The organism is Pseudoclavibacter sp. VKM Ac-2867, assembly GCF_015351275.1.
Classification (GTDB): Bacteria; Actinomycetota; Actinomycetes; order Actinomycetales; family Microbacteriaceae; genus Pseudoclavibacter.
On the sequence record NZ_JADKSL010000020.1, the window covers coordinates 1 to 57,013 of the forward strand.

The 57,013-nt window shown below is 68.6% G+C and carries 49 protein-coding genes, 2 tRNA genes and 1 riboswitch (1 of these 52 cut by a window edge); of the genes, 30 read left to right on the forward strand and 21 right to left on the reverse strand.

Annotation, left to right across the window (positions count from 1 at the left end; translation table 11 throughout):
• Positions 1–53 precede the first annotated feature (53 nt).
• From glgB to glgX (ITJ67_RS16315), 3 genes are all read right to left on the reverse strand, one after another.
• Complete coding sequence (gene glgB, locus ITJ67_RS16305; RefSeq protein WP_194678342.1) at positions 54–2,258, reverse strand: 1,4-alpha-glucan branching protein GlgB; 2,205 nt, start codon at positions 2,256–2,258, stop codon at positions 54–56.
• Between the two features lie 57 nt (positions 2,259–2,315).
• On the reverse strand, positions 2,316–4,457 hold the full coding sequence (locus ITJ67_RS16310; RefSeq protein WP_323741490.1) for an alpha-1,4-glucan--maltose-1-phosphate maltosyltransferase: 2,142 nt from the start codon (positions 4,455–4,457) through the stop codon (positions 2,316–2,318).
• A gap of 191 nt (positions 4,458–4,648) precedes the next feature.
• Positions 4,649–6,781, reverse strand: a complete 2,133-nt coding sequence (gene glgX / locus ITJ67_RS16315) for a glycogen debranching protein GlgX (RefSeq protein WP_194678343.1) — start codon at positions 6,779–6,781, stop codon at positions 4,649–4,651.
• A gap of 120 nt (positions 6,782–6,901) precedes the next feature.
• On the opposite strand from glgX (ITJ67_RS16315), the gene ITJ67_RS16320 reads away from it, so the two are divergent.
• Positions 6,902–8,113 (forward strand): cysteine desulfurase family protein, encoded by a 1,212-nt coding sequence (locus ITJ67_RS16320; RefSeq protein ID WP_194678344.1) that lies wholly within the window; start codon positions 6,902–6,904, stop codon positions 8,111–8,113.
• A gap of 77 nt (positions 8,114–8,190) precedes the next feature.
• Positions 8,191–10,062 (forward strand): ABC transporter ATP-binding protein, encoded by a 1,872-nt coding sequence (locus ITJ67_RS16325; RefSeq protein WP_201297735.1) that lies wholly within the window; start codon positions 8,191–8,193, stop codon positions 10,060–10,062.
• 1 nt (position 10,063) lies between these two features.
• Here ITJ67_RS16325 and ITJ67_RS16330 read toward each other — a convergent pair whose 3' ends face one another.
• Positions 10,064–11,332 (reverse strand): CynX/NimT family MFS transporter, encoded by a 1,269-nt coding sequence (locus tag ITJ67_RS16330; protein ID WP_160072459.1) that lies wholly within the window; start codon positions 11,330–11,332, stop codon positions 10,064–10,066.
• Positions 11,333–11,408: 76 nt separating this feature from the next.
• Between ITJ67_RS16330 and ITJ67_RS16335 the strand changes: the two genes are divergently transcribed.
• The 10 genes from ITJ67_RS16335 to ITJ67_RS16380 all read left to right on the forward strand — a co-directional run bounded on the left by ITJ67_RS16335 (position 11,409) and on the right by ITJ67_RS16380 (position 25,227).
• Positions 11,409–12,023, forward strand: coding sequence for a TetR/AcrR family transcriptional regulator (locus ITJ67_RS16335; protein WP_160072457.1), 615 nt, complete (start codon positions 11,409–11,411; stop codon positions 12,021–12,023).
• Positions 12,020–13,666 (forward strand): MDR family MFS transporter, encoded by a 1,647-nt coding sequence (locus ITJ67_RS16340; RefSeq protein ID WP_194678345.1) that lies wholly within the window; start codon positions 12,020–12,022, stop codon positions 13,664–13,666. Before ITJ67_RS16335 ends, ITJ67_RS16340 begins: the two co-directional genes overlap by 4 nt.
• Positions 13,667–13,720: 54 nt before the next feature.
• Positions 13,721–14,911: a tRNA 2-thiouridine(34) synthase MnmA gene (gene mnmA / locus ITJ67_RS16345; RefSeq protein WP_268893488.1), complete on the forward strand. Its 1,191-nt coding sequence runs from the start codon at positions 13,721–13,723 to the stop codon at positions 14,909–14,911.
• On the forward strand, positions 14,908–15,384 hold the full coding sequence (locus tag ITJ67_RS16350; protein WP_160072453.1) for a hypothetical protein: 477 nt from the start codon (positions 14,908–14,910) through the stop codon (positions 15,382–15,384). Before mnmA ends, ITJ67_RS16350 begins: the two co-directional genes overlap by 4 nt.
• Positions 15,381–17,759 (forward strand): NAD-dependent DNA ligase LigA, encoded by a 2,379-nt coding sequence (gene ligA, locus ITJ67_RS16355; RefSeq protein ID WP_194678346.1) that lies wholly within the window; start codon positions 15,381–15,383, stop codon positions 17,757–17,759. The genes ITJ67_RS16350 and ligA overlap by 4 nt, the downstream gene beginning before the upstream one ends.
• A gap of 118 nt (positions 17,760–17,877) precedes the next feature.
• Entirely contained in the window at positions 17,878–20,268 is a 2,391-nt protein-coding gene (locus ITJ67_RS16360; protein WP_194678347.1) for a DUF6882 domain-containing protein, read from the forward strand.
• Positions 20,269–20,343: 75 nt separating this feature from the next.
• Positions 20,344–20,643 (forward strand): Asp-tRNA(Asn)/Glu-tRNA(Gln) amidotransferase subunit GatC, encoded by a 300-nt coding sequence (gene gatC / locus ITJ67_RS16365; RefSeq protein WP_104298847.1) that lies wholly within the window; start codon positions 20,344–20,346, stop codon positions 20,641–20,643.
• Entirely contained in the window at positions 20,640–22,166 is a 1,527-nt protein-coding gene (gene gatA / locus ITJ67_RS16370) for an Asp-tRNA(Asn)/Glu-tRNA(Gln) amidotransferase subunit GatA (protein WP_160072447.1), read from the forward strand. The genes gatC and gatA overlap by 4 nt, the downstream gene beginning before the upstream one ends.
• Positions 22,166–23,680, forward strand: coding sequence for an Asp-tRNA(Asn)/Glu-tRNA(Gln) amidotransferase subunit GatB (gatB, locus tag ITJ67_RS16375; RefSeq protein ID WP_194678348.1), 1,515 nt, complete (start codon positions 22,166–22,168; stop codon positions 23,678–23,680). Before gatA ends, gatB begins: the two co-directional genes overlap by 1 nt.
• A gap of 107 nt (positions 23,681–23,787) precedes the next feature.
• Positions 23,788–25,227: a hypothetical protein gene (locus ITJ67_RS16380; RefSeq protein WP_194678349.1), complete on the forward strand. Its 1,440-nt coding sequence runs from the start codon at positions 23,788–23,790 to the stop codon at positions 25,225–25,227.
• 52 nt (positions 25,228–25,279) lie between these two features.
• Here the strand turns inward: ITJ67_RS16380 and ITJ67_RS16385 are convergent, their stop codons facing one another.
• Complete coding sequence (locus ITJ67_RS16385) at positions 25,280–27,058, reverse strand: long-chain-fatty-acid--CoA ligase (RefSeq protein ID WP_194678350.1); 1,779 nt, start codon at positions 27,056–27,058, stop codon at positions 25,280–25,282.
• 62 nt (positions 27,059–27,120) lie between these two features.
• Here ITJ67_RS16385 and ITJ67_RS16390 point away from each other — a divergent pair, with 62 nt between their 5' ends.
• Positions 27,121–28,416: a DNA polymerase IV gene (locus tag ITJ67_RS16390; protein WP_194678351.1), complete on the forward strand. Its 1,296-nt coding sequence runs from the start codon at positions 27,121–27,123 to the stop codon at positions 28,414–28,416.
• Positions 28,417–28,443: 27 nt separating this feature from the next.
• On the opposite strand, the gene ITJ67_RS16395 is transcribed toward ITJ67_RS16390, so the two are convergent.
• From ITJ67_RS16395 to glgX (ITJ67_RS16410), 4 genes are all read right to left on the reverse strand, one after another.
• The gene (locus ITJ67_RS16395) at positions 28,444–28,764 is read right to left on the reverse strand and encodes a DUF2277 domain-containing protein (protein ID WP_194678352.1); all 321 of its coding nucleotides are present in this window, start codon (positions 28,762–28,764) and stop codon (positions 28,444–28,446) included.
• A 257-nt stretch (positions 28,765–29,021) separates the two neighbouring features.
• Positions 29,022–30,812: a malto-oligosyltrehalose trehalohydrolase gene (treZ, locus tag ITJ67_RS16400; protein ID WP_323741491.1), complete on the reverse strand. Its 1,791-nt coding sequence runs from the start codon at positions 30,810–30,812 to the stop codon at positions 29,022–29,024.
• Positions 30,813–30,859: 47 nt separating this feature from the next.
• Positions 30,860–33,184: a malto-oligosyltrehalose synthase gene (gene treY / locus ITJ67_RS16405; RefSeq protein ID WP_160070617.1), complete on the reverse strand. Its 2,325-nt coding sequence runs from the start codon at positions 33,182–33,184 to the stop codon at positions 30,860–30,862.
• 46 nt (positions 33,185–33,230) lie between these two features.
• Positions 33,231–35,426, reverse strand: coding sequence for a glycogen debranching protein GlgX (gene glgX / locus ITJ67_RS16410; protein WP_160070616.1), 2,196 nt, complete (start codon positions 35,424–35,426; stop codon positions 33,231–33,233).
• 139 nt (positions 35,427–35,565) lie between these two features.
• Between glgX (ITJ67_RS16410) and ITJ67_RS16415 the strand changes: the two genes are divergently transcribed.
• From ITJ67_RS16415 to ITJ67_RS16435, 5 genes are all read left to right on the forward strand, one after another.
• The gene (locus tag ITJ67_RS16415; protein WP_104298986.1) at positions 35,566–35,898 is read left to right on the forward strand and encodes a hypothetical protein; all 333 of its coding nucleotides are present in this window, start codon (positions 35,566–35,568) and stop codon (positions 35,896–35,898) included.
• 24 nt (positions 35,899–35,922) lie between these two features.
• A riboswitch (TPP riboswitch) is annotated at positions 35,923–36,032 on the forward strand.
• 51 nt (positions 36,033–36,083) lie between these two features.
• Entirely contained in the window at positions 36,084–36,737 is a 654-nt protein-coding gene (locus ITJ67_RS16420) for an ECF transporter S component (protein WP_160070615.1), read from the forward strand.
• Between the two features lie 5 nt (positions 36,738–36,742).
• Positions 36,743–38,269 carry an ABC transporter ATP-binding protein gene (locus ITJ67_RS16425; RefSeq protein WP_194678354.1) on the forward strand — a complete coding sequence of 509 codons (1,527 nt, stop codon included), beginning with the start codon at positions 36,743–36,745 and terminating at the stop codon, positions 38,267–38,269.
• Positions 38,266–39,138, forward strand: a complete 873-nt coding sequence (locus tag ITJ67_RS16430; protein ID WP_194678355.1) for an energy-coupling factor transporter transmembrane component T family protein — start codon at positions 38,266–38,268, stop codon at positions 39,136–39,138. Before ITJ67_RS16425 ends, ITJ67_RS16430 begins: the two co-directional genes overlap by 4 nt.
• The gene (locus tag ITJ67_RS16435) at positions 39,135–39,707 is read left to right on the forward strand and encodes a cobalt ABC transporter (RefSeq protein ID WP_194678356.1); all 573 of its coding nucleotides are present in this window, start codon (positions 39,135–39,137) and stop codon (positions 39,705–39,707) included. Before ITJ67_RS16430 ends, ITJ67_RS16435 begins: the two co-directional genes overlap by 4 nt.
• Positions 39,708–39,736: 29 nt before the next feature.
• On the opposite strand, the gene ITJ67_RS16440 is transcribed toward ITJ67_RS16435, so the two are convergent.
• The 3 genes from ITJ67_RS16440 to ITJ67_RS16450 are packed head-to-tail and all read right to left on the reverse strand — an operon-like array spanning position 39,737 to position 41,215.
• Positions 39,737–40,348, reverse strand: coding sequence for a hypothetical protein (locus ITJ67_RS16440; RefSeq protein ID WP_160070612.1), 612 nt, complete (start codon positions 40,346–40,348; stop codon positions 39,737–39,739).
• 37 nt (positions 40,349–40,385) lie between these two features.
• Complete coding sequence (locus tag ITJ67_RS16445) at positions 40,386–40,733, reverse strand: metallopeptidase family protein (RefSeq protein WP_194678357.1); 348 nt, start codon at positions 40,731–40,733, stop codon at positions 40,386–40,388.
• A 41-nt stretch (positions 40,734–40,774) separates the two neighbouring features.
• The gene (locus ITJ67_RS16450; protein WP_104240723.1) at positions 40,775–41,215 is read right to left on the reverse strand and encodes a cytidine deaminase family protein; all 441 of its coding nucleotides are present in this window, start codon (positions 41,213–41,215) and stop codon (positions 40,775–40,777) included.
• A 72-nt stretch (positions 41,216–41,287) separates the two neighbouring features.
• Here ITJ67_RS16450 and ITJ67_RS16455 point away from each other — a divergent pair, with 72 nt between their 5' ends.
• From ITJ67_RS16455 to ITJ67_RS16465, 3 genes are all read left to right on the forward strand, one after another.
• Positions 41,288–42,055: a class I SAM-dependent methyltransferase gene (locus tag ITJ67_RS16455; RefSeq protein WP_236558226.1), complete on the forward strand. Its 768-nt coding sequence runs from the start codon at positions 41,288–41,290 to the stop codon at positions 42,053–42,055.
• A gap of 67 nt (positions 42,056–42,122) precedes the next feature.
• The gene (locus ITJ67_RS16460) at positions 42,123–42,485 is read left to right on the forward strand and encodes a hypothetical protein (RefSeq protein WP_160070611.1); all 363 of its coding nucleotides are present in this window, start codon (positions 42,123–42,125) and stop codon (positions 42,483–42,485) included.
• A gap of 55 nt (positions 42,486–42,540) precedes the next feature.
• Entirely contained in the window at positions 42,541–43,146 is a 606-nt protein-coding gene (locus ITJ67_RS16465; RefSeq protein ID WP_160070610.1) for a phosphoribosylanthranilate isomerase, read from the forward strand.
• Positions 43,147–43,261: 115 nt separating this feature from the next.
• On the opposite strand, the gene ITJ67_RS16470 is transcribed toward ITJ67_RS16465, so the two are convergent.
• Positions 43,262–44,188 carry a LysR family transcriptional regulator gene (locus ITJ67_RS16470; protein WP_194678358.1) on the reverse strand — a complete coding sequence of 309 codons (927 nt, stop codon included), beginning with the start codon at positions 44,186–44,188 and terminating at the stop codon, positions 43,262–43,264.
• Between the two features lie 72 nt (positions 44,189–44,260).
• On the opposite strand from ITJ67_RS16470, the gene ITJ67_RS16475 reads away from it, so the two are divergent.
• On the forward strand, positions 44,261–45,256 hold the full coding sequence (locus ITJ67_RS16475; RefSeq protein WP_194678359.1) for an EamA family transporter: 996 nt from the start codon (positions 44,261–44,263) through the stop codon (positions 45,254–45,256).
• A 493-nt stretch (positions 45,257–45,749) separates the two neighbouring features.
• Here ITJ67_RS16475 and ITJ67_RS16480 read toward each other — a convergent pair whose 3' ends face one another.
• The 7 genes from ITJ67_RS16480 to orn all read right to left on the reverse strand — a co-directional run bounded on the left by ITJ67_RS16480 (position 45,750) and on the right by orn (position 49,654).
• Positions 45,750–46,244 (reverse strand): hypothetical protein, encoded by a 495-nt coding sequence (locus ITJ67_RS16480; RefSeq protein WP_194678360.1) that lies wholly within the window; start codon positions 46,242–46,244, stop codon positions 45,750–45,752.
• A gap of 69 nt (positions 46,245–46,313) precedes the next feature.
• On the reverse strand, positions 46,314–46,523 hold the full coding sequence (locus ITJ67_RS16485) for a hypothetical protein (RefSeq protein WP_194678361.1): 210 nt from the start codon (positions 46,521–46,523) through the stop codon (positions 46,314–46,316).
• Positions 46,524–46,626: 103 nt separating this feature from the next.
• Positions 46,627–47,568 (reverse strand): hypothetical protein, encoded by a 942-nt coding sequence (locus ITJ67_RS16490; protein WP_194678362.1) that lies wholly within the window; start codon positions 47,566–47,568, stop codon positions 46,627–46,629.
• Positions 47,565–48,182, reverse strand: coding sequence for a DUF6932 family protein (locus ITJ67_RS16495; protein ID WP_194678363.1), 618 nt, complete (start codon positions 48,180–48,182; stop codon positions 47,565–47,567). Before ITJ67_RS16495 ends, ITJ67_RS16490 begins: the two co-directional genes overlap by 4 nt.
• A gap of 130 nt (positions 48,183–48,312) precedes the next feature.
• Positions 48,313–48,774 carry a hypothetical protein gene (locus ITJ67_RS16500; protein ID WP_194678364.1) on the reverse strand — a complete coding sequence of 154 codons (462 nt, stop codon included), beginning with the start codon at positions 48,772–48,774 and terminating at the stop codon, positions 48,313–48,315.
• A gap of 134 nt (positions 48,775–48,908) precedes the next feature.
• Positions 48,909–48,984 (reverse strand) — tRNA-His (locus ITJ67_RS16505).
• Between the two features lie 49 nt (positions 48,985–49,033).
• Positions 49,034–49,654 (reverse strand): oligoribonuclease, encoded by a 621-nt coding sequence (orn, locus tag ITJ67_RS16510; protein WP_194678365.1) that lies wholly within the window; start codon positions 49,652–49,654, stop codon positions 49,034–49,036.
• 79 nt (positions 49,655–49,733) lie between these two features.
• On the opposite strand from orn, the gene ITJ67_RS16515 reads away from it, so the two are divergent.
• From ITJ67_RS16515 to ITJ67_RS16525, 3 genes are all read left to right on the forward strand, one after another.
• Positions 49,734–49,806: transfer RNA gene (locus ITJ67_RS16515), tRNA-Arg, on the forward strand.
• Positions 49,807–49,858: 52 nt separating this feature from the next.
• Entirely contained in the window at positions 49,859–51,016 is a 1,158-nt protein-coding gene (locus ITJ67_RS16520) for a GDSL-type esterase/lipase family protein (protein ID WP_194678366.1), read from the forward strand.
• Between the two features lie 43 nt (positions 51,017–51,059).
• Positions 51,060–52,226, forward strand: a complete 1,167-nt coding sequence (locus ITJ67_RS16525) for a hypothetical protein (RefSeq protein WP_194678367.1) — start codon at positions 51,060–51,062, stop codon at positions 52,224–52,226.
• A gap of 24 nt (positions 52,227–52,250) precedes the next feature.
• On the opposite strand, the gene ITJ67_RS20330 is transcribed toward ITJ67_RS16525, so the two are convergent.
• Positions 52,251–52,973, reverse strand: a complete 723-nt coding sequence (locus tag ITJ67_RS20330) for a CPBP family intramembrane glutamic endopeptidase (protein WP_194678368.1) — start codon at positions 52,971–52,973, stop codon at positions 52,251–52,253.
• Positions 52,974–53,040: 67 nt separating this feature from the next.
• On the opposite strand from ITJ67_RS20330, the gene ITJ67_RS16535 reads away from it, so the two are divergent.
• From ITJ67_RS16535 to ITJ67_RS16555, 5 genes are all read left to right on the forward strand, one after another.
• Positions 53,041–53,625 (forward strand): TetR/AcrR family transcriptional regulator, encoded by a 585-nt coding sequence (locus ITJ67_RS16535; protein WP_194678369.1) that lies wholly within the window; start codon positions 53,041–53,043, stop codon positions 53,623–53,625.
• 164 nt (positions 53,626–53,789) lie between these two features.
• Positions 53,790–56,450, forward strand: coding sequence for an aminotransferase class I/II-fold pyridoxal phosphate-dependent enzyme (locus tag ITJ67_RS16540; RefSeq protein WP_228503188.1), 2,661 nt, complete (start codon positions 53,790–53,792; stop codon positions 56,448–56,450).
• Between the two features lie 135 nt (positions 56,451–56,585).
• On the forward strand, positions 56,586–56,795 hold the full coding sequence (locus tag ITJ67_RS16545) for a heavy-metal-associated domain-containing protein (RefSeq protein ID WP_194678371.1): 210 nt from the start codon (positions 56,586–56,588) through the stop codon (positions 56,793–56,795).
• A 1-nt stretch (position 56,796) separates the two neighbouring features.
• Positions 56,797–56,976 carry a hypothetical protein gene (locus ITJ67_RS16550; RefSeq protein ID WP_194678372.1) on the forward strand — a complete coding sequence of 60 codons (180 nt, stop codon included), beginning with the start codon at positions 56,797–56,799 and terminating at the stop codon, positions 56,974–56,976.
• Positions 56,973–57,013, forward strand: the beginning of a protein-coding gene (locus tag ITJ67_RS16555) for a heavy metal translocating P-type ATPase (RefSeq protein ID WP_194678373.1). Its footprint extends 2,239 nt past the window's final position; only the first 41 of its 2,280 coding nucleotides appear in the window; the start codon lies at positions 56,973–56,975; its stop codon lies off the right edge, out of view. Before ITJ67_RS16550 ends, ITJ67_RS16555 begins: the two co-directional genes overlap by 4 nt.

Below are 57,013 nucleotides of genomic sequence, written 5' to 3' on the forward strand. Positions count from 1 at the left end.
CCGGATGCGATCTGATCGCATCCGGGCCTCGCTCCGTTGGGCCTGCAGGTCTCCTAGCCCTCGAACTTGAGCCAGACTGCCGCGAGCGGTGGCAGCGTGATGGCCGCCGACTGCGCAAAACCGTGGGACGCGACGTCCTCGGTCGTGACGGATCCGTAGTTGCCGGCTCCCGAACCCGCGTAGGTCTCCGCGTCGGTGTTGAGCACCTCCGACCAGCGCCCTGCGTGCGGCAGGCCGAGGCGGTAGCCACCGATGGCCTGGTTCGAGAAGTTGAAGATCATCGCGACATCTGGAGTGCCGTCGAGGCCACGGCGAGCGAAGGCGAGGACGCTGTTCGCTGCGTCGTCGCCGCTGAGCCACACCATGCCGGACGAGTCGTCGTCGAGCTCCCAGAGCGCGCCCTCGTTCTTCGCGAGACGGTTGAGGTCTCCCACGAGACGCTGGACGCCAGCGTGGCCGGGGTTGTCGAGCTCCCACCAGTCGAGGCCGCGAGACTCGCTCCACTCGGTCTGCTGCGCGAACTCCTGCCCCATGAAGAGCAGCTGCTTGCCCGGGTGACCCCACTGGTATGCCAGGAAGAGGCGCGTACCGGCGAGCTTCTGCCACTCGTCGCCTGGCATCTTCGAGTACAGGGACCCCTTGCCGTGGACGACCTCGTCGTGGCTGATCGGAAGCAGGAACCGCTCGCTCCACGCGTACACGAACGAGAACGTCAGGTCTCCCTGGTGGTGGGAGCGGTAGATGGGGTCGCGCTCGACGTACCTGAGGCTGTCGTTCATCCAGCCCATGTTCCATTTGAGGCCGAAGCCGAGGCCGCCCCATTCGGTTGGCTTCGTGACGCCCGCCCAGCTCGTCGACTCCTCGGCGATCATCGCGATACCGGGGTAGAGCTTGTAGGCCGTCGCGTTGACCTCCTGCAGGAAGGCGATGGCCTCGAGATTCTCGCGCCCGCCGTGGATGTTCGGCACCCACTCCTCGCGCGAGTAGTCGAGGTAGAGGATCGACGCGACGGCGTCGACGCGCAGCCCGTCGATGTGGAACTCCTCGAGCCAGTACAGCGCGTTGGCGACGAGGAAGTTGCGCACCTGGGAGTCACCGAAGTTGAAGACCTTCGTGCCCCAGTCGAGCTGCTCGCCGAGGCGAGGGTCGGCGTGCTCGTAAAGCGCCTGACCATCGAACTCCGCGAGGCCGAAGCTGTCCTTCGGGAAGTGGCCGGGCACCCAGTCCATGATGACGCCGTAGCCGGCCTGGTGAAGCCGGTCGATGAGGTAGCGCAGGTCGTCGGGTGAGCCGAGGCGCGAGGTCGGCGCGTAGTAGCCGGTGACCTGGTAGCCCCACGAGCCGCCGAAGGGGTGCTCCGAGAGCGGCATGAACTCCACGTGGGTGAACTCGAGGCCGTCGAGGTACTCGACGAGCTGGTCGGCGAGCTCGCGGTAGCCGAGTCCGGGACGCCAGGACATGGCGTGGAGCTCGTAGGTGGTCATGGGTCCCGTGTGCGGGTCCTTCTGCGCGCGAGACGTCATCCAGTCGCCGTCGCCCCACTCGTACGTGCTGGGGTTCGCGATGACCGACGCGGTCTGCGGCGGCTGCTCCGCGTGCAGCGCGAGGGGGTCTGCCTTCTCGACCCAGTCGCCGGAGGCGGTGCGGATCTGGAACTTGTAGGTCTCGTGCGGTGTGACGCCTGGCACGAAGAGCTCCCAGATGCCGAGTGCGTCGAGGCGGCGCAGGGCGTGCGCCCGGCCATCCCAGCCGTTGAACGAGCCGATGACGCGCACGGCCTGGGCGTGGGGAGCCCACACGACAAACGAGGTGCCCCAGACGGCGGAGTTGGTGCCCCAGTGCTCGCGGTGGTGGGCGCCGAAGACGTGCCAGAGGCGCTCGTGGCGCCCTTCGCCGAAGAGGAACTGGTCGACCTCGCCCACGACGGGAAGGAAGCGGTAGGGGTCGTCGACGATGTGCGGAACGCCGTCGCTGTAGACCGTCTCGATGCGGTAGTCGTCGAGGCCGTGATCGTGCACACCCTGCCAGATGCCGTGGGCGAGGTGCTGCAGCTCGACCCGCTCGCCGCTGGACTCGAGGATCGCGGTGACGCGCTCTGCGAGGGGGCGACGCGCTCGGATGAGCGTGCTCCCGTCTTCCTGCAGGTGCTGTCCGAGGATCGCGTGCGGGCCGGAGTGCGTGCCCTCGGCGACCGAGCGCAGCTCACCCTCGGGGACGCCGATCGGTGCGGGAGCGGCGGGCTTGAGTTCGTCGGTCATGGTGTTTCCGTTCTCGAGATCGTCCGGTCGCGCCGCCTGGCGAGACCGGACGACGGGTCAGAGTGCCGAATGCCTGACGCGCAGGATGTGCGCGGGGAGGGTGGATGGGTCGAGGCGCACGTAGTTCGCGCCGCCCCAGACCCATTCGTGGCCGCTGAGGAGGTCTTCCACGCCGAACTCCGTGTCGGACGCGAACCCGAACTTCGTCTGGTCGATGTAGACGGTCGCCTCCTCGATACCGGAGTGGTTGAGGTTCACCGCGACGATCACCGTGTTGGAGACGCCGTCGGGGGCGTACTCGGTGGGCAGGTGCTTGGAGAAGACGAGCACGTTCTCGTTGTCGCTGAACTGCACCTCGAAGTTGCGCAGCTGCTGGAGCGCCGGGTTGGCGCGCCTCAGCTCGTTGAGCTTCGTCAGGAGCGGAGCGAGGGAGTAGCCGCTCGCTTCCTGGGCCGCCCAGTCGCGCTGCTTGAACTCGTACTTCTCGTTGTCGATGTTCTCCTCCGAGCCGGGGCGGGCCACGTTCTCGGCGAGCTCGAATCCGGCGTACACCCCCCACAGCGGGGAAGAGGTGGCGGCGACGATCGCTCGGATCTTCGCTGCGTTGCGCCCACCCTTCTGCAGGTACTCGGTGAGGATGTCCGGCGTGTTGACGAAGAAGTTCGGGCGAAGGAAGTCGCTTGACTCCTTCGACACCTCGGTGAGGTACTCCTCGAGCTCCGTCTTCGTGTTGCGCCAGGTGAAGTAGGTGTACGACTGCTGGAAGCCGGCCTTCGCGAGCGCGTGCATGATGGCAGGCCGGGTGAACGCCTCGGCGAGGAAGATGACCTCGGGGTGCTTGGCGTTGACCTCGTGGATCAGCCATTCCCAGAACTGCAGAGGCTTCGTGTGCGGGTTGTCGACGCGGAAGATCTTGACGCCGAGGCCGATCCAGTACTCGACCGTGTCGAGGACCTCCGCGTACAGGCCGTTGCGGTCGCCGTCGAAGTTGATCGGGTAGATGTCCTGGTACTTCTTCGGCGGGTTCTCGGCGTAGGCGATGCTGCCGTCTGGCAGCTGCGTGAACCAATCAGGATGCTCGGCCACCCATGGGTGATCGGGTGTCGCCTGCAGGGCGAGGTCGAGGGCGAGTTCCATGCCGTTCTTCTCGACCTCGCTGACGAAGTACCGGAAGTCCTCGACGGTGCCCAGGTCGGGGTGGATGTCGCGGTGGCCGCCTTCTGCGGACCCGATCGCCCACGGGGAGCCCGGGTCTCCAGGCTCCGTCGTGAGGGAGTTGTTCGGCCCCTTGCGGTTGGTGTGCCCGATCGGGTGGATCGGCGGAACGTAGAGCACGTCGAAGTTCATGGCTGCGACCGCAGGCACTCGCTCGGCGGCGGTGCGGAACGTTCCGGAGGTCCAGCTGCCGTCTGCCGCCTGCCTTGCGCCCTCCGAGCGGGGGAAGAACTCGTACCAGGCTGCGTTTCCGGCGAGCGCGCGGTCGACCTGGATGCTGCGCTTGGCCGAGCGCGTCACGAGGGAGCGGACGGGGTGAGCCTCGACGACCTCCAGCACATCTTCGGCGAGCAGCGAGGCGAGGCGGAACGAGGCGGACCGGGAGGTGAAGCGCGACGCGGTCGCAGCGTCGCGCAGCACGGCGCTCTGATGCGCGGTGAGCTCAGGATTGGTGGCGGCACGGTCGACGACCATCGCGCCGAGCTCGAGCATGACGTCGACATCGATGCCGGCGGGGATCTTGATCTCCGCGTTGTGCTGCCAGGTCGCGAAGTCGTCGTTCCAGGCTTCGACCCACCACTCGTGGGTCCCCGCGGAGGTGACCTGCGCCTCGGCAAGCCAGGAGTCGGTGCCCTTGGGGCCAGGCTGCATGCGGATGCGCGTGGATTCGGCATCTGGCTCTGTGAGCACGAGCTCGACGCCGATGATGTCGTGTCCCTCGCGGAAGGCGACGCAGGAGAAGGGCACGACATCGCCCACGTATCCCTTCGTCGGGAACAGGTTGTCGACGAGCTGCGGCTGCAGGTCGAGGATGGGGATGCGGCCGATCACCGGGACGTAGCCGGAGCCCGGGAAGGCGTCGCCGGTCGGCGGGAGCGCCGTCGCGACGGCCGCGGCTGCTGCCGGCTTCGCCGCTGGAGCCTTCGGCTTGCGCGCCCGGGGTGCCTTGGCCGAGGCGAGCTCGGGCGCTGCCGCTGCGCTCACTGGCGCGTCCTGCGCCGCTGGGGCAGGCTTCGGCGAGGTGCTCGCTCGCTTCGAGGCTGCCCGACGTGGGCGGCTCGGTGGAATCTGGTCGTCTGACGCTGGTGTCGTTGCCACATCCGAACGCTACCAACACCCACCCGCATCGGGGCTGTTCGCGTGTCACGGAATGCGAACGAGCCCCACGCCGTGGGCTAGATGTGGTGGTGTCCCGGCTCGACGTCCACGGCGTAGACCTGCACGGAGGGCCCCTCGAGACCGGTGAGCTGACCGGGGACGAGCACGCGACTGGCGCTGAGTGCCTCGTCCGGGTGCTCGTGCGTCGAATCCCAGAGGAGCCGGTACCCGGTGATCTCGTCGACGGCTGGCGGGCGGAGCGCCGCGTCGTCCTCGCTGCCGTGCACGACGAGCAGGAGCCGGTCGGTGAGCATCCGCACCCCGTCGACGAGCTCTGCGTCGCCCGTGAAGTCGGCATCGGCTTCCGGGATGTAGGCGTCGAGCAGCACCTGGAGGGTTCGCCCGCCCGGCCCCTGCCAGGAGCCGTCGCCCATGGGGTTGCCGAGTGCGTCGAACCACCGGCGCCTGGTGCCGTGCTCGCTGAGCGCGTGCCCGTGGTTGAAGCTGCTCGGACGCAGCACCTGGTGCTGGGAACGCAGCTCGATGAGCCTGCGCGTGTGCGCGAGCTGGGCCAGCTGGACCTCGCTCAGCTCCCAGGAGAACCAGGTGAGGGGCGAATCCTGGTTGTACGGATTGTTGTTTCCCTTCTGCGACCGTGCGACCTCGTCGCCCGCCGTCAGCATGGGCACACCTGCGCTCAGAAGCAGGGTGCCGAGGAGGTTGCGCATGGAGCGCCTGCGCAGCGCCTCGATGTCGCCGCGGTCGCTCGGCCCCTCGACGCCGAAGTTCCAGGAGCGGTTGTCGCCGGTGCCGTCGCGGCCGAGCTCCGCGTTCTGCAGGTTGTGCTTGACGTTGTAGGAGACGAGATCGCGAAGCGTGAAGCCGTCGTGGGCCGTCACGAAGTTGACGGAGGCGAGGGGCCCGCGATCGTCGCTGAACATGTCGGACGAGCCGGCGAGCGAGGTGCTGAACGCGCCAGCCCCCTCAGGATGCACGCCGGAGCTGCGCGCCTCGGCGATGTCCCGAACCCAGAACGAGCGTGCGTGGTCGCGGAAGCTGTCGTTCCATTCCGACCAGTCCTCCGGGAAGTTGCCCGTCTGCCAGCCGCCCATGCCGACGTCCCACGGCTCCGCGATGAGCTTCGTGTCGGCCAGGCGGTCGTCGCTGACGATCGCCTCGAGCAGCGGGTGATGCGTCTCGAAGGCATGGTGCGCATTTCGGCCGAGGGTCGCCGCCAGGTCGAAGCGGAAGCCATCGATGCGGAACTCCTCCACCCAGTACCTGAGCGAGTCGAGGATGAGCTCGCGCACGATCGCCTCCGACGTGTCGAGCGAATTGCCGCAGCCGGTCTGGTCGACCGGGTTGCCGTGCATGTCGTGCCGGTAGTAGGTGGCGTTGTCGAGGCCGCGGAACATGGACGTCTCATCGCCACGCCCACCCTCCGAGGTGTGGTTGTAGACGACGTCGAGGTACACCTCGATGCCTGCCGCGTGCAGGTGCTTGACCATGCCCTTGAACTCGCGCGCGATCGCGTGCGGGCCCGCAGCACGGGCGGCGGGGGAGGCGTAGTCGGCATGCGGGGCGAAGAAGCCGAGCGTGTTGTAGCCCCAGTAGTTCGCCATGCCCTGGCGTCGCAGGAACGACTCGGACGCGAACGCGTGCACGGGAAGCAGCTCCACCGCCGTGACGCCGACCGATTGAAGGTAGTCGATCGTGTCCTCGTGCGCGAGGCCGGCGTAGCTGCCACGCAGGTCTTCCGGCATGTGCGGGGCGAGCTGCGTGAATCCCTTGACGTGCGCCTCGTAGACGACGACGTCGCGTAGGGGGAGCAGCGGCGATCGCACCTGACCCCAGTCGAAGGGCTCGGACTCGACGACCTGGGCAGTCCAGACCGGGACGGCCATGCTGCCGACGTTCGCGACCTGCCTGGCGTATGGCTCGACGAGCAGCCGGTGCTTGTCGAAGGCGTTGGTGCCGCTCGACGGTCCGTCGGCGCGCACGGCGTACCGCTGCCCGTTCACGAGCTCTGCGCATTCTGCCTGCCAGACGCCGCCGGGCATGCTGGCCATCTCGATGGTCCGCGTGACCGTGCCGTCGGCGGCCACGAGGCACAGCGTCATCGAGGTAGCGTGCATCGAGAACACGCGGAGGCGCGCGATTCCCTGGCGATGGGTCACGCCGAGGTCTGAGCGGGTCTGGGAGTCGAGCATGAGGCCTAAACTGTTCGAGTCGAGCGGCCGGGCACCGTCCGGCGGCTTCCTGGTCACATGCGTGCGTCCTGGTGCGCACAGATCGCGCAAGTCTATGTCGAGAGTGAGGCGAGGAGCGAAATGGCCGTTTACCTCGACCACGCTGCGACGACGCCGATGGTGCCGGAAGCGAGGGCTGCGCTGCTCGCCGGACTCGAGCTGACGGGGAATCCATCGTCGATTCACGGCCACGGGCAGGCGGCGAAGCGGATGCTCGAAGGGGCACGAGAGCGCGTCGCGTCAGCGCTCGGCGCAGACCCCATCGAGGTCGTGTTCACCTCTGGCGGGACCGAGGCCATCAACCTAGGCGTCAAGGGCCTCTACTGGTCCAGGCTGCGGCAGCGGCCGACCCGAACGCGCATCCTGGCGCCTCGAGGTGAGCACCATGCGACGGTGGATGCGCTCGAATGGCTCGCCGCGCACGAGGGAGCGGTCATCGACTGGCTGCCTGTCGATGCAGCAGGCCTCGTCGATCTCGAGGTCGCGGCCGCGAGGATGCGCGAGCACGCCGACGAGATCGCCCTGGTCACGGTCATCCTCGCGAACAACGAGGTGGGCTCGGTGCAGCCCGTGCGTGCGCTCGCCGAGCTCGCGAACGAGCAGGGGATTCCCGTGCACGTCGACGCAGTCGCGGCGTTCGGGCACATTCCCGTCTCCGTCCGCGATCTCGGCGTCGCGGCGCTCAGCGTCTCCGCGCACAAGATCGGCGGGCCCGTCGCGATGGGGGCACTCGCCCTCGCGCGTGCCCACACGGTCGAGGCGCTCATCCACGGGGGAGGGCAGCAGCGGGGTGTGCGCTCGGGCACGCAGGACGTGCCGGCGGCGCTCGCCTTCGCAGCGGCCGCCGATGCCGCGATGACCCGCATGGCTGCGGAGGGCGCTCGCCTCGACGGCCTCGCGCTGCAGCTCTCGGAGGGCCTCGCGCGCATTCCGGGCGCACAGCTCCGAGGGGCACGGCTGGACGGCGTGCTCGTCGACCGCGGCGTGGAGGTCAGGGCGCGTGTGCCCGGGAACGTCCACGTCACCTTCGACGGCTGCCAGGGCGACTCGCTGCTCTTCCTGCTCGACATGGCAGGGTTCTCCGTCTCGACGGGCTCGGCCTGCCAGGCCGGCATCGCGGAGCCGTCTCACGTGCTGCTCGGCATGGGCCTCGACGAGCGTGCCGCGCTCAGCGCGCTGCGCTTCACCCTGGGCGCCTCGACGTCTGCTGCGGACATCGACGCCCTCCTCGCAGTGCTGCCAAGGATCGTGGAGCAGGCGCGCACGGCCGGTTTCTCCGACCGCGCCGTCTGATTTCGACCTGTCTCCGCTGAGCGGGCCTCGGCTCTCGCCTCAGTGTCGGCGGATGCGCCTACGCTGACGCCATGACGATGCGAGGCGCTGGAGGCGGGCCCCCTGCTGGAGGCCGCGTGCGCGACGAGTCCGTGCTTCGCGCGGCGAACGAGCAGGCCCCACAGATCGACGACCTGTGGCAGCGGGTCATCCGGCTGTTCTCGCCCTACCGGCGGAAGATCGCCATCGCGCTGGCGCTGGTTCTCGTCACCGCCGCCATCTCGGTGCTACCTCCGCTCCTCACGGAGCAGGCGTTCGATGTCGGCCTGTTCCCGCCCGATGGGGCGGGGCCGAACATCGGCGAGCTGTGGAAGATCGTCGGGCTCATGGCGCTGTTGTGGGTCGCCTCGAGCGCGCTCGGGGTCGTGCAGACCTACTTCACGGCCAGCGTCGGCAACTCGGTCATGGGCGACCTCCGCGTGCGGCTCTTCGAGCACCTCCAGCGCATGGAGCTCGCGTTCTTCACGCGCACGAAGACCGGCGTCATCCAGTCCCGCCTTCAGAACGACGTCGGTGGCGTCGCATCCACGCTGCAGTCGATGATCACGAGCGTCGTCGGGAACATCGTCACCGTCCTCGCAGCCGTCGTCGCGATGGCGCTGCTCTCGTGGCAGCTCACGATCATCGCCTTCGTGCTCATGCCCGCCCTCGTCTGGGCGCAGCGTCGGGTCGGCCAGGTGCGTGCCCGGATCGCGACGAAGACGCAGGAGTCACTCTCCGAGATGACCGCGATCACGCAGGAATCGCTGAGCGTCTCCGGCATCCTGCTCGCGAAGTCGTTCGGTCGTGAGGAGGCCGAGGGGCAGCGGTATCGCGCTGAGAACCTCAAGCAGATCGGCCTCCAGGTCAAGCAGACCATGAGCGGCCAGAGCTTCTTCGCGTTCGTGTCGATCGTGTTCTCGCTCGTTCCCGCGGCCGTCTACATCGTCGCCGCGTACCTCATCACGGGTGGCGTCGATCTCACGGCCGGTGCGATCGTCGCCTTCACGACGGTGCAGACGAGACTCACGATGCCGCTTATCGGACTCATGCGCATCGGTCTCGAGGTGCAGACGTCGAAGGCGCTCTTCGCCCGAATCTTCGAGTACCTCGACCTGGCGCCCGCCATCACGCCCTCGCCCTCGCCAACGCCTCTCGACGAGTCGAAGCTCGGCGAGGTGACGTTCGAGAACGTGTCGTTCCGCTACCCGGACGCCGAGACCGACACAGCCCCGACGCTCGACGACGTCTCGTTCACGGTCCGTCCCGGTGAGTTCGTCGCGTTCGTCGGGCCGAGCGGTGCCGGGAAGACGACCATCGGCTATCTGGTGCCGCGTCTCTACGAGGCGTCATCCGGAGCTGTGAGGTTCGCCGGCACCGACGTGCGAGACCTCGACCACGACGCGCTCATCGCCAACACGGGCATCGTGAGCCAGGAGAGCTACCTGTTCCACGCGTCGATCGCAGAGAATCTGCGCTTCGCGAAGCCCGAGGCGACGCAGGCGGAGATCGAGGATGCATGCCGCCAGGCCAACATCCACGAGACCATCTCGAAGTTCCCCGAGGGGTACGAGACACTGGTGGGGGAGCGAGGGTATCGGCTCTCCGGAGGTGAGAAGCAGCGCGTCGCCATCGCGCGAGTTCTCCTCAAGGACCCGGCCGTCCTGGTCCTCGACGAGGCGACCAGTGCTCTGGATACGCGGTCCGAGCGATTCGTGCAGCGTGCGCTGGACGCCGCATCGCGTGGGCGCACGGTGCTTGCCATCGCGCACCGCCTCTCGACGGTGAAGGACGCCGATGTGATCTGCGTCCTCGACGAGGGCCGCATCGTCGAGCGTGGCAGCCACGCAGAGCTCATGGCCGGCGGCGGGCTCTACGCCGCGCTCCACGAAGAGCAGCGCACCGACGTCGAGCCCGAGCTCGAGTCCTGATTCAGCGGGCCAGCTGGATCTCGTCTTCGATCTTCCACTTGCCAGCAAGCGCTGGCGCGAGTGGGATGACGCCGAGGGTGAGCACGGCGAGGAGGCCGAGCGAGATCGACCAGTTGCCGGTCGCCGTTGCCAGCACGCCGACCGTGAACGGCGCGAGGGCAGCGAGGGCGTAGCCGACGAGCTGGACGAAGCCGCTGAGGATCGCCGAACCGCGCTGGCCCGATGCGCGAAGGCCGATGAGCGTGAGGCAGATGGGGAAGATCAGCTGCCCGAAGCCGATGAGCAGCACCCAGACGACGGGGGCTGCCGTCGGTGCCAGGATGAGGCCCAGGTAGCCGAGCGCGAAGCCGGCTGCCGCGGAGATGAGCGGCCACGTGGTGCCGAGATGCTTGATGACAAGCGGGGTCGCCAGCGAGAGCGGGATGCCCATGGCCGCGAACAGTGAGAGGTAGCCCGCCGCGGCGACCGTGTCTGCCCCCGCCCGTTCCTGCAGGATCGTGGGGAGCCAGCCGAAGCAGCAGTACGCGTTCATCGACGAGATCGCGAAGGTCGTCGCGAGCGCCCATGCCCGCTTGGAGCGCCAGATGGAGCGTGCGGGCCGTGCGGGCCTGCCGTTGGGCAGCGTCACGGCGCCCGTCGTCGGGGGCACATGTCCGCGGGCCGCTCGCACCTGGGCGCGGACGAGGAGGATGAGCCACGGCACGGCTGCCGAGGCCGCGACGATGCCCCACATCGAGAGCGAGGTCCGCCAGCCTGAGGCCAGGGCGACGGGCGCCGCCAGCAGCGGAGGCAGCATCGTGCCGAGCGCGACGACGATCGCGTAGGTGGAGGTCATGACCGGGATGCGCGACCGGAAGTACGTGACGACGACCGGTGGCAGGAGGATGTTGCCGATGCCCATGCCGAGGAGGGCGATGCCGCTGCCGCCGAGGAGGGTGGGGACGTTGGGGGCCGATCCTCGGAGCAGGTGCCCGGCGATGATGGCGGCCAGGGCGAGGACGATGAGCAGCTCGAGGCGCACGCGACGCAGCAGCCACGGGGTGATGAGGCCCGCGAGGGCGAAGGCGACGGGAGGCAGCATCGTGAGGAGCCCGGTGGTGGCGCCCTGGAGCGGGAGATCGACGGAGATGAGGTCGAAGATCGGCGAGGCGTTGGTGACGGCGGTCCTCAGGTTCAGTGCGAGGAGCACCAGCGCGAGGACGGCGAGTGCCGTCCAGAACCACGGGGACCGTGCGCTGCCTGAGGGGTTTGGAGCGGGGAGAGACGACACGAGGTGCCACTGTACCCAGGACCTGCACAGGAAAGTTGCACTTGTGAAACTTTGCACTCATGCATATTGTTGAGTGGTGTCGAACCCAGCCCTCTCCCTCCGCGAACGCAACCGCATCGACTGCTGGCACGCCATCCACGATGCCGCTGCCGACCTCACGATCGAGCGGGGCCTCGACGAGACCACGATCGATGCGATCAGCGATCGCGCCGGCGTCTCGCGCCGAACCTTCTTCAACTACTTCCCGAGCAAAGAGGATGCGGTGCTCGGCATGCAGGCACCGACCCTGCCCGACGGCGCCCTCGAGGACTTCCGCGCAAGCGCGGGTGACTCGTTCGGCCGAACGATGCGGCTCATGCTGGCTGTCCTCGATTCGGCGATCCCCGACCACGACGACTTCCCACGGCGTCGCACGCTCGCGGATCAGAACCCAGTGCTCGAGGAGCGCCTCAGGCGCCACATCAGCGCGGCGGAGGACATCGTGCTCGCGATCCTGACCGAGCAGGACGGCGACAGCTCGACGGAGCCGCTGCCTGACGGCATCGAGTCCGCCAAGGCACTTCTTTCGCTCGCCGCCACCATCCTTCGCTTCACCAGCCGGAACGACCCCCACGGCATCCTGGTCGACCGGGAAGCCGCCATCAACCGCTCTATCGACGTATTCAGGAAAGCGATCTCAGAATCCCTATGACGACTCCCCCCAGCATCGATTCGCAGGCCCGCGCCGACGCCGAGACCGGCACAGGCACAGGCACCGGCGTGGGCGACGGCGCGCGCGCAGCGAGGCCCGCGGCTGGCGCGACGACCGGCACGTCCCACAAGCGGAGCATCGTTCCGCTCTTCCTTGGCCTGATGGTCACGATGCTCATGGCGTCGCTCAACAACACGGTCCTCTCCAGCGCCATGCCGACCATCGTGGGGGAGCTCCACGGAGTCGAGCACATGAGCTGGGTCGTGACGTCGTTCATCCTGGCGTCGACCGTCATGATGCCCGTCTACGGCAACCTCTCCGACCTGTTCGGACGCAAGCCGCTGCTGCTCATCGCGATCGGGCTGTTCATCGCCGGCTCGGTGCTCGGTGGCCTGGCTCCCTCGATCGAGCTGCTCATCGGCGCGCGCATCGTCCAGGGGCTCGGCGGCGGAGGGCTCATGATCCTGTCGCAGGCCGCCATCGCCGACGTCGTCCCCGCGCGCGAGCGTGGCAAGTACATGGGGGTCATGGGCGCAGTCTTCGCCTTCTCCTCCGTGGCGGGCCCGCTGCTCGGTGGTTGGTTCACGGAAGGGCCAGGATGGCGCTGGGTGTTCTGGATCAACCTGCCGCTCGGTGCTCTGGCGCTGCTGGCGACGATCTTCCTCCTTCGGCTCCCCAAGCGCCCCGCGCAGGAGCGCACTCGGATCGATGTCAGCGGCATGGCCCTCATCTCCCTCGCCACGACGGCGCTCGTGCTCGTCGGAACGTGGGGCGGGTCGCAGTACGCGTGGACGTCGCCGACGATCCTGCTGCTCGCGGCGCTTGCCATCGTCTCGGCCACGGCCTTCGTCTTCGTGGAGCGCGGCGCCGCAAACCCGATCATGCCGCTCGGCATGTTCCGCGACCGCAACTTCATCCTGACCACGATCGCCAGCCTCTCCACGGGTGTCATCATGTTCGGCACGCTCGGCTACATGCCGACCTACCTGCAGATGGTGACGGGTTCCGGACCCACGGTGTCCGGCCTCCTCATGACCCCCATGATGGGTGCGCTGCTGATCACGTCGATCCTGAGCGGCCAGTACGTCTCACGCACGGGCCGCTACAAGTGGGTGCCCATCGCGGGGTCCGCCGTGCTCGGTGCCGGGCTCCTGGTGCTCTCGTTCGTCACGGTCGACAGCCCGGTCTGGATGATCTGCGTCGCGCTCGGCATCATGGGAATCGGACTCGGCGGGAGCATGCAGCTGCTCACGCTCATCGTGCAGAACTCGTTCCCCGCTCGCATCGTGGGCACCGCGACGGCGGCCAACAACTACTTCCGCCAGGTCGGCGCGACGCTCGGCTCCGCGGTTGTGGGCTCGGTCTTCGCAGCGCGGCTGACGCAGATGGTGGCCGACCGTCTCCCGGACGGGGCTGCCGCCGAGGATGGAGCGAGCTCCTTCACGCCGGCGGCGATCGCTGAGCTGCCCGATCAGCTCAGGGCCATCATCGTCGGCTCGTACAACGAGGCGCTCATCCCGATCTTCCTCGCGCTTGTGCCCCTGACGGTCATCTCCATCATCGCGCTGTCCTTCCTGAAGGAGAAGCCGCTCGCGACCGGTGCTGAGCCGGCCACGACAACCTCGGCGACGCACGTCGGCTGACGCCGCCTGTTCCGCACACGGGGCGGTGTCGGAGGCCCGACGTACACTTATCCGGTGAAAGTTCTAGCCGCCATGAGCGGCGGGGTCGATTCCGCCGTTGCAGCAGCCCGAGCCGTCGAGGCCGGGCACGAAGTCATCGGCGTGCACCTCGCGCTCTCCCGAATGCCAGGCACGCTTCGCACGGGGTCTCGAGGGTGCTGCACCATCGAGGACTCGATGGACGCCCGTCGTGCCGCCGACCTCCTCGGCATCCCGTTCTACGTGTGGGACTTCTCCGAGCGGTTCAAGCTCGACGTCGTCGACGACTTCATCGCGGAGTACAGTGCCGGCCGCACGCCGAATCCCTGCATGCGCTGCAACGAGAAGATCAAGTTCGCAGCGCTCCTGGAGAAGGCCATCGACCTCGGGTTCGATGCTGTGTGCACCGGGCACTATGCCACCCTCGCGACGGGCGAGGACGGACTCGTCGAACTGCACCGAGCGAGTGCCTGGGCGAAAGACCAGTCGTATGTGCTCGGCGTGCTCACCCAGCAGCAGCTCGAGCACTGCTACTTCCCGCTCGGAGACACGCCCTCCAAGGACCTCGTCCGTGCGGAGGCCGCCGAGCGTGGAATCAGCGTCGCGCAGAAGCCCGACTCGCACGACATCTGCTTCATCCCCGACGGTGATACCAGGGGATGGCTCGGTGACCGCATCGGTACCGCGACCGGCGAGGTCGTCGACAGCGGCGGGGCGAAGCTCGGCGAGCACGACGGAGCGACGGCGTACACCGTCGGCCAGCGCAAGGGGCTCCGGCTCGGCGTTCCAGCCCCGGACGGGAAGCCGCGGTTCGTGCTCGAGATCCGGCCGAAGACCAACGAGGTCGTCGTGGGGCCGAAGGAGGCGCTCAACATCGCGGAGATCGCCGGCCAGCGGATGAGCTGGACGGGCGCCGCGAAGACGGAGGCCGACGGCGCGTTCCGCTGCGACGTCCAGATCCGCGCCCACGCCGATCCGGTCCCCGCCACCGCGCGCGTGAGCACGAGCGCTGCGAGCACGCGCGACGACGCCACCATCCCGGGCGTCGAGTGGAGCGTGGTCGTCGACGAGCCGCTTGTCGGCGTCGCACCGGGCCAGACTGCCGTGGTCTACGTCGGCACGAGCGTGCTCGGCCAGTTCACGATCGACCGAACCGTGAGCGCCGTGCAGGAGAGCACCGCGCAAGATGGCGTTGCAGGCAGCGCAGACGGGCAGGAGGCGGCATGAGCAAGCAGGCTGAGGGCTCGGTCCTGAAAGACGGTGAGGCGATGGACATGCTCACCGACCGAGCAGAACGCTGGGCGGCGAAGTACAAGAACCTCTCCGACTCGGAGCGCTGGCGCAGTGACTACGACGAGCACTTCGAGGCGCCAGCCCTCCAGCTCGCGAAGCGCTGCACCCTCGAGGCGCGCCCGTTCGGAGCGAAGGACTGGATCCTCGCCCTCGTGCTCTGGTTCCTCATCGGCGGCACGGTGTTCCTCGCCTCGAACTTCCTCATGCAGCTCGAACCCACCTGGCAGATCGTGTTCGCCGTCTTCGCGGTGCTCATCGCCGTCGTCGGCATCGTGCAGAGCTACCTCGAGACGACCAGCGAGCGGCGCGCAGCCAAGCGCCTCGCGGGCAAGAAGGACTGGCTCCTCTCGGTGAGCCGCAAGGCCGCGATGGCGACGCTCAGCTCCCGCGCAGGAGCGACAGCGTGACGAGCTTCGACGATGCACGGGAGCGCGTCGCCGAGGTGCGGGAGCTCGTCGCCGAGTACCAGGCGGCGTACTACGAGCGCGACGCGCAGCTCGTCTCCGATGCCGAGTACGACACCCTCGTCCGCGAGCTCGACGAGCTGGAGCGCGAGCATCCCGAGCTGCAGTCGCAGGACTCCCCGACACAGACGGTCGGCGGCGGCGTCGCTGACGGCCTGCGGCCCATCGAGCATGCGGAGCGCATGCTCTCCCTCGACAACGTCTTCTCGATCGAGGAGCTGCGCGAGTGGTGCGCCAAGACGGAGGCGGCCGCGGGTCGCCGAGTCGCCTGGCTCACGGAGCTGAAAATCGACGGGCTCGCCATCGCCCTGCGCTACGAGCGCGGCAAGCTCGTCACCGCGGCAACCCGCGGTGACGGCCGCACGGGCGAGGAAGTCACGCAGAACGCGCTGCAGATCGACGGCATCCCCGAAGCGCTCGCGGGGGAGGGGCATCCGCCGATCGTCGAGGTCCGCGGCGAGGTGTTCATCCCGGTCGCCGCGTTCACGCAGCTCAACGAGTTCCAGGCGTCGCTGCGCCCCCGTGCCGTCGACGAGTACCGGGCGAGGTGGGAAGCCCGGCCCGCCGCCACGCGCGGTGAGTTCGACGAACAGGCCGAGCTGGAGAGGGCCACGAAGCGTTTCCCCGACTTCGCGAACCCGCGCAACGCGGCCAGCGGAGGCCTGCGGCAGCAGCTCGAGAAGAAGAGCGGCCTCGAGCGCGAGGCCGGTGAGCTCCGACTCCACTCCCTGCGGATGTACGTCCACGGGATCGGCGCGTGGCCCTCACCACCAGTCGATTCTCAGAGTCAGGTCTACGAGCTCCTGGCCGGATGGGGCCTGCCCGTCACCCCGTACGCCAAGGTCGCCGAGGCGGTCGACGATGTCGTCGACTTCGTCGAGCACTACGGGGCCGAACGCCACTCCGTCGAGCACGAGCTGGACGGCATCGTCGTGAAGGTCGACGAGCTCGAGCTGCACGACGAGCTCGGCATGACCAGTCGCGCGCCGCGCTGGGCCATCGCCTACAAGTACCCGCCAGAAGAGGTGCACACGAAGCTCCTCGACATCGCGGCGAGCGTTGGGCGCACCGGGCGCGTCACGCCCTTCGCGATCATGGCACCCGTCAAGGTGGCGGGCAGCGTCGTGCGGATGGCAACCCTCCACAACCAGGACGTCGTGCGGGTCAAGGGCGTCAAGATCGGCGACACGGTCGTGCTGCGCAAGGCCGGAGACGTCATCCCGGAGGTGCTCGGACCGGTGCTCGAGCTGCGCGGAGACGACGTGCGCGACTTCGTCATGCCGAGCGATTGCCCGGAGTGCGGGACCCCGCTGCGTCCCATGAAGGAGGGCGACGTCGACCTGCGCTGCCCGAACGCCCGCTCATGTCCGGCCCAGGTCCGAGGCCGAGTCGAGCACATCGGCTCGCGCGGGGGGCTCGACATCGATGCGCTCGGTGAGGTGACCGCCGCAGCGCTGACCCAGCCGACGGTGCCCGAGCTGCCACCGCTTGAGACCGAGGCCCGCCTCTTCGCGCTCACCCTCGAGGAGATCGTCCCCATCGAGGTCGTCGTCCGCGACTCCGAGACGGGAGAGCCGAAGACCGACAGTGAGACGGGCGAGCTCATCCGCAGGGCTCCGTTCCAGAAGGTCTCGCTCGTCTACCCGCCGGGCTCTGAGGAGATGACGCCGGCCGAACGACGCAAGGCCGGAATCAAGAAGGACTTCAGGCTCGTCGAGCCTTCCAAGCAGGCGACGACCCTCCTCGAGCAGCTCGAGGTCGCCAAGACGAAAGACCTCTGGCGTCAGCTCGTCTCGCTCAACATCCGCCACGTCGGACCAGTTGCCGCCCGGGCACTCGCGGACTGGTTCGGTTCCCTCGAGGCGATCGAGGCGGCTCCGGCCGAGGAGCTCGCCCAGGTCGAGGGCGTCGGTCCGACCATCGCGGACGCGATCGTCGAGTGGCTCGCGGAAGACTGGCACCGTGACATCGTCGAGGCCTGGCGGGCTGCCGGTGTGCGCTTCGCGACGCCGGACCATCCGGGTCCCGGCGCGCGGACCAGCACCGAGGGGCCGCTCTCTGGCCTGAGCGTCGTGGCGACGGGAACCCTCGAGGGGTTCACGCGGGACGGGGCCAAGGAGGCGATCATCGCCGCTGGTGGGAAGGCCGCTGGCAGCGTGTCTAAGAAGACCGACTTCGTCGCGGCAGGGCCCGGAGCGGGCTCGAAGCTGACGAAGGCCGAGGAGCTCGGCATCCCCATCCTCGACGCGGACGGCTTCCGGCTGCTCCTCGAAGGCGGACCCAGCGCGGTCGAGCACCTGCGAGTCAACGCGGAATGAGAGCTCGGCGCGCACCGACGACAGGAAGCGGACTCCGAGGCGGCGGACCGGTCGCTCGGCTACAGTGTGCAGGCCGTGGCAATGGCTCGCCGCGGGGGAACGGGGAACCATGCTCAGCGTGAGCTTGCAAGATCTGGCGGACGACGCCGCCATCCTCCACTTCGACGCGCACGCGCAGCTCACGGAGCAGCTCGGCGACGCCGGATGGGACGTCGACCTCACCGCCCCGTCGATCACGTATCAGACCCAACCCGCCGCGACGGTGCTTCCGGTGCAGCTCATCGGCAGCGTCGCGCAGAGCGCCGGCACGTGGATGTGGGGCTGGAACAACGTCAACGGCTTCCCGGAGCAGGCCATCGAGCTTGCCGGCCGGGTGCGTTCGTTTGTGCTCGACGGCGGGCCAGAGCAGCTCTCCTCGTCGGTCGTGAAGACCGACGAGGCGTCTCCGCTTCACCTTGTCCTCGCGGCCAAGGCGCTGACGCGTTCGCGCGACAGCGTCGTCGTCGAAGCGGCTCCCGGCGTTCAGGTGCACCTCATGGTGCAGGCGGGGCCCGACGCGGCCACAACAGCAGAACGCGCGACGCGCGCCATCCTCGACGCCGTCGACGCGGGTGTCCTGGGCGACCACGTGCGTGCTCTGCACTCCTACGCGGCGCGGACGCACTCGCAGCTCCAGCGCACGGGAGCCTCCAGCTACGAGTTGGCGACCGGCGACGGGCTGGTCGAGATCACACTCGACGACGCCCAGCAGGTGCTCGTGGTGCGCGTGGCGCCCGCCGCCGCGGTCCCAACCGGAGACGACACTGCTCCCGAGGCCGCAGTCGAGCCTGCACCCTTTTCTGAGCACGAGCCGATTCCGGAGCCTGAGCCCCTTCTGGAGCCCGAGCACGCTCGTGAGCCCGCGCCCAGTTCAGAGCCTGCGCCCGCTCCGGATTCCGGTGTCGAGCACAGCACCGCCGCGGACCCCGATCCGGCTCCCGAATCAGTCGCGGAGGCAGCCTCCCATTCGCTGACCGTTCCATCGACCACCCTCGACTCGCACACCGACGTCGAGCAGGGCCCCGTGACCGAGACGTCACCGGACAGCCAAGCTCCAGTCGAGCTGCCCGCCAGCCCCACCGCTTCCTCGACGGATGCGCCGCCGGCGCCGCCTCGCGAGGAGCCGTCGTTCGACGCCCACCAGCCCGCGCCCGTCCCGGTCGTGCCGCCGGCGGGGCTCCCGACGCCGCCTCCGCCCGTCGTGCCGGCTTCGGCTCCGTACGTGCCCATCCCGCAGCGACGCGAGCAGCCGAGCGCGGCGTCGGCGTCGCGAGCGCCAGAAACCTCCTCGGCAGTCGAGCAGCAGCAGGCGCCAAGCGCCCCCTGGCAGCCCTTCGACGCCTCGCCCCGGTGGGAGCGCACACCAGCATCCGCCGTCGCTCCTCCCAACGGCGGACCTCCGCCCGTGCCAGCACCTGCGCCGGGTGAGGGTGCGGCCCAGGGGTTCCTGCCGCCGCACCTGGCCAACCCACCGCAGGTGGCTCAGCCGACGCAGTTCGGGCAGCCGAGTAACCCGGGCCAGCCTCCTCGTCAGGGCTGGCCGCAGCCAGGCGCCCAGCCCGGGCCTGGCCAAGGCCAGGGAGCGTGGCAGCAACCTCAGCCGCAGCAGAATCCCGGACAGACCTACCCGGCAGGGCAGCCATTCCCAGGTCAGCAGGCGCCGGGACGGCAGTTCCCGGGCCAGCAGGCGCCCGCACAGCAGTTCCCGGGGCAGCAGAATCAGGGATCCCAGGGCCAGTGGCTGCCTGGCTCGGCAGGCGGCTACCAGCCTCAGGCTCCCTGGGGCGGAGCGAGCGCCGGACAGGGTCAGCAGCCAGGGCCGCAGGGCCAGCAGGGGTATCCGCCGCAGGGTCAGCCGCCGCAGCAGGGGGGCTCCTGGCAGCGCCAGCAGGGGCAGCAGCCGGCAGTCGGCAACGACTTCGGCCGTGCGCCGTACCAGCAGCAGCGTGACCCACGCCAGGGCCAGCCGCAGTATCCAGGTCAGCCCAACCAGGGTCAGCCCAACCCGGGTCAGCCCAACCAGGGTCAGCCCAACCCGGGCCAGCCGTACCCCGGACAGCCGTACCCCGGACAGCAGCAGCCGGGCCAGCCGTACCCGGGCAATCCCAACCCTGGCCCCGGGGGCTTCGATCCCCGCCAGCAGGGCGGCCTGCAGCAGTTCCCGCAGACGCGCGCCCCACAGCAGAGCCAGCAGCCGGGCGGATGGAACGGCCAGCCTCCGCACGCGCAACCCCAGCCAGGACAGCCGCCCTACCAGGGGCAACCGCAGTATCTGGGACAGCCGCAGTACCCGGGGCAACAGCCAGGCCAGTCAGGCCAGCTGCCTTACCCTGCGCAGCCGCCCTACCAGGGTCAGCCGCAGTACCCGGGACAGCAGCCCGCCCAGCCGGGGCAGCCCGGATACGACCCCCGCTGGCAGGGCAATGGGCCATCGTCCCAGCCTCCCCAGCAGCAGCCACCACGCCAGTAGCCACGGATGGAGCACGGCCGCGTCAGCACGCGGCCTAGACTTGTCCAGCCCTGGCCGACTCACTATCGGAGACGAATGACCGACATCACTGCCGCCGACGTTGAGCACCTCGCTCAGCTCGCGCGCATCGACCTCGCCGAAGGCGAGATCGAGCGCGTCACCGGCGAACTCATCGAGATCCAGCACCTCATCCAGAAAGTGCAGGAGGTCGCGACGCCTGACGTCAAGGTGACGACCCACCCCATCGCCATGCACAACGTGACGCGAGCCGACGAGGTCGGTGAGCCGCTGGACCGCGACGCCGCACTCGCAGGTGCGCCGGACAGCGACGGAACTCGCTTCCGCGTGACCGCGATCCTGGGGGAAGAGCAGTGAGCACCGACATCACGCGCCTGAGCGCGACCGACCTCGCCGCGGCGATCGCCGACGGCAGCATCAGCTCCATCGAGGCGACCACCGCGCACCTCGAGCGCATCGAGGCAGTCGACGGAGACGTCCACGCCTTCCTCCACGTCGACGCCGACTCCGCGCTCGCCGCTGCCGGACGTGTCGACGCGAAGCGCCACGCGGGGGAGAAGCTCTCACCGCTGGCCGGCGTCCCCGTCGCAGTCAAGGACAACATCGCGACCAAGGGCACCCCGACGACCGCAGGCTCGCGCATCCTCGAAGGGTGGGTGCCTCCGTACGACGCGACCGTCGTCGAGCGTCTCCGCGACAACGACCTCGTCATCATCGGCAAGACCAACCTCGACGAGTTCGCGATGGGCTCCTCCACGGAGCACTCCGCCTACGGGCCGACCCACAACCCGTGGGACCTCGAGCGCATCCCAGGCGGGTCCGGTGGCGGTTCTGCCGCTGCCGTCGCCGCCTACGAGGCGCCCCTCGCGCTCGGCACCGACACGGGCGGGTCCATCCGTCAGCCCGCATCCGTCACCGGAACCGTCGGCATGAAGCCCACCTACGGTGGCGTGAGCCGCTACGGTGCGCTTGCGCTCGGCTCGTCGCTCGACCAGATCGGGCCGGCAGCACGCGGCGTGCTCGACACCGCCGCACTGCACGACGTCCTCGCAGGCCACGACCGACGCGACTCGACCTCCCTCACGGGCGAGTGGCCGTCGTTCACGCAGGCGGCGCTGGCGGGCCGAGCGGACGACTCCGTCCGTGGCCTCCGCATCGGCGTCCCCAAGCAGATCGCCGACGGAGCCGGCTTCGAGGCCGGCGTCACGCAGCGATTCCAGGAGGCGCTCGCAGCCCTCGAGGAACGCGGCGCGATCATCTCCTGGATCGAGACCCCGCACTTCGAGTACGCCGTGGCCGCGTACTACCTGATCATGCCAGCGGAGGCCTCCAGCAACCTCGCGCGCTACGACTCCGTGCGCTTCGGCCTGCGGGTCACCGACCCCTCGGGGACCACCGTCGAGCGAGTCATGTCCGCGACGCGCAGCAAGGGCTTCGGCGACGAAGCCAAGCGTCGCATCCTCCTCGGCACGTACGCGCTCTCCGCCGGCTACTACGACGCGTTCTACGGCTCGGCGCAGAAGGTGCGCACACTCGTGCAGCAGGACTTCGCCGCCGCGTTCGCCGAGGTCGACGTGCTCGCAGCACCCACCTCGCCGACGACCGCCTACAAACTCGGCGAGAAGGCGGAAGACCCGACGGCCATGTACCTGGCCGACCTCACGACGATCCCGGCGAACCTCGCCGGCGTCCCCGGCATCTCCGTTCCGGGCGGCCTCGCGCCGGAGAACGGCCTGCCCGTCGGCATCCAGTTCATGGCAGCCGCCCGTGACGACGCGCGCCTCTACACGGTGGCCGCGGCACTCGAACAGACTCTCGAAGACCGCTGGGGTGGGCCCCTGCTCTCGCAGGCCCCCCAGCTGAAGGCAGGTGCACGCTGATGGCCAAGCCAGAGCTCATGGACTACGACCGCGCACTCGAACTCTACGAGCCCGTCATCGGTCTCGAGGTGCACGTCGAACTCGGCACCAAGACCAAGATGTTCTCGGACACCCCGAACCACTCGGGCAACGAGGTGGGCGGAGAGCCCAACACCAACATCGGGCCCGTCGATCTCGGCCTCCCGGGCACCCTGCCCGTCGTCAACGAGCAGGCAGTCCGCTACTCGATCGCACTCGGGCTCGCGCTCGGCTGCGAGATCGCGGAGGTCTCGGGCTTCGCTCGGAAGAACTACTTCTACCCGGACAACCCGAAGAACTACCAGATCTCGCAGTACGACGACCCCATCGCGTTCGACGGCGAGGTCGAGGTGGAGCTGGAAGACGGCACCGTGTTCCACGTGCCCATCGAGCGCGCCCACATGGAAGAGGATGCAGGGAAGCTGACCCACGTCGGCGGCTCCACCGGGCGCATCCAGGGTGCCGAGTACTCCCTGGTCGACTACAACCGCGCTGGCGTCCCCCTCGTCGAGATCGTGACGCGGCCCATTTTCGGCGGCGAAGCGCAGACTCCGCAGCTCGCGGCGGCCTACGTCTCGACGATCCGAGACATCGTTCGCGCCCTCGGCGTCTCCGAGGCCCGCATGGAACGTGGAAATCTCCGCTGTGACGCGAACGTCTCGCTGCGTCCGCGCGGTGAGGAGAAGCTCGGTACCCGCACGGAGACGAAGAACGTCAACTCCTTCCGGTCCATCGAGCGAGCCGTCCGCTACGAGATCCAGCGCCAGGCCGCGCTCCTCGCGGCAGGGGGCAGCATCACGCAGGAGACTCGACACTGGCACGAGGACACGGGACGCACCTCGTCCGGTCGTCCGAAGTCGGATGCCGACGACTACCGGTACTTCCCGGAGCCCGACCTCATGCCGCTGCGCCCGAGCCGCGAGCTGGTCGAGGAGCTGCGCGCCACGCTCCCAGAGGCACCCGTCGCTCGCCGTCGCCGCCTCAAGGCGGAGTGGGGCTTCGCCGACCAGGAGTTCCAGGACATCGCCAACGCGGGCCTCCTCGACGTCGTCCACGCGACCGTTGCCGCCGGCGCCACGGCTGCCGGTGCGAAGAAGTGGTGGATGGGCGAGCTCTCGCGCATCGCCAACGACCGCGGCGTGCAGGCGACCGACCTCGCGACGCCGGCGCAGATCGCGGAGCTCGACGGGCTCATCACCGCGGGCACCGTCAACGACCGACTCGCGCGAGACGTGCTCGAGGGTGTGCTCGCAGGCGAGGGGTCACCCGCGGAGGTCGTCGAGTCACGTGGACTCGCCGTCGTCAGCGATGACGGTCCGCTCATCGAGGCCATCGACGCTGCCCTCGCGCAGCAGCCCGACGTGCTCGCCAAGATCCGCGACGGCAAGGTGCAGGCCGCAGGCGCCGTCATCGGGGCCGTCATGAAGGCGATGAGGGGCAAGGCAGACGCGGCACGTGTGCGCGAGCTCGTGTTGGAGCGCGCGCAGAACTCGTAGGACCTACGTCGTACACCGAGGAATTGTCGGGCACGACTGAGGTGCCTCTGTGGCTCTGGCGCTAGCGTCAGAGCCACAGAGCCTCGGTGAACGGAGCAGTGAGTCGTATGGGCAAGAAGTCGAACAAGAAGTCAGGCAAGAACACGCCGGTCGAGCGACCCGACGCCACCCAGGGCGGCCCTCGGGCGAAGGTCAAGAAGGAGCGCGTGCAGCCGCCCAAGACGGTGCTGCGGCCGGCTTCCCTCGAAGACGTGGCCGCGACGTCAGCTGCCGAGCCCGTCGCCGCGGCAGAGCCCAAGGGCAAGAAGCAGCACGCCGAGTCCGCCACGAAGAGCAAGTCGGACAAGAAGGCCAAGTCGGACAAGAAAGCCAAGTCAGACAAGAAGAGCAAGTCGGACAAGAAAGCGAAATCGGACGAAAAGGCGAAGTCGGGCAAGAAGAGCAAGATCGGCAAGCCCGGCCGCGAAGCCAAGCAGATCGGCAAGAGCTCCCTCGAGCAGGACTCGTCTGCCGAGAAGTCTCGCGCGTCAGCTCCGGACGACGGGCTCAGCGCGACACCGCAGCCTGAAGTACAGAAGCCAGGCGCGAAGACGCCAGGCAGCTCCGCTCCCGCAGCTGGCAAGAAGAAGCCGGGCAAAACCGAACCGAGCGCGCGTGAGCGCACCGTTCGCGACGCGGCGCTGCTCTCCGACGAGGGCGACGAGGCGCACGGTTTCGCACGCCTCATCCGCGCCATCCCTGGCATCGTTGCGCTTGTCGAGCAGCACGACACCTCCGTGCACCGTGCGGTCTTCGATACCTACGTGACCGCCGTCGTCGAGTTCGGCGTCGATGCGGCAGATCTCTCTCCCATCGACATCCGCACGGTGGCCCCCGATGCGCCGACGGTGGACGAGGCGCCCACCAGGTCGTCCGGCCGGAGCGGCTCCGGTGCCGCCAGCGTCGATTCGGGGGCGCAGTCCAGCGCCAGACGCGCGCGCCGCCCCTCCGGGATCAACAGCGCCAAGACCCCGGAAGCCGTCTCGCCCGCGTCCGCGACCGGTGCGCCGGTGCGAGTCGAGGATGAAGCGGCGAAGCCCGGCCGGGTGCGAAACCCGGGCTCGTCCGTGCGCGCATCGACTCGAGTCCGTGCTGGTCAAGGGCGAGCGTCCGCTGCAGGACGCGCCGACGACTCAGCCCCAGACAGCCTCGGTGGGAGCACCAGCACCCCCATCGCATCCCGCACGAGGGCGGGCGCGCGCGGCGCCGCGTCGAGCCGATCCCGTGCCGCCTCGCAGGCGAGGCGTAGTCTCGACGACCTCGCTTCCGACCTCAAGCCGACGAACAACGGGCAGCGCATCGCGATCGCGGTCGCCGCCATCCTCAGCGCCGATGGTGAGGTCTCCGCGGCAGCGATCGCCAACGCGTTCGAGCGCATGACGTGGCGTGTCCCCGTCAACCTCGCCGCATCGGTCCGGCAGGCAGCACGAGCCGGCCTGATCGAGCTCGAAGGCCCCACGGGGACCCGCCTGAGTGAAGACGGCGAACGGTACGTCGCAGGGGGCTGAGCGCCTCCCGAGGCTGTGGCCCGCCCCGTGCGTCGCAGGGGCGGGCCACCCGCTACTTTGCGGTCGTGTCGGAGGCTGACTCGGCCGCAGCTCCGCCATCCGCATCCGGAGCGGCGCTGTCATCGGCTGGCGCAGCTGTCGCGTTGCGGTTCTGCTGGAGCGCATCGCGCACCTTCTTGCGCAGCACCTTCCCGATGAGCGACTTCGGGAGCTCCTCCCACACGACGTAGGAGCGAGGCACCTTGTGCTCCGAAAGTCGCTCGCGAACGAAGGCGCGGGCCGCCGCCTCGTCGAACGTCGCCCCCGCGTCGAGCACCACCACGGCGGTGACCGCCTCAGCGCCCCCGCCGCGCTTGATCCCGACGACGGCAACCTCGGCGATACCAGGGATCTCGGTGACCACCCGCTCGACCTCGGAGGGCGAGACGTTGAAGCCGCCCGTGATGATGAGCTCCTTCTTGCGATCGACGACCGTCACGAATCCATCCTCGTCCTGCACGACCAGATCACCGGAGCGCACCCAGCCACCCTCGATGAGTACCTCAGCGGTCTCCTGGGGGCGGTTCCAGTACCCCTGGAAGGTCTGCGGCCCCTGGATGAGCAGCTCGCCGACCTCGCCGAGCTCTACCTCCGTGCTCGGGTCGCTGGGGTCGGTGACCTTGATGTGCGTGGACGGGAAGGGGATGCCGATGGTGCCGGTCTTGCGCTTGTCGGTGAAGGGGTTTCCGAGCGCCACGGGGGAGGTCTCCGTGAGGCCGTAGCCCTCGACGAGCTGTCCGCCTGCGACGGCCTCCCACCGGTGCACGATGCCGTCGTTGAGCGTCATCGCGCCGGAGATCGCGTAGATGACGCCGGAGAGGTCGAGCTTGCCGTCCTTCGCGACGCGAGCGAGCCGGTCGTACATGGGCGGGACGGCAGGGATGAACGTCGCCGGCGACTTCTTGGACGCCTCGATGACGAGCTCGGGGTCGAACGTCGGGAAGAGCACGGCCTTCGCGCCGACGCTCACGGAGTAGATGACCGACAGCAGCACGCCGAACGCGTGGAACATGGGGAGGACGCCGTAGATGGTCTCGTTGCCTGCCGTGAACTCGGGCATCCACGCCGCGCCCTGACGGGCGTTGGACCACAGGTTGCGGTGCGTGAGCATGGCGCCCTTGGGGTGGCCGGTCGTCCCGCTCGTGTACTGCAGGCTCGCGAGATCCTCGGGTCCGGGCGTCGGGATGCTCGCATCGAGGAGCTGCTGCTTCGCGAGCTTCTCGAACGGCACCGTTCCCGGAGCCTTGGCGCTGAGCTTGGCGCGCGACGCGCGCGCCTTGGCGATCGGCAGGCGGAGGAGCAGCTGCGTCTTCAGCGGCATGCCCTTCGTCACATCGACGGCGATGACGTGGCGGATGCCGAGGCTGTGGGGCAGGGACTGCACGGTCGGAGCGGCCTTGTCCCAGGCGATGACGATCTCGGCACCGTGGTCTTCGAACTGAGTCCGGAGCTCGTCGCGCGTGTACAGCGGGTTGTGCTCCACGACGACGGCGCCGAGCCGCAGCACCGCGTAGAAGGCGACGACATGCTGCGGCGCGTTCGGCATGATGAGAGCCACCCTGTCGCCTCGCTTCACCCCGATCCGGCGGAGGCCCTGCGCGAACCGCAGCACCTGGTCCTGCAGCTCCGAGAAGGTCGTCTGGGCGCCGAAGAACTCGATCGCGGGCTTGTCCGGGAATCGCTCGGCGATCTCCGCGAGCATGTCTGGGAGTGATCCTGTGGGGACTTCGATGTCCTTCGGGGTTCCGGGTGCGTAGAAGGCGGTCCAGGCGCGAGACTCGTTCAGCTGCATGCGCAGAGTCTATTCGCGCAGAGCGTCCAGCAGATGTCGGTGGGGCGACGCACAATGGATGCATGACCAGGAAAGACATGGGGGTGCGGCAGACAGGTGCGGCGTCCGACCGCGACGCGTCCGCGAGCATCCTCCATGTCGACATGGACGCGTTCTTCGTGGCCGTCGAGCTGCTCGAGCGGCCCGATCTCGTCGGCAAGCCGGTGATCGTCGGCGGCACTCGGGAGCGGGGCGTGGTGTCGAGCGCCAGCTACGAGGCGCGGGCCAGGGGCGTCCGGAGCGCCATGCCGATGCATCAGGCGATCGCCCGCTGCCCGGAGGCGGTGGTGCTGCAGGGCAATATGGGCAAGTACCGTGCTGCTTCGCAGCAGGTCATGGAGATCTTCCGCGAGTTCACGCCGCTCGTCGAGCCGCTCTCGATCGACGAGGCGTTTCTCGACGTGTCCGGCGCGAGCCTGCTGTTCGGCTCGCCGGGTGAGATCGCGGCGAGCCTTCGCGCGCGGGTGAAGGCGCAGACGGGGCTGACCTGCTCGGTGGGTGCCGCATCCACCAAGTTCGTGGCGAAGCTCGCGTCCGGCAAGTGCAAACCGGACGGCATGCTCGTGATCCCGCACGAGGAGACGATCCCGTTCCTGCACCACCTGCCGGTCGGCGCGCTCTGGGGTGTGGGCGAGAAGAGCGAGGCGAAGCTGCGCGGCATCGGCATCCACACGGTCTTCGACCTCGCGCACACGCCGAGGCCCGTGCTGGAGCGGGCGGTCGGCAAGGCGGGGGCGGGCAAGCTGCACGCACTCGCGTGGGGGAGGGACGAGCGGGGAGTCGAGGAGGCGAGCCGTGAGAAGTCGATCAGCCACGAGCAGACTTTCCTGGAGGACGTGACCGACTTCGTCTTCCTGGAGCGCGAGGTGCGGGCTCAGGCGGATGCGGTGGCGACGCGCCTGCGTCGCGCGGGGCTGCAGGCGCGCCAGGTCGGCATCAAGCTGCGCTGGTCCGATTTCTCGACGATCACGCGCTCGCACACGCTCGGCGAGCCCAGCGATGTCGGCCACTCGCTGTACCTCGCCGCGCGGGAGATGCTGCGCGCGGCTCTCGTGCCGCCCAGGCCGGTGCGCCTCATCGGCGTGCGTGCTGAGCGGCTCGTGGAGGCAGGGAGCTCGGGGCAGCTGTCGCTCTTCGGGGCGGAGGAAGACGACGACTGGGAGGCGGCGGAGCGCGCCGTCGACCAGGCGGTCGCCCGCTTCGGGAAGTTCGCGCTTCGACCGGCGTCGCTGCTCGGCCGCGGGGAACGCAGCGACGGCACGGTCGGCATCAGCGAACGCGCGAATCGCAAGCAGGATGAGGCCCCGAACCAGCACTGAGACGGCAGGCCCGTCGGGTGTGCGCGCCTAGGACGCCGCCTGTGCGCCGCTTGTCGTGGTGGCACTGCTTGCCCCGCCCGCTTCCCGGGCCGAGATGCGGGCCTGCACCTCTGGGCGACGCAGCGGCGGCACGGTCTTCGGCGGCTGGCGCCGTTCCGGGAGGTCCTCGAGGAGGTGCTCGGTGATGTGCGCGATCTCGCGGACCGCCTTCTCGAAGGCCTCGCGTGTGCGCGCTGTCGGGTGCGTGATGCCGGAGACCTTGCGCACGTACTGGCGGGCGGCGGCTTCGATCTCGTTGTCGTTCGCGGCTGGTTCGAGCCCGCGCAGCTCTGTGATGTTTCTGCACATGCGCGACAGGGTACGCCGAGGCACTGCGATGACCACGAGAACATCGCCCCGCTCCGGCCTTCCCCGCCCCGGTTCCGGGCTCGGTTCGCGGTGACTGTGTCCAACTTCAGTGCAGGTTCCGGCGGTTGTGCCGGTTTCTGGTCGGCTGCGTCCGAATGTGCACTGATGTTGGTCAGCGCGGGCCGCCGCCGACTCTGCGGCGCTCCCGGCTCGCTGAGCGGCGTTCCCGCCCGGACCTCCGCGCAGTCGGGCGGGAACTAGCTGACGCGGATGACGGCGGCGCTCTCAGCTGGGAGGCGGAGCGGGACGGCGGACGCGCCCACCGGTGCGCCCGTGACGGTGCCGGAGCTCTGGCCGAGCGTGGCCCGTGCGTCCGTGGAGAAGAGCACCTCGGTGGCTCGGTCGACTCGCAGGTCCCGCTCGTCTGCCGAGAAGTTCACGGCGATGACAAGACCGCCACGCGTGATGACCAGCGTGCCGTCTTCCTGTGACGCCTCGACGCTGCTCGCATCGATCCAGGGCGTGGTGATGTCCGCTTCCCGCCTGCGGAGTGCGATGAGCTCGCGGTAGGTCTCGAGGAGCTGGGCGTGCTCCGGCTTCTCGAGCTCGCTCCAGTCGAGCTTCGACCGCTCGAACGTCGCGACGTCTTGCGGGTTCGGAACGACGGCGGCGTCCCAGCCCATGCGCGCGAACTCGCCGATGCGCCCCTCGGTTGTCGCCTTCGCCAGCTCCGGCTCCGGGTGGGAGGAGAAGAACTGGAAGGGGGTCGTGGCGCCCCACTCCTCGCCCATGAAGAGCATGGGTGTGAAGGGCGCGGTCAGCTCGAGCGTGGCCGCGATGGCCAGCTGGCCGGGGGAGAGCGTCGCCGTGAGGCGGTCGCCGATGGCCCGGTTGCCGATCTGGTCGTGATTCTGCGACGAGACGACGAGCCGCCAGGCGCGCGTGCGAGCCGGAAGGGGGCGACCGTGATGGCGACCTCGGAAGCTCGACAGCGTGCCGTCGTGGAAGAACCCCTTCTCGAGCACCTTCGCGAGGGCATCGAGACCCTCGAAGTCGGCGTAGTAGCCGCTGGTCTCCCCGGTCAGGTTGACGTGCACGGCGTGGTGGAAGTCGTCCGACCACTGGGCGTCGAGTCCGTAGCCGCCTGCCTCGTCTGACGTGATGAGGCGTGGGTTGTTGAGGTCGGACTCGGCGATGAGGGTCAGCGGGCGACCGAGGTGCGCTTCGAGCTCGTCGACGTCCAGGGCCAGCTCCTCGAGGATGTGCACGGCCCGGTCGTCGATGAGGGCGTGGACGGCGTCGAGCCGGAGCCCGTCGACGTGGAAGTCGCGCAGCCACATGGCCACGTTGGCGCGGATGAAGGCGCGAACCTCGTCGGAGTTCTCCCCGTCGAGGTTGACGGTGTCGCCCCACGCCGTGGCGTGGTGATCGGAGAGGTACGGCCCGAACTTGCCCAGGTAGTTGCCGGAAGGCCCGAGGTGGTTGTAGACGACGTCCTGGATGACGCCGATGCCACGCTCGTGGCAGGCCTCGACGAAGCGCTGGTAGGCGGCTGGTCCGCCGTAGCCCTCATGGACGGCGAACCAGTCGACGCCGTCGTAGCCCCAGCCGTGGGTGCCGCTGAACGCGTTGACGGGCATGACCTCGACGAAGTCGACCCCGAGCTGCTGCAGGTGATCCAGGCGATCGATCGCCGAGTCGAGCGTGCCCTCGGGCGTGAAGGTGCCGATGTGCACCTCGATGATGACGGACCCTGCCAGCGGGCGGCCGGTCCAGTCGCCGTCCACCCACGGGTGCCGGTCGGCGTCGAAGGTGCGCGAGAGGCCGTGCACGCCGTCCGGCTGCCACCGCGAGCGAGGGTCCGGGATGGGGGTCGGGTCGCCGTTGACGAGGTACCCGTAGTCGTGGGTGTCCTCGTCGAGCTCGAGCTCCGCGTCCGGTACCCACCAGTCGCCGTCGGTGCGCCGCATCGGCAGCTCGGTGCCGTCGAGGTGCAGGGCTAGCGTCTCGGCGTGTGGTGCCCAGACATCGAAGCGGGAATCGCGCACAGAGAACTCCTTGGTGGGAAGCGAGGTGGTGTGGATGCGGGTGCCGGCTAGGACCTTGCGAGCAGCGCCACGGGGTACTGCTGCAGGAGGGCGGCGAGCGGGACGTCCTTGCCACCCGTGAAGACCGCGGCGGTGAGCTGGTCGATCCATTCGCCCTCGGGGAGGGGGATGGTCGTGCCGATCCATCCGCCGCCTTGCTCGAGGCCGATGGGAAGGCGCGTGCCGATCGTGATGGCCCCGCCCCGCGAGAACGCGAGCGCGTGCTCTGCCGCTGGGCCGTCGGCGGTGATGCCCTCGTACTCGGTGAAGAGCTCCGGTCGGCTGCGGCGCAGGCGCAGGCAGGCCGCGGTCACGAGGAGCTTCGCAGCACCGGAGTCGTCGATCGCGGGGACCGCTCCGTGCAGGATCGCGTCGAGCGCCGCGGTGCGCGACGAGTAGTCGACACTCTGCCGGTTGTCTGGGTCGACGAGCGTGCGCGTCCAGAGCTCCGTGCCCTGGTAGACGTCGGGGATACCCGGCATCGTGAGCTGCACGATCTTCGCGGTCAGCGAGTTCGACCAGCCCGCCTCCTGCGTCTCGGCGACGACGTTCTGGACGACGTTCGACGCGACGGGGTTGTCGAAGACGGCGTCGACGGCCGCGTGCAGCTGCCCCTCGAACGTCTCGTTCGGGTTGGTCCAGCTCGTGTGCAGGTCGGCTTCGCGTGCAGCCTTCTCGAGGTAGTCGGTGAGGCGCTCGCGAGATGCGGGCCACGCGCCGACGATCGCTTGCCAGGTAAGCTGCGCGAACGCGTTGTCGTCGATGGGGGCCACATTCTGGAGCTCGGCGACGCTCTCCGCCCAGAACTCGGGGACCTCGCTGAGGGCGGTGATGCGGGCGCGAGTGTCCTCGCCGCGCTTCGTGTCGTGGGTCGACAGCGTGGTCATGGCGTCTGGCCAGTCGCGGGCCCGTGCACTCTGGAGCTCGTGGAACCGCTCCGGGGTGATGGAGAAGACGTTGGGGTCGCCGCCGACCTCGTTGAGTGAGGTGAGGCGTGCGTAGCGGTAGAACGAGCGGTCTTCGACGGCCTTCGCCATGATCATGCCGGTGGTCTGCTGCAGGCGCAGCGCGGCCTCGGCTTCTGGTGCCTCGAGGAACGGCAGGACGCGGGCGATCGACGCCGCGAGGTCCGGTCGCTGCTCGGTGGCGGCCTTGGCCGCGTCGGTGAGGTGGTTCGCACCCGTCGGAAGGTAGCTGCGGTACACGCTGAAGTGGGCGGCGATCTCGGCGACGGAGTCCTCGATGAGGTCGTCCTCGAGGCCCGTCGCGCGCAGTTCCCGTGCGATGCGGCGGATCTCGGCGTTCAGGGACACGTCGGCCACGGCGCGCTTCGCCTCGTGGATGAGCTGCTCCCAGTCGACCGGGTCGCCGTCCGCTCCCGCCGCGAGCTCGTCGAGCGGTTCTTCGGCGTCGGCGTCGACGAGCACCCGGTCGATCTGGCCGAGCGCGTCGTAGCCGGTCGTTCCTGCCGTGCGCCAATCGGCGGGCAGTGCCTCGTCGCCCTCGAGGATCTTCTCGACGAGCACATACGCTCCGCGCGTTCGGTCGGCGAGGTGGCGCAGGTAGCCGCCCGGGTCGCGGAGCCCGTCCGGGTGGTCGATCCGGAGCCCGTCGACGAGGCGGTGACGCATCCAGTCGAGGATCTCCGCGTGGGCTTCCTCGAACACGTGCTCGTCTTCGACGCGGATGCCCGCGAGCGAGGTGATGGTGAAGAAGCGGCGGTAGTTGAGGCGGCTGTCGCCTTGGCGCCAGTGGATGAGCTGGTAGTGCTGGTTGTCGAGCACTTCCCGCACCGATGCGCCTTCGGGTGCCGAGCCTTCCGCGAGCGGGTACTCGGTGGAGTGGTAGCGCAGCACGCCGGCCTCGGTGTCGACGGTCACGTTGGCGATCGCGTCGCCTCGCTCCCTGGGCATGTCGTCGTCGCCGACCGTGGGGATGAGGAGCTTGCCGCCGCCCGCCTCCCAGTCGATGTCGAAGGACTCTGCGTGGGCGGCCTGCTGGCCGTGCTTGAGCACATCCCACCACCACGGGTTGTCACGTGGTGTTCCGACTCCCATGTGGTTCGGGACGATGTCGACGAGCACGCCGAGGCCCAGCTCGCGGGCCTTCGCGGAGAACCGCTCGAGCCCCTCGCGCCCGCCACGTTCGTCGTCGACCTTCGAGGGGTCGACGACGTCGTAGCCGTGCGTGCTGCCTGGGGTCGCCTGGAGGATGGGCGAGAGGTACACCCATCCCACGCCGAGCCGCTCCAGGTAGGGAAGCTGCTCGGTGGCGGCGTCGAGGTCGAACTCCGACGTCAGTTGGAATCGGTACGTGCTGGATGGGATCCGCATCATGGTCTCCGTGGCGCGAGGTGCTTCTGAGATGGCTCTGGCTGGGTCAGCTGCCGAGGGGCGGCCGCGTGATGATGGGGATGGGGGTTGTCATCGCGGCGACGGAAGCGGCAACTGAATGGTCTGGCTTCTCGTTGAGCTCCGCTTCGCGCAAGACGACGAGCGAGCGCGGCTCGAGCGGGATGGTTGCTCCCGGCTCGACGGCCTCGAGGTCGGTGTGCATGCCGGAGGTGTCGATGACGATGTCCCAGTGGGAGGTGATCTCGACGCTCGGGATGGTCGCCTCGACGACTGTCTCGCTGGCGTTGAAGTAGACCATGAAGCTCACATCGGTGATCTCCTCGCCCCGCTCGTCGCGCCCGGCGATGGCGTTGCCGTTGAGGAACATGCCCATCGACTTCACGAACTCCGCGTTCCAGTCTTCGGATGCCATCTGCGTGCCGTCGGTCGAGAGCCACACGATGTCGGGCAGCGCGGATCCTTCGGCGCGCTCCTCGACGCGGCCGTTGAAGAAGCGGCGTCGACGGAACGTCGGGTGGTCGGCGCGCAGCTGCGCGACGGCCCGCGTGAACTCGACGAGCGGCTCGTCGGCGTTCTCCCAGTGCACCCAGCTGATCTCGCTGTCCTGCGCGTACGTGTTGTTGTTGCCGTTCTGCGTGCGCCCCAGCTCGTCGCCGTGGAGGAGCATGGGCACGCCCTGGCTGAGCAGCATCGTCGCGATGATGTTGCGCTGCTGCCGGGCGCGCATGGCGTTGATCTCGGGGTCATCGGTCGGGCCCTCGACGCCGAGGTTGTAGGAGCGGTTGTGGCTCTCGCCGTCGTTCCCGTTCTCGCCGTTGGCGTCGTTGTGCTTCTCGTTGTAGGAGACGAGGTCTCTCAGCGTGAAGCCGTCGTGGGCCGTGACGAAGTTGATGGAGGCGAAGGGGCGGCGTCCGGAGTGCTCGTAGAGGTCGGCGGATCCGGTGATGCGGCTCGCGAACTCGCCAAGCGTCGATGGCTCGCCTCGCCAGAAGTCGCGCACGGTGTCGCGGTACTTGCCGTTCCACTCTGTCCACTGCGGTGGGAAGTTGCCGACCTGGTAGCCGCCGGGGCCGACGTCCCACGGCTCGGCGATGAGCTTCACCTGCGAGACCACCGGGTCCTGCTGCACGAGGTCGAAGAAGGTGGACAGCTTGTCGACGTCGTGGAGCTCGCGGGCGAGGGTGGAGGCGAGGTCGAAGCGGAAGCCGTCGACGTGCATCTCGGTGACCCAGTAGCGCAGCGAGTCCATGATGAGCTGCAGCGAGTGCGGGTGGCGCATGTTGAGCGAGTTGCCGGTGCCCGTGTAGTCGGTGTAGTACCGCTTGTCGTCTTCCTCGAGCCGGTAGTAGGCGGCGTTGTCGATGCCGCGGAAGCTGAGGGTCGGGCCGAGGTGGTTGCCTTCTGCCGTGTGGTTGTAGACGACGTCGAGGATGACCTCGATGTTGTTGGCGTGCAGCGTGCGCACCATCGACTTGAACTCCTGCACCTGCTGGCCTGCCGTGCCCTGGGAGGCGTAGTCGGCGTGCGGGGCGAGGAACGAGATGGTGTTGTACCCCCAGTAGTTGCGGAGGCCCTTCTCGATGAGGGTGCTGTCCTGCACGAACTGGTGCACGGGCATGAGCTCGATGGCGGTGACGCCGAGCCGCTTGAGGTGCTCCACGATCGCGGGGTGCGCGATGCCGGCGTACGTGCCGCGGATCTCCTCCGGCACGTCCGGGTGCAGCTCGGTGAGCCCCTTGACGTGCGCCTCGTAGATGAGGGACTCGTTGTAGGGGATGCCGGGCTTACGGTCGCCAGCCCAGTCGAAGTAGGGGTTGATGACAACGCCCTTCATCATGTGGGGCGCTGAGTCGAGGTCGTTGAACGAGTCGGGGTCGCCGAAGTTGTAGCTGAAGAGCGACTGGTCCCAGTCGATGTCGCCCGTCGTCGCCTTCGCGTACGGGTCGAGGAGGAGCTTCGCCGGGTTGCAGCGGCTTCCGTTGATCGGGTCGTAGTCGCCGTGCATCCGGTAGCCGTACTGCTGGCCTGGCTGCACGTGAGGGAGGTAGGCATGCCAGACGTGCGCGTCCTGCTCGTGGAGCCTCACCCGTTCCTCGTTGCCGTCGTCATCGAAGAGGCACAGCTCGACCTTGTGGGCGGCCTCGCTGAAGATCGCGAAGTTGGTGCCACTTCCATCGAACGTCGCTCCGAGGGGGTAGGCATTTCCGGGCCACGTTTTCATGCACGCTCCTATTGCTTCATCGAAGAACATCGCGTGTGGATGCAGGCACTAAAGCTACCAAAGGGTGGGAGCGCTCTCGCCCGCAAGCACACAGGACTTCTCCTGGTTGGCAGGCATGTCGACGACCTACGCTGGCCGCATGACGAACCTCACACAGAACCTCACGGACTCGGTCAAGAAGCTCGGCGTCACACTCGCCTATGGCGAGAAGGTGGAACTCGGCAAGTCCACGATCCTTCCGGTCGCTCTCGTCTCGTACGGCTACGGCGGTGGTGAGAGCACTGAGGAGGGTCAGGAGAACTCGTCGGGCGGCGGTGGCGGCGGGATGGCCGTGCCGGTCGGCGCGTACGTCGATGACGAGTTCGGCACGAGCTTCCGTCCGAACATCATCACGCTGCTCGTCGTGTCGATTCCGCTGGTGTGGACGGTCGGGCACGCCCTCCCGCGACTCATCAAGGCGCTCAAGAAGTAGCTCCGGCCGCGGTACGGCCTATACTCGGGGTGTTCACGGGAGTCCGGTAGTCCGGGCTGAGAGGAAGGCTCAAGCCTTCGACCGTCAAACCTGATCTGGGTAATGCCAGCGCAGGGAGGCACATCTCCGAGCAGGGTCGCCCACGGCTCTGCGCCCGTGCACTTTCACTCGAAAGGGCACACAGCATGACAACTTCCTCGACTCCATCTCCGACTGCGGCAGCGCAGGTTCCGGCTCAGGCGAAGGCGCCGAAGAGCCGCTTCCGCTGGCGGGTCATCGACATCGTCACGGCGGCCGTTCTCGGTGTCGCGACGGGCCTCATCTTCATCTTCTGGAACAGCGTCGGCTACGCCTGGTTCGTGGCGATGGATGCGTTCACTCCGGGGATCGGCGGCATAGCGGTCGGCATCTGGCTGCTCGGCGGCGTGCTGGGCGGGCTCATCATCCGCAAGCCGGGGGCTGCGCTCTTCGTCGAGGTGCTCGCGGCGTGCGTCTCCATGCTGCTCGGCAGCCAGTGGTCGATCGAGACCGTCTACTCGGGTATCGCGCAGGGCCTCGGTGCCGAGCTCATCTTCGCGCTCTTCCTCTACAGGCGCTTCGGTCTGAGCGTCGCGATGCTCGCGGGCGCGGGTGCTGCCGTGGCCGCGTGGGTGCTCGAGCTGTTCCTCAGCGCGAACATCGAGAAGGGCCCTGAATTCCTGACGATCTACCTCGTCGCCGTCGTGGTCTCAGGTGCGGTCCTGGCCGGAGTCGTCGGCTGGCTGCTCACGCGAGCGCTCGCCGCGACGGGCGCGCTGAACCGCTTCGCGGCGGGCAGAAGCGCGAAGCGAATCGGCTAGCGCTCGTGGGCGCGAGAGTCGAGGCGAGGGGGTGGGGCTGGCGCCACGCCGACCGGGCGAAGCTGGCGGTCAGCCAGCTCGACCTGACGATCGAGCCCGGAGAAGCTGTGCTGCTGCTCGGGCCGTCGGGGGCGGGCAAGTCGACGCTCCTGGCGGCTCTTGCCGGGGTGCTCGGCGACCACGAGGACGACGGGCAGGAGCTCGGCTCGCTGCTGGTCGACGGCAGGCATCCGACGGATGCCCGCGGCGCGGTGGGGCTGGTCCTGCAGGATCCGCAGGCGAACACGGTGCTCGCCCGCATCGGCGACGACGTCGCCTTCGGCTGCGAGAACCTCGGTGTGCCGCGCGCCGAGACCTGGGTTCGGGTGCGCGAGGCGCTCGACGCCGTCGGGCTGCGGATGCCGCTCGACCGCTCGACCGCGCAGCTGTCCGGCGGTGAGCGCCAGCGCCTCGCGATCGCGGGCGTGCTCGCGATGCGGCCGAACCTCATCCTGCTCGACGAGCCGACCGCGAACCTCGACCCGGCCGGTGTCGAGGAGGTTCGCGAGGCGGTTGTGCGTGCCGCCGAGGTCACCGGCGCGACGCTCATCGTCATCGAGCATCGGGTGGATGTGTGGCGTTCGAGCGTCGACCGGGTCGTCGTGCTCGGCACTGAGCAGCACCTGCTCGCAGACGGTGCCCCTGACGTGATCCTGGAGGAGCAGCGGGAGTCGCTCCTCGCGGCGGGTGTGTGGATAGGCGGCCACGAACCCACGGTTCCCCGGGGCGAGCGCGCCCCGGGCGAGGACCTGCTCGTCGCCGACGGCCTGGGGTTCGGGCGTGCCGACTATCCGCTGCACACGCAGTTCGGCGCGACGCTGCGGGCGGGGGAATCGACGGTGGTGCTCGGGCCCAACGGCGCGGGCAAGACGACGCTGGCGCTGACGCTCGCTGGCCTGCTCAAGCCGGTCGCGGGCGACGTGCGTGCGAGCAGTGCCCTGCGTGAAGCTGGCGAAGACGCTGACCGTCGACGGGGTGGCTGGGCACTCGGCAGGTTCCGCGCTGCGGGCCCGGTCGGCCCGCATCCTTCTGCCTGGCGTTCCCGTCAGCTGCTGACGAGGATCGGCACGGTCTTCCAGCAGCCCGAGCACCAGTTCGTCGCCGGCACGGTGCGGCGCGAGCTCGAGGTGGGACCGGATGCGGTGGGGCGGGGCAGACGCGAGACGAGCGAACGCGTCGACGAGCTGCTCGCGGCGCTGCGCCTCTCGCACCTCGCGGAAGCGCACCCCTTCACGCTCTCCGGCGGTGAGCAGCGTCGGCTGTCCGTCGCGACGGTCCTCGCGACAGCGCCTCGGGTGCTCATCTTCGACGAGCCCACCTTCGGGCAGGACCGCAGGACCTGGACGGAGCTCGTCACGATCATGTCTCGCCTCGTCTCCGAGGGGCACTCGCTGGTCTCCGTGACCCACGACGAGCAGCTCGTGCGTGTGCTCGGCGACCAGCGCATCCGCATCGAAGCCCACGACCGCAAGAATGAGAAGGTGCCAGCATGAGCGGCAGCGGCGCGGGCGTCCCCTCGGCGGGTTCCCGCCCGGCATGGTCGGCAAGGTCGCCCCAGGTCGACGCCGACGGCGTGCCGCTCGAGGTGCTCCCCGTCGGCGGACGGTTCCTCGACCGCGTGAACCCGGTCACGCCGTTCCTGGCGGCGGTGCTGTACTCGATACCCCTGCTGACGACGCTCGACGTCGTCTCGGCGGCCGTCGCGCTGACGCTCTCGCTCCTCGCCTTCGGCGTCGCCGGCGTGCGCCCCATGGAGGTCCTGCGATCGAGCTGGATCCTCCTCATCGCCGCCCCCGTCTCCGCCACGAGCATGCTGCTGTACGCCAAGCCCGGCGGGGCGAGCTACGGGCAGTTCCTCTACGCGAACATCACCGACAACTCCATCCAGCTCGCGATCGCCGTCGGCGTGCGCGTGCTCGCGATCGGCGTGCCGACGCTCGTCGCGTTGAGCCGCATCGACCCGACCCGCCTCGCCGACGGCCTCGCGCAGGTCGCGCACCTCCCGGCGAGGTTCGTGGTGTCGGCGCTCGCGGGCATCCGCCTCTTCGCCGTGTTCCGCGACGACTGGACGGCGATGAGCCAGGCGCGCCGCGCTCGCGGTCTCGGCGACTCCGGTGCCATCCGACGGTTCATGACGATGGCGTTCGCGCTGCTGGCCCTCGCGCTGCGACGGGCAGGGACACTCGCGACCGTCATGGAGGCTCGCGGCTTCGGCGCTGAGGACATCACGCGGACGTGGGCTCGCCCCTCACGTCTCGGCTGGCGAGACCTCGTTCTCGTGCTTGCGGCGGTGGTGATCGCCGGCGCGGCCATCGGTGTGGCCGTCGCGGCGGGGTCGTACCGGCTCGTGGGCAGCGCGTGAGCAGGGTCGCGGCGCTGCTGGACCGCGTGCTGGTGGACGCCCGCGGGTCGCGCCCGGTTGTGCTCATCGACGGCGGTTCGGGCTCGGGCAAGACGACGCTCGCGGGGGAGCTGCTGGCGGAGTTTCGGGCGCGCGGCTTCGAGAGCGCGCAGCTGGTGTCCCTCGACGACGCCTACCCGGGCTGGGGTGGCCTCGCTGCCGCCTCGCAGGCGGTGCACCGCGACATGCTGAGTCCCGAGCAGCCGGGGTCCCAGCACCGCCCCGGCTATGAGAGCTGGGATTGGGCGGCGGATGCGCCCGGTCCGTGGCGGGACCTCGACGGCTCCGCGCCGCTCATCGTCGAGGGCTGCGGTTCGCTGTCGCACGAGAGCGCGCCGCTCGCGACGACGAGCGTGTGGATAGAGCTCGACGAGGCCCACCGGAAGCCGCGGGCGCTCTCGCGTCCTGCAGATGTCGGCGTCTTCGAAGAGTTCTGGGAGATGTGGGCGGCTCAAGAGCGCGAGCATTGGCGACGCAATGCGCCGTTCCTGCTCGCCGACGTCATCATCGAGGCCGCGCCCGGCGCGTGACGGGGTTTTTGCGGCGTCGCGAGGCGCCGTCAGCGCGGGCCGGTGCCCGCCTGGTCTGAGCTCTGCTGGCGGCGAGCGCGCACGTAGCGCACGGTGAAGATCACTGCGATGACCAGCCCCACCAGCGCTGCGAGCAGCCAGGTGCTACCGACGATGAGGCCGTAGACGGCATCGTCGTAGTCGATGCTGGTGCCGGGACCGGCGTCGAGGGAGAGGTCGGTGCCGATGCTGTCGGCGACCGGCCGCAGCAGGAGACCGGCGAGCGCGCCGACACCCGTCGCGAGGGGGATCGCAAATGCCCACCCCCAGAGCACGGAGCCGAACGTCGGACCGGCCGCGCCTGGTGTGCGACGAGCAGCCTGGATGCTCCGCGACCCGAGCAGGATCAGCACGACGAGGCCGGCACCTGCCGAGACGAACATCGCCCAGAAAGCGAACGCGGAGAGAAGCGTCTGCCCGGCCTCGACGAGCGGTGGGATGGGCCCGACGGTGTCGACCGTGATGCTCGCGGCAGCAAGCGCCGAGAGCAGACCGGTCACGGCCATCCACAGTGCGAAAGCTGGTGCCGCCAGGACGAGGACGATTCCCCAGAGGAGGCGTCCTGGCCGGAGGGGCCCGCGGGCTGGTGGCGTCTGCTGCATCCGGGAAGCGTATCGGGGACGCGCGACTCGGGAGGCTCTACGCCCAGCCCAGCTCGAGGAGCTGCGCGTCGTCGATGCCGTAGAAGTGGGCGATCTCGTGCACGAGCGTCGTATGCACCTCGTCGCGGAGGGTCTCCTCGTCGTCGCAGATCGACAGGAGCGGTTCGCGGAACAGCACGATGCGGTCGGGTAGCTCGCCGAAGCCGTACTGACCGCGATCCGTGAGCGCGAATCCCTCGTAGACACCGAGCAGGTCGAGCGAGCCGTCCTCTGGCCGGTCCTCGACGACGAAGATCAAGTTGTCGAGGCCGTCGACCATCTCGTCCGGCAGCTCGTCGAGCTCGTCGACGACCAGGGCCTCGAAGTTCTCCCGCGACATCTCCATCCGCTCATTGTGTCGCAGGGCGGCTGGACGGGGACCGGCGGCTAGACCTGCGCTGAGGCGTGGTCGTAGGCGAGGGGCAGGAGTTCGCGTGCGATCACGCTGATCAGGCCGTCGGGCCCGGGCAGGATCACCCGTATGTCGGGGTAGTGGTCGGCGAGCACCTGGCGGTCACGCCCGCAAGGGCTCATGACCCCGCGGCCGTGGTTCGCGACGGCGACGATGTGCGTCAGCTCGAGGGCACCAGCGGCGCGGGCCGAGCCGAGCGCCACCAGCTCGGCGCAGGGTCCGCCCGTGAAATGGTGCAGGTTCACGCCGACGTGCACCCGGCCGTCCGCCGCGCGCACGGCAGCCCCTACCGTGTGGATGCCGTCCTCATCCGGCCCAGCATCCGTTGTCGCATCGATCGTGGATCGGGCGGCTTCGACGAGCTCGAGTTCGCCTTCCGAGACGGGCCGGGCGGATGCGAGTTCGAAAGCGGTCATGACGTGAGCCTACGAGGTGTCCTCGAGAGGGTCTCCTGGCTCGATGCTGGCGCTCCTCGCTAGGGTGCCCCTGTGACCGATGACGAATGCTCCCGCCCGCAGGAATGGCGAGCTGCGCACGCCGCCGCCATGGTCGGCTGGGACTTCTCCGTCCTGGACGGGCGCATGACCGCCGACGAACCCCACTGGGACTTCACCGCCGAGTGCCGTGCCGCGATGGCGTCTGCCACGCGGGTCGCCGACCTCGGCACGGGAGGCGGCGAGCGGCTCATCGAGCTCATCGGCGACCTCGGTGCCGCCGCGGAGTCCCTCTCCATCGCGGCAACCGAGGGGTGGGAGCCGAATATCGAGATCGCGAGGCGGAACCTGGCGCCGTTCGGTGTTGGCGTGCACCGGTACGACTCCGAGGCGGGTGACTCCCTGCCGTTCGAAGACGCGTCGCTGGACCTCGTCGTGTGCCGCCACGAGTCCTTCGACGCCGGGGAAGTCGCCCGTGTGCTCGCCCCGGGCGGGCGGTTCCTGACCCAGCAGGTTGACGGACGGGAAGCGCACGAGCTCCGAGAGTGGTTCGGCGGCGACCCGCTGCACGACGACGTGACGCTGGCGAACGCGAGCAGCGAGGTGGCAGCCGCCGGGCTCCGCATCGAGCTCGCCGACGAGTGGGCTGGGCGGATGACGTTCGCGGATGCACGTGCGCTGGTCGAGTACATGGCCCTGGTGCCATGGGATGTCCCAGGCTTCGAGGTCGACGCCAACATCAGCACGCTGCGTCGCCTGGACGCGGCGCGGCCGATCATCGTCACGCAGCGGCGGTTCCGACTGGCCGCAGTGCGCGACTGAGCTGCTCGACGCGCCGGAGCGTCCGCGCTCGCTGGCGTGGTGCGGCGCGGCCCGCGAGAATAGGGCCATGATCGACGTCTTCGGGGAGACCCTGACCCATGAGACGGTCGCGCGGTTCGCCTTCTGGGGCATGGTCATCGGCGTCGGAATCGCGCTGCGCATCGTCCGATCCGTGCGGCCGCGCCTGCTCAACCGCACGCGCTGGGGAGTGCTGGCCGCCGCCATCCTCCTGCTCCTCGTCGCTCTGAGCATCGTGAGCCTGTCCGCCTCCGTCGTCCTCTCAGTGGTGTCGAGCTTCCTGCTCGTCGCGCTGGGGGCAGCCGGCGCCGGTGCCCTCGTCGCGCTCGCGATCTTCTCCCTGCTCGAGTTCATCGCGCCCAAGCGGCGTCGCGACCTGGTTGCGGCACCCGCGGGCGCTCCGCAGCGCTGACACCTCACGGAGGAGCGAGGCGACCTCTCCTGCATCCACGCCCTATGATGCTCGCGTGTACGTCAAAGTGTGTGGCCTGGATTCTGTCGAGTCAGCGGCGGTTGCCGTCGAGAGCGGAGCCGACGCGGTCGGCATCGTGATGAGCCGCACGAGCCCGCGCAGGCGTTCCGCGGAGGAGGCCGGGAAGATCTTCGGTTCCGTTGCCGCTGGCGTCGATCGGGTGCTGGTCGTGCACGACATGCCGGCCACGGACGCCGCCGAGATCGCGGGAGCGGTCGGTGCGAACGTGCTGCAGCTGCACGGCTCCTACTCGGGCGATGAGGTTCGAGCTGCCGGCACGATCTTCCCGCGGATCTGGCGAGCCACCTCGCTCGCCGACGACCCTGAGCTGCGCGTCGGGGCGTTCGGTGAGGAACTCCTGCTGCTGGATGCGCCGAAGCCGGGGTCTGGCGAGCGCTGGGACCTCTCGGAGCTCGTCCGTCGTCGCCCTCAGGGGCGCTGGCTGCTGGCAGGCGGCCTGCACCCGGGGAATGTGGCCGAGGCGATCGGCGAGGCGGAGCCCTGGGGCGTCGACGTGTCGAGCGGGGTCGAGTCGAGCCCGGGCGTCAAGGACCACGCCCGGATTCGCGCCTTCGCGGAGTCCGCGAAGCGCGCCGGCTGACCGTTGAAGCACGCCGGCTGACGGCTCGTGCCCGATCTGCTGTCCAACTTGCGTGATGAAAGCCACCTCTGTCGCCGCATCCAGCATGCACTTGGGGTCCGATCACTAGAGCTGGTCAGGGACGCGGTGGGTCGACCTCCGCGAACTCCGCCTCCAGGTCGGCGCCCGCGGCGGTGAGGTGGTCGAGGACGGTTCGCACGGCGAAGCGCGCCTGACGGTCTGGACGGGCGATGGCGACGATGCTGCGCACGGACCGCACGCCGTCGAGCGGGCGCAGCACCACCCCCGGGCGCGGGCGAGTCGTGAAGCGCGGCAGCAGCGCGAGCCCCGTGCCAGTCGCGACGAGCGCTTCAACGAGTCGGTTGTCGCGGAGCCGCTGCACTCGATCGAGGTTGGTGCTCGTGGCGTTCTCGACGGCGATCAGGATGCTGTCGAACGGGTAACCGACGGGCACACCCACCCAGGTGGTGCCGAGCAGATCGCCAGGGACGAGGTGGTCGAGGTGCGCCAGCGGATGCTCGGACGGCAGGGCGACGTCGATCGGCTCCCGGGCGAGGACTCGCGTGTGCAGGTGCTCTGCCCCGCGCGGGACGTCTCCCGTGAGGCTGTGCCCGATGACGATGTCGGCGTCGAGGGTTCGCGCTGCGTACTCGGACTCGGCGAGGTCGAAGTCGTCGAGGTCGAGCTGGATCGCCGACCCCGCCGTGCGGCGGAGCAGGCCGGGGACAAGCGCCTCGCTGGCGCTCGGGAGCGCGCCGATCGAGACGGTGCCGCTCGGCTCGCCGAGGCTCGCCTCGAGCTTCGCCTGCACCTCGGCGAGCGCCCGGCCCACGTCGTCGGCGCCGTCGGCGAGGATCCTCCCGGCAGCGGTGAGGCGCAGCCCTCGGGAGAACGGCTCGACGAGGCTCGCGCCGACCTCCCGCTCTGCGGTCCTCAGCTGCTGCGAGAGGGCGGAGGGGGTACGGTGCGTGGCCTCGGCAACCGCCGCGAGCGTGCCCCGCAGCGACAGCTCACGGAGCAGCTCGAGGTGACGGAATTCCACGTAGGGAGCCTACAGTTACCAGTCACGGATCATCACTGGTGCTTCAGGGTGAGCGCGCCGCACACTGATCCCGTGCCTCCTCGTCATGTCGCCCTCGCCTGCCTCGTCGCAGTCCTCTGGGGTGTGAACTTCCTCGCCATCCACGCCTCGCTCGAGCAGTTCCCGCCGTTCTTCCTCATCGCCCTGCGCTTCGGGCTGCTCGCGATCCCGACGATCCTGTTCATCCCGCGCCCGAACGTGAAGCTGCGGTGGCTCGTCGGGTACGGGCTCGGCTTCGGCACCCTGCAGTTCGTCGGGCTCTACCTCGGTATGGCGGCGGGCTTCCCCACGGGGCTCGCGTCGCTCGTGCTGCAGATGTCGGCGCCGTTCACCGTGCTGCTCGGCGCGATCTTCCTCCGCGAGAAGCTCACGACGCGTCGAGTCATCGGCATCGCGGTCGCGGTCGCCGGCCTGCTGCTGGTCGGCGTCGCCCGGGGTGGCGCCGGAAGCTGGTGGCCGTTTGTGCTCGTGGTGATCGGCGCGTTCGGCTGGGCCATCGGCAACATCTCGAGCCGACTCGCCGAACCGCCGAAGCCCCTGCACCTGACGATGTGGATGGCCGTGGTGCCTCCCATCCCCATGCTCGCCGTCTCGCTGCTCGTGGAGGGGCCGGAACAGATCTGGGCGTCGCTCGCGACGGCGTGGACTGTTGCCGCGGTTCCCGCCTGGGTTGGGCTCGTCTACACGATCGTGCTCGGCACGGTTCTCGGCTCCGGAATCTGGGTGTGGCTCATGAAGCGCCACCCGGCGGGCGTCGTCGCACCGTTCTCGATGCTCGTCCCCGTGGTCGGCATCTCGACAGCGTGGCTCGTGCTGGGGGAGCGGCCCGGCCCGCTCGAGCTCGTCGGCGGCGCGATCGTGCTCTTCGGGGTCCTCTGGGCGAGCCGCATGCCAGCCGCAGCGCTCGTGCCGGCCCCGGATCCCAGCATCCCGGAGCCACCCGTCGCCGAATCGCCGCTGACTGAGCCGCCTCCTCCTGAATCGCCTCTCCCAGACTCACCAAAACTCGAGGCCCCCGCGCCTCGCTAGAAGCACGCGGGAGGCGCAGATTCCCGGCACTGGGAACCTGCGCCTCTCGCGTGGATGCGGCCGGACTGTCTTCGCACAGACCCGGCCCAACGACGAAGGCCCCGAGTTCCCCAGCACTTGCAAGTGCAGGGAACTCGGGGCCTTCCAACAGGGGGTGAGTAACGGGGCTTGAACCCGTTTAGACTGCCGCGAGCGCGAGGGATGCCCTGAGTTCCCAGCATTCACGGGGAACTAGGGGTGTCTAGGCTCACCAGAGCCACACCGCGTTTCCGCCGAGTATGGCCAAATTGTGTCCGGCGCGGGAGCCAACTTGATCGTCTCTATGCGCTGCTGAGCCTCGGCCTGGGTATCCCGTTCCGTTCCGCGAGCTTCTCGAGCGCGGGGGTGGCGAGTTCGATGAATCGCCGTCGAGCTTCTGGCCCCGGAGTACCGAATTTGTTGACCGGCGCCGCGCCCGTGACAGGGTCGCCTGACTTGTCCGCGTTCGAACGCTTCATGGTTCCTTCCGCTGCTCTGTCGAGATTTTTGAATCAGCCTTGATCTCCGAGCCGGTCGAGGTGCGAGGCACTTTCTTCAGCGATCCCCACCCGCCGACCCATCCGAACAGGGTCAAGGTCACTACAACAGGCCAAAGTACGTGCCACCAGCCGCCGGACGTGACCACGTAGACGCCGAGGCTGATACCGGACACCAGGAAGAGCACGCCCAGGACGATGCCGACCCCGTTGCGTCGCCTGTCCGAGTTCCCCGCGATGTCGCGGATGCGGTCCACGAGAGACGAGCGCAGCGCGTCACGCGCGGCCTCCCAGTCGGCATGTGGCTGCTCGTCGATGGTCTTGAGGATGGCGAGATCTTGAGTAATGGATTTTCGCTTGTCGCGTGACGTGAGGGACGTCAGGATGACCGTCAGGACGCCTCCGACGCCGGTCACGCCCGCGACGAGGAGTTCTGTGCTGAAAAGATCCACACGGGCATTCTCGCGCACCACGGCCCGACGAAGGACATCTCGCCGGGCCGTGCGTAGTTCGTCTAGCGGCGGGCCCAGCCCTACCGCCGCTCAATCTCGTTCACGACAATCTCGACGAACACGCTCGGCGTTTATCCGTTCTGGTTGTTGACCATGTCGATTTTCGTGGTTGGCGAGCCGGGCTCGGAAGGCGTAGACGCCTTGGCGGCCGCCCGTGCGCTGCACGTCGTCGACGGTCAGCGCGTGCTTCTGCGGCCGGAGCATCGTGAGCACGGAGTCGACGCCGCGGTCGACGCCCATGACCTCACCGCCCTCGGCGTACTTCGAGCGCCCGTGCGAGTCCCTAAACGTGACTGCTGCGGACGACTAGTTACCAGCGCTGTATGCGCCTGAAAGGGGTGACTCAGAGGTCATCGTTTTTCAGGATCCTGGCAGTCACCGCTTCGTATGCGTAGGTCGTCGCGCCCGTGGCGGCAGTCACTGTTTGTGTCTCCTTCGCTTCGATGCTCACCGGCGACTGTTTGAAGGCGGTGTGCAGAAGGTCGGTGACTTCATCTGAGGCCGTAATGACGATGCGACCCCGCTCCACGTCATCAACCTTGTGCTTGTTGTCCTTGCCGAGATTGAATACCTCGCCGACGATTGTGACGTCGTCCGTACGGGAGGTGGCGTCCTTCGCGAGCTTACGCAGGAACCCAGCCCCGGCGGTGGAGATGCGGCTTGATTGGAGCTTCGCCCCCGATCGAGCCACGCCAAGATCCAAGTTCAGATCACTCTCGCGCAAGGTGGATGCAAAGCGCGCAAGGTGTCGAGCCGTGCGCGGACCGAAACGTCGCAGGACGCCCGTGATCGAATCCAGGGTGCCGTGGCTCGAGACGGGGCGCTCGACTTGGTCGAAGAGGTCAAAGACCTCGCTGATGGCCGTGTCAAGCACCGTCGTCTCTACCGGAACTAGTGCGGTTTCACGAGCTGGCCGCAAGGAGAAAATCACCGATCCTGGCATCACCTGCGGCGAGAATCTGAGAGCCGTTGAGGCCAGGACTTCATTCGGCAACGGTCCACGCTTCGGCGTCTGAGCCATGATCACGGCACCGACTTCAGAGAGGACGTCTTGCAGCGAACCGAGAGCAGCCGTAGCCTCCCGGACGCCGATGGCGTGACGCTCGGGCAATGCACCTGTGAACCGTGCGTTCACGAAATGGAACTCGGCGTGCTGACGCTGCATCATGCGGAGGGCAGACAGATCCCCCAGGCCGAAGGCTTCGGAGCCTGACTCCTCGTCCTCGAGGGCTTCAAGGCGATTCCATAGGTCGGCCGCTGAGGTCGACTTACCGTCGCGGTTCACGAAAAATTCACCTCCAAGTACCCTCTCACCAGCGCCGCATCCTCGATCGTTGGTGGCTCATCTTTCGCACCGTTCGTCCGATGGCGACTCCACCAATCGTCCCACGCTCCTCGCTTGGACATGGGGGCGATTGCTTCTTCGGTCAGACCGGCGCCGGCCCAAGGATTGGCAATCAGATGTCTGACGATCATGAACCCATCCACCGACAAATCGAGCGCAGCAAATCCCCCAACTCGGAGCAGCTTGCTCAACTTGTCCCGTTTGGTCCCGCTCAGCTGATCGTGCTCAACTCCGTTCAGGATGAACGACACGTCGATGTCCTCGGGATCCAACTTTTCAGTGGTGAAACTGCCGCCAATCCACACCGTTTCGACGAGTTCAACGGCGAACTTCTCGCGCAGGAACTCGAGCGCGCTCAGGAAGTCCGCGTAGATCTGATCACGACTAGTCGAAGTCGCGAACTGAGTGGCGTCCACAAAGGCAGCCCGGATCTCGTCAAGGTCGCAGACATGGCGCCCGAGCGGGAGAAGGCCGGTTGGTTCCAACGGAGGCACACCCATAAAGCTCGATCCTAGGTGCCAGCTCGGCTGTAAGGCGACGAAAACGATCACCATCCCGGGCTGCGCCGGGGCGGTTGGAACGACTCGGATCAGACACTCAACTCCTCACCTCTCAGGAGCAGAGCGGTTAATCCCTGGCCTGTTAGCGGCACGAGGAGGCTCACGCGGGAGCAGAGTGTCACGGTCATGTCGGATTGCAGTTCCGCGCTACTCCCTGTCCGGTGACGGTCATGAACCTGCCCTGCGTGTAGAACTCGACCGCCATGCCGTCGATCTGCTGCCGCCATCCAGGCCACGCCAGGGCGTCAGCCCAGGCCTGCACACCGGTCCCGGACGGCGACCACTCGATGTGGAACGCATCGAGCTCAGTAAGAAAGCGCAGCGCTGCAGCGCTCATCTGCCCGCCCTCGGCAACGTGGTGGAGGTCGTAGCACCCCGGGCCGTCACCGTTGAGCATGAACGCGATGCCGTCGTCCGTGTGGGCCTCGCGGACAGCCTCGAGTGTCGACCCCGTCGCTGGCTTCGTCGATGAGGCCGCGCGGCCGTCAGGTTGGACGGGACGCTTCGTGAAGTGGTACGCCCAGCGTGCTTTCGAGGTCGATTCAGTGGAGAGATTCGCGGCGTTTCGGTGCCAAAAACGCGGCACCGGGTGCTGCAGAACTTTGCGGCGACGCGGGCGGTGATGTGGCCACATTGTGTTCAGACGAGCGGCCGCACCGACGACGAAGGCCCCAAGTTCCCCAGCACTTGAAAGTGCAGGGAACTCGGGGCCTTCCAACATGGGGTGAGTAACGGGGCTTGAACCCGCGGCCTCCTAGACCACAACCAGGCGCTCTACCAGCTGAGCTATACCCACCATGTCTGTCGCACTCGTGCTCTCGCTCGCCTGCGACTACGAGAGTCTATTACAGATTTTGGGCGAAGTCGTTCACCACTTCTGCTGCGACCTCTCGAAGCTCCTCGCTGGTCGGTCCGGGCTCGGGCACGAGCACCGCCTTGCGGTAGTACTTGAGCTCGCGGATCGACTCCAGGATGTCGGCCTTCGCGCGGTGGCCGCCGTCCTTGTCGGGGGAGTGGAAGTACACGCGGGGGAACCAGCGGCGCGACAGCTCCTTCAGCGTGGAGACGTCGACGTTGCGGTAGTGGAGGTGCTGGTCGACCTCTGGCATGTACTTCGCGAGGAACATGCGATCGGTGCCGATGGTGTTGCCCGCAAGCGGCGCCGTGTTGGGCACGGGGACGTGCTTCTTCAGGTACGCGAGCAGCTGCGCCGTCGCGGTCTCGAGGCTGGCGCCGTTGGGGATCTCCTCGATCAGCCCAGACGTGGTGTGCATCTGCGTCACGAACTCACCCATGTTGGCCATCGCCGCGTCGCTCGCCGCGATCACGATCTCGAAGCCCTCGTCGAGGATGTTCAGGTCGCTGTCGGTGACAAAAGCGGCGACCTCGACCAGCTCGTCGATGGACGGGTCGAGGCCTGTCATCTCGCAGTCGATCCAGACGAGACGTTCCTGAGCAATAGGCATGAGGGACATCGTAGTGATTCCCCACGTTTCGCGGCGGCCAGTGCACCCTTTCGTGGCCCGCTATGCTGGCTGGGATCGCGCCCCAGTAGCTCAGTGGATAGAGCAACGGCCTTCTAATCCGTCGGTCGCAGGTTCGAATCCTGCCTGGGGCACCCTTCTCCGCAGCTCCTCGGCCCGGCCGACCTCGATTCCGGAGGCATTCTCGTGAACGTCACCCCGCTCTCTCCCCAGTTCGTGCGCGGCGCCGCGGAACTCGAGCAGACCGACCGGGGCGTTCGGCCCCACCGGCTGCCCGAGGCAGTCCGGTTGCAGTTCCCGGATCCGCAGTTGCTCCTGGTGGAGGCTCAGCCCTCGGGGGCTCGCGTGGTCTTCGATACGGCGGCCGCAAGCGTCGCGCTCGAGCTGCACCCCACGAGATCCGCCTACGCCGGCATCGAACGTCCCCGCGGGCGCGTGGACGTCTTCGTCGACGGCACGCGGCTCGTCAGCGACGAGCTGACGGGCGGCGACGCCGTCGAGGTCGACCTGCAGACCGGGGCGACGTCGTTCCACGCGGGCGCGACGCACACGACGACGATCTCGGGGCTCGCGGCGGGCGAGATGAAGCGAGTCGAGTTCTGGCTTCCGCACAACGAGTCGGTCGAGCTGGTCGAGCTGCGCTCGGACGCACCGCTTGAGCCGGTCACGTCGGCGGGCCCGGTGTGGCTGCACCACGGCAGCTCCATTAGCCACGGTTCGAATGCGTCCGCCCCGAGCGACATCTGGCCGGCCGTCGCGGCCCGCCGAGCTGGCGTCGAGCTCCTGAACCTCGGGCTCGGCGGCAGCGCGATGGTCGATCCGTTCCTCGCCCGCGTCCTGCGGGACACGCCCGCGGACTTCATCAGTGTGAAACTCGGCATCAACGTCGTGAACGTCGACGCGATGCGCATCCGAGCGTTCGTGCCCGCCGTCCACGGCTTCCTCGATACGATCCGGGACGGGCATCCAGACACCCCGATCGTGCTCATCTCGCCGGTCTTCTGCGGCATCCACGAGCACACGCCCGGCCCTGGAGCGCTCGACCCGGAATCGCTCAGGGTCGGACGCGTGAAGTTCCTGGCTACAGGCACCCCGGGGGACGAGTCGCAGGGGCGCCTCACTCTCAGCGTGATCCGGCGCGAGCTCGCCTCGCTCGCCGAACGCCGTGCTGCCGACCCGAAGCTGTACTTCCTCGAGGGCACCGAGCTCTACGGTGAAGCGGATGCGGAGCTGCTGCCGCTTCCCGACGACCTGCACCCTGGGCCCGAAGCCCACCAGCTCATGGGCGAACGCTTCGCGGCGTACGCGTTCTCACCCTCCGGTCCGTTCCGGCAGCTGTCCTGACCGCAGAAGGCGCGTCTCCGAGGCGCGCCTGGCACGATGAAGCATGCCCTCTCGACTGCGGATGATCTTGGACGCGCTCACGCTCTCCGAACGCGATGCGCCGGTCAGGTCGCTGGCCGAGGCGTTCGGGGGCGCCCCTGTCTGGGTGTCTGAGGTGCTGGTGGGGGAGCCGGCCGTGCGGTCGCGGCGGCTGCGGTTTGCCTCTGGTGGGGAGCTGATCCTGCAGGACGATGCGCTCGTCGCGGTGATCCTGCACGCGGTGCCCACCGCCCACTCGCCATCGGCGATCGACCTGTCCGAGTGGCTCGAGGGCGCCCACAACGCGGCGACGCTCGACGACCTCAAGAAGGTCATCGCCGGACGCCGCCGCTTCGCCGGGCTCGGCACCCCCTACTTCGAGCTCGACGCTGGATACGCGCGGGCGGAATTCCGCGACCGCCGCGGCTGGAATGACCCAGGCAACCTCGTTGCGCTCGTCTTCACACTCGAGCAGCCGGGCCTCGTCGTCCGCCCTGAAGACGATCTCTGCCCCAGCTGCAGCGGCCTCGTCGTGCGCGACAGGGTGGGCGCCTGTGACCTCGAGCGCACCGTCGAAGCGATCGCGGAGGCGCTCGCGGCCGGCCACCTCCAGGAGAGCGCCAGCTGGGTGCGCCTGTCGGATCTTCGCCCCCTCCACACCTCCGGCCTCATGGAGCGTGTCGAGAGCCAGCTGGCCTGCCTCACGTGCCGCCGCCTCCTGTGCGTCACGCTCGTTCGTGGCGGCGCCCCGGTCGTGAGCCACCTCGCGCTCGACCAGGCGCAGCGGCACCTGCTCGGCGCGATCCCGCCGGTCGAGCAGTGGGGCGACGCGGCACGCATCGCGGAAGAACGAGCCGCCATGCGCTACGTCGACCACGAGCCCGGGCGCTGGTTCCTCGTCGCGCAAGGCGAGCGGCTGTACCTCGACGCGAGGTACGTGGTGACGAACATGGTCGACGACTCCGCCCTGATCTGCCTCGACGAGGACGAGCTCGAGCAGTACCGCCTCGCGGGTCGCACGTACCTCAGTGAGCTCGCAGAGCGAATCCACAACGGGCCGCCCCACCGTGAGTCCTCGCCCTACTTCTCCCGTGATCTCCGGCGAGGTCCGGAGGGCGCCGCCTATCGCGAGGCGGTGAGCCGGGCCATCGTCAATCACACGTGGCTGGCGGGGCGCCGCCAGCACGGCTAGCCCGCCGCGCCATCGGCTGGGGTCTCAGAGCTTCGCCAGCACGGTCGGGATGAGGATCGGCGCGTTGATCAGGAAGTGGAGGAGCATCGTCGCCACGAGGTTGCGACGGATGAGGGTGAACGCGACGAGCGCCAGGGTGCCGACGAGCTGATGGAACAGCCAGCTCGGCCCGAAGAACACCACATGGGGCGCGATGAAGATCATGAGGCTCACCGCCGCGCCGATCCACCGCGAGTGCAGGAGCGAGCCGAGACGCTCCTGCAGGTAGCCGCGGAAGGCCACCTCCTCCGTGACGGCGGCGGTGACGATGAGCAGCAGGACCCCGGCGATGCTCATGCTCGTGATCGTGGCGACACCGCTGTTCTCCTCCTGCGGGGCCACGAGGCTGGCGATCCAGGACCACGCCATGACGCCCCCGAAGGCGTAGAAGGCCCACTCGATGTCCTTGCTGGTGGGCTTCGTGATGAGCAGTGAGGCAAGCCCCCGACGCTCGCCCCAGAGCACGAGTGCGATCAGGAGGACCGCCCCGAGCCATTTCCAGGCGTTGCTCGACGCGGGTCCCGCCATTCCCAGTCGCAGGTCGATGCCTGCCAGTTCCGGAACCGGCGGGCCGTTGTAGATGACCCAGAACAGCAGGAGCCCCGCGAGGAAGATCCAGCCGTCACGCGCCCGCGGTTCGAACGTCGGCGTGCCAATGCCGCCGCGCGCCGCGGGTCTGTCGATTCGCTCCTCCGTCGTTTCGCTCACGCTCTAGAGTAAACACTCTAGAGTGAACGCTCTACATCGGTTTCGAGAAGATGGCGGGAGGCAGCTGATGGCGGCACGCACCGGAGGAACGCGCACAGCGATCATCGAGGCAGGCTCCGAGCTCATCGCCGAGCTCGGCTACGCGGGGGCGACGACGGCACGGATCTGCGCACGGTCCGGTGTCTCGTCCGGAACCTTCTTCCACCACTTCCCGACGAAGCTGCACCTCCTGGTCGGCATCCTCGAGGCGGATGCAGCGCAGTCGCGCACCCGGTTCGCAGCGCTCGCGGAACGCGCCCCGGACGACCCGCGAGGTGCGCTGCTCGCCTGGCTCGACCTGCTGCTCGAAGAGGCGAGCGATCCGCACCTCGCCGGTTTTGTCGCCGGCCTGAGCGCAGCACCGAGCGATCAGCGCGTCGAGCAGCTGCTCGAGGAATTCGCGTCGAGACAGCAGGACACGCTCGAGGCGATCATCACGGCGGGGCAGCGCGAGCGGCTGTGGCGCTCGGATATCACGAGCGACCGGCTCGCCCTGTGGGTCGGGGTGATCGCCGACGGGGTCCTGACGCGCAGCGTCGAGGACACGACCTTCGACGCATCGGGTGCGGCTGACGAGCTGCATGATCTGATCCGCCGCTACCTGGCGCCGTAGGCACGGTTCGGTCGCAATTCGTCGCGTGGCCGAGAAGCGTCCGGTGCTCTGGAAGAATGGCGAGCGTGACGAGCTTCGATGCCGCAGGTCTCCACGATTCCGCCAATACCGCGATCGACGCTGATCGTCGCGCCTCCGGTCACAGCCTGGAACGAGATCCGGGCATGCCGACCAGCACCTGGCGCCTGCGCAGCGACGCGTGGGAGTACCTCCGGTTCGCGATCAAGCGCCTCGAGTCGGGGCACGAGACATCGAGCATCCTGGATGCAGACGGCGAGATCTCGCGAAACCTCCGCGCGCTCGAGACGCTCGAGCTCTACTGGGCGGGCTTCGGGCAGCGCTACGTCGCAGAGATCCGCGAGTCGCTCGACAAGGGCGAGTACTCGACTGCCCTCGAGCGCATCGGCCGGGTCGTGAGTCGGCTGCGGGGCACGAGCATCCCTGCCGACCATCGCGAGGACCGCCTCGACGAGGCGGAGCGTGCAGAGCTGCAGGATGACGCCGACCCTCGGCCCCGCTTCGAAGTGCTCCTCGTCGACGAGACGACCACCGCAGACCGGGACGCGCTTCGCGCCGACATCCTGAAGCTCCGCAGCGCCGCGGACGCGTTCGTGTACGACTACGTGATCGTGCCGTCGGCGGACGACGCCGTCGCGGCCGTGCTCACGAACCCGAACATCCTCGCCGTCATCATCCGCCCCGGCTTCAGCGACCGCAGCCAGCAGCGCCTCAGCCGCGACATGCGCGAGACCATCGAGCTGGCCCACGTCGACTCGGCCGGGACCACGGCGACGTCGCGCTCGAGCCTCGCCTCGGTGCAGCGCGTGCTCGGGCTCGCCGACACGCTCAACACCCTCCGGCCCGAGCTCGACCTGTACCTCGTCGCGGGCGCGCACATCGAAGACCTCGCCGGCGTGCTCACGAGACGCTTCCGCCGCGTGTTCCTGCGCGAGGATCAGCTCGAGCTGCACCTGTCGCTGCTGCGGCGCGTCTCCCACCTCTACGACACCCCGTTCTTCACCGCGATCCAGGAGCACGCCAGGCGCCCAGCCGGTGTGTTCCACGCCCTGCCGATCTCGCGCGGCGGGTCGGTGGTCACCTCGAAGTGGATCACGGACCTCGTCGACTTCTACGGCCTCAACCTCCTGCTCGCCGAGACGAGCGCCACCTCGGGCGGCCTCGATTCGCTGCTCGCCCCAGTCGGAGCGATCAAGAAGTCGCAGGAGCTCGCGGCCCGCGCGTTCGGGGCGAAGCACACGTTCTTCGTCACGAACGGCACCTCAACGGCCAACAAGATCGTGCACCAGGCGCTCGTCTCGCCCGGCGACATCGTGCTCGTCGACCGCAACTGCCACAAGTCGCACCACCACGCGCTCATGCTCACCGGTGCCCGCACGGCCTACCTCGAGGCGTACCCGCTCAACGAGTTCGCCTTCTACGGGGCGGTGCCGCTCGACCGCATCAAGCAGCTCCTGCTCGACTACCGCGCAGCGGGGCGCCTCGACGAGGTGCGCCTCGTGACGCTCACCAACTGCACCTTCGACGGCATCGTCTACGACCCGGAGCGGGTCATGGCGGAGTGCCTCGCCATCAAGCCGGACCTCGTGTTCCTCTGGGACGAAGCCTGGTTCGCGTTCGCCGCGTTCCACCCCATCACGCGCCGGCGCACCGCGATGGCGGCAGCAAAGCACCTCGAGGATCGGCTGGCCACCACCGCGCACGCGACGGCCTACCAGGAGCAGCGCGCACGCCTCTTCGACCCCGAGACGGGCGAGCCTGCCGCCGACGAGGTGTGGCTCGCCGAGCGGCTCCTGCCTTCCCCGGATGCACGGATCCGGGTCTACGCGACGCAGTCGACCCACAAGACCCTCACTGCGCTGCGTCAGGGCTCGATGATCCACGTCTACGACAAGGACTGGTACCGAGAGGCGGAGGAGCCGTTCCACGAGGCGTACATGACGCACACCTCGACGTCGCCGAACTATCAGATCCTCGCCTCGCTCGACCTCGGGCGACGCCAGGTGGAGTTGGAGGGGTTCGAGCTCGTCCAGCGTCAGCTGGATCTGGCGACGAGTATCGCGCAGGCCATCGCGCGTCACCCGCTGCTGCGCCGGACCTTCCGTGTGCTGTCCGGCCACGATCTGATCCCGGCCGAGAATCGCGCCAGCATGAGACCCATGCCGCACCGAGACGGGTTCTCGACGATGTGGCAGGCGTGGGAGGAAGACGAGTTCGTCGTCGACCCGAGCCGGATCACGGTGGAGATCTCGCGCACGGGTGTCGACGGTGACACGTTCAAGCACGAGCACCTCATGGATCGCTATGGCATCCAGGTCAACAAGACGAGCCGCAACACGGTGCTGTTCATGACGAACATCGGCACTTCCCGCAGTTCCGTCGGCTACCTCATCGAGGTGCTCGTGAAGCTCGCGGAGCGCTTCGAGGAGGAGTCCCAGGCTCGGGAGATCGATGGCGAGCGTCCCGCGCCCGCGCCGATGCCGCCGCTGCCCGACTTCAGCGCGTTCGCGCCCGAGTACGCCTCAGCTGATGGGCTCCCGGACGGTGACCTGCGGACGGCGTTCTTCCGGGGCCAGCGCCGCGCGAACATCGAGCACCTCAGCCACGCCCAGCTCGCCGAACGGGTCAGGGGAGGTGCCTCGCCGATCTCCGCGGGCTTCGTCACGCCGTACCCGCCAGGGTTCCCCGTGCTCGTGCCAGGACAGCTCGTCACCGATGAGGTGCTCGACTTCATGGCCGTCCTCGATACGCGCGAGATCCACGGCTACGACCCGCTGCGCGGCTACCGGATCCTGCGCGAAGACTGATCTGCGCACTCCTCGGCCGGCTGTTCTCAGTCGTCGCCGGGTTCTGAATCTGAGCCTGGGAATACCTGCCAGGGGTATACGGTTACACACACCGTACATACCCCCAGGGGGCACTGCCCCGGCAAGGAGATCAGGATGACCACCACCACGTACCAGGTCACGGGCATGACCTGCGCCCACTGCGAGCGCGCCGTCACCCAGGAGGTCAGCGACCTCGCGGGCGTCGCGGGCGTCGACGTCTCGGCCGAGACCGGGCGCCTTGTCGTCGAGAGCGCAGAGCCCCTCGACGATGCGGCCGTGATCGCCGCCGTCGACGAGGCCGGCTACGCAGCGACCAGGGCCTGACGTGAACGTGCCGGTCAAGCTCAGCCTCTACGCCGCGCTCCTCGCGGCGGTCTTCGGCGCGGCCTTCTTCACGGCGCAGCTCGCTGTCGACGCAGACCTGGCTGACGACTGGCGCCCACAGATCCACCAGACTCCGGACGAGCACTCCGAAGCCCCCGAGCACGGAGAGGGAGAACGATGAACACGACCACCGACATCGAGCTCGAGATCGGCGGCAT

Excerpts from the sequence above, each read along its gene's own strand:
- gatB (WP_194678348.1), top strand. The coding sequence starts at position 22,166 with ATGGCCAAGCCAGAGCTCATGGACTACGACCGCGCACTCGAACTCTAC.
- ITJ67_RS16430 (WP_194678355.1), top strand. The coding sequence starts at position 38,266 with ATGAGCGGCAGCGGCGCGGGCGTCCCCTCGGCGGGTTCCCGCCCGGCA.
- ITJ67_RS16525 (WP_194678367.1), top strand. The coding sequence starts at position 51,060 with ATGCCCTCTCGACTGCGGATGATCTTGGACGCGCTCACGCTCTCCGAA.
- ITJ67_RS16350 (WP_160072453.1), top strand. The coding sequence starts at position 14,908 with ATGAGCAAGCAGGCTGAGGGCTCGGTCCTGAAAGACGGTGAGGCGATG.
- gatC (WP_104298847.1), top strand. The coding sequence starts at position 20,344 with ATGACCGACATCACTGCCGCCGACGTTGAGCACCTCGCTCAGCTCGCG.
- glgB (WP_194678342.1), bottom strand. The coding sequence starts at position 2,258 with ATGACCGACGAACTCAAGCCCGCCGCTCCCGCACCGATCGGCGTCCCC.
- ITJ67_RS16545 (WP_194678371.1), top strand. The coding sequence starts at position 56,586 with ATGACCACCACCACGTACCAGGTCACGGGCATGACCTGCGCCCACTGC.
- orn (WP_194678365.1), bottom strand. The coding sequence starts at position 49,654 with ATGCCTATTGCTCAGGAACGTCTCGTCTGGATCGACTGCGAGATGACA.
- ITJ67_RS16420 (WP_160070615.1), top strand. The coding sequence starts at position 36,084 with ATGACAACTTCCTCGACTCCATCTCCGACTGCGGCAGCGCAGGTTCCG.
- ITJ67_RS16415 (WP_104298986.1), top strand. The coding sequence starts at position 35,566 with ATGACGAACCTCACACAGAACCTCACGGACTCGGTCAAGAAGCTCGGC.
- ITJ67_RS16450 (WP_104240723.1), bottom strand. The coding sequence starts at position 41,215 with ATGACCGCTTTCGAACTCGCATCCGCCCGGCCCGTCTCGGAAGGCGAA.
- glgX (WP_194678343.1), bottom strand. The coding sequence starts at position 6,781 with ATGCTCGACTCCCAGACCCGCTCAGACCTCGGCGTGACCCATCGCCAG.
- ITJ67_RS16445 (WP_194678357.1), bottom strand. The coding sequence starts at position 40,733 with ATGGAGATGTCGCGGGAGAACTTCGAGGCCCTGGTCGTCGACGAGCTC.
- ITJ67_RS16320 (WP_194678344.1), top strand. The coding sequence starts at position 6,902 with ATGGCCGTTTACCTCGACCACGCTGCGACGACGCCGATGGTGCCGGAA.
- ITJ67_RS16540 (WP_228503188.1), top strand. The coding sequence starts at position 53,790 with ATGCCGACCAGCACCTGGCGCCTGCGCAGCGACGCGTGGGAGTACCTC.
- ITJ67_RS16395 (WP_194678352.1), bottom strand. The coding sequence starts at position 28,764 with ATGTGCAGAAACATCACAGAGCTGCGCGGGCTCGAACCAGCCGCGAAC.
- ITJ67_RS16535 (WP_194678369.1), top strand. The coding sequence starts at position 53,041 with ATGGCGGCACGCACCGGAGGAACGCGCACAGCGATCATCGAGGCAGGC.
- ITJ67_RS16485 (WP_194678361.1), bottom strand. The coding sequence starts at position 46,523 with ATGGGCGTCGACCGCGGCGTCGACTCCGTGCTCACGATGCTCCGGCCG.
- ITJ67_RS16325 (WP_201297735.1), top strand. The coding sequence starts at position 8,191 with ATGCGAGGCGCTGGAGGCGGGCCCCCTGCTGGAGGCCGCGTGCGCGAC.
- ITJ67_RS16460 (WP_160070611.1), top strand. The coding sequence starts at position 42,123 with ATGATCGACGTCTTCGGGGAGACCCTGACCCATGAGACGGTCGCGCGG.
- treY (WP_160070617.1), bottom strand. The coding sequence starts at position 33,184 with ATGCGGATCCCATCCAGCACGTACCGATTCCAACTGACGTCGGAGTTC.
- ITJ67_RS16440 (WP_160070612.1), bottom strand. The coding sequence starts at position 40,348 with ATGCAGCAGACGCCACCAGCCCGCGGGCCCCTCCGGCCAGGACGCCTC.
- glgX (WP_160070616.1), bottom strand. The coding sequence starts at position 35,426 with ATGAAAACGTGGCCCGGAAATGCCTACCCCCTCGGAGCGACGTTCGAT.
- ITJ67_RS16340 (WP_194678345.1), top strand. The coding sequence starts at position 12,020 with ATGACGACTCCCCCCAGCATCGATTCGCAGGCCCGCGCCGACGCCGAG.
- ITJ67_RS16390 (WP_194678351.1), top strand. The coding sequence starts at position 27,121 with ATGACCAGGAAAGACATGGGGGTGCGGCAGACAGGTGCGGCGTCCGAC.
- ITJ67_RS16385 (WP_194678350.1), bottom strand. The coding sequence starts at position 27,058 with ATGCAGCTGAACGAGTCTCGCGCCTGGACCGCCTTCTACGCACCCGGA.
- ITJ67_RS16380 (WP_194678349.1), top strand. The coding sequence starts at position 23,788 with ATGGGCAAGAAGTCGAACAAGAAGTCAGGCAAGAACACGCCGGTCGAG.
- ITJ67_RS16495 (WP_194678363.1), bottom strand. The coding sequence starts at position 48,182 with ATGGTGATCGTTTTCGTCGCCTTACAGCCGAGCTGGCACCTAGGATCG.